Raw genomic sequence first — 57671 nt, 5'->3', positions numbered from 1 at the left:
CGACGTGTCCGGTTCCATGGACTACCCGGACATGCAGTGGAAAAGCGATGAAGTCAGCCGACTGGTGCTGGTGCAACAGCTGCTCGGTGACTTTCTCGAGGGCCGCAAGGGCGACCGGGTCGGTTTGATCCTGTTTGGCACTCAGGCTTTTGTCCAGGCACCGCTCACCTATGACCGGCGCACTGTAAGGGTCTGGCTTGACGAGGCAAAAATCGGTATTGCAGGCAAGAATACTGCGCTTGGCGATGCTATCGGTCTGGGCCTGAAACGCCTGCGCCTGCGTCCGGCCACCAGCCGCGTGCTGGTGCTGGTCACTGACGGTGCCAATAACGCCGGCCAGATCGATCCGATCACTGCCGCGCGGCTGGCTGCCGAAGAAGGCGTAAAAATCTACCCTATCGGTATTGGCTCGGACCCCGACAAGGACGCGCTGCAAAGCGTCCTCGGCCTCAATCCGAGCCTTGATCTGGACGAACCGACGCTCAAGGAAATCGCCAGCCTCAGTGGCGGCCAGTATTTCCGTGCTCGTGACGGCGACCAACTGGAAAAGATTCGCGCCACCCTGGACAGCCTGGAACCGGTTGCCCAGCAGCCCACCCAGGCACGTCCGGCGCAGACGCTTTATCAATGGCCGCTGGCGACAGCCCTGCTGTTGAGCGTACTGCTGGTGCTGCGTGAACTGTGGCCAAACAATGCGCTGCAACGCCTGCTGACTGTCGTGCGTTCAGTCAACTGGCGTGAGCGCGTCAAAAGCCTCTGGAGGTCGCGATGATCGCCTCTCTGTGGCCGCACTGGTTTCGCCCCGAATGGCTGCTGATCCTGCCGTTGCTGGCGCTGTTGATCTGGCGGCTCTGGCATCGGCAGAAACGCGCCGGGCGCTGGCAAATGCTTCTGCCGACCCACTTTCATGCCGTACTGCTCAACGGTGGGCGCGGCAGCAACAGTAAACTGCCGTGGGTCGCACTCGGGCTGGCATGGCTGCTGGCGCTTTTCGCGTTGCTGGGACCCAGCTGGCAGCGCGTCGAACAGATCAGCCAGAAACCGGTTGATCCGCTGGTGGTGATACTTGAACTCACCCCGCAGATGCTCGCCACCGACACTGCGCCCACCCGTCTGGAACAGGCGAAACGCAAACTGCTGGACCTGTTGCAAAAACGCAGCGATGCGCAGACCGCCATCGTCGTCTATGCGGGCAGCGCACACACGCTGGTGCCGCTGTCCGATGACCTGGTCACCAGCCATAACCTGCTGGAAGCCATCAGGCCGTCGATCATGCCCATGACCGGCCAGCGTGCCGATCTGGCGGTGCAGAAAGCCCTGCACCTGCTGAAACAGGGCGCACTCGGCCAAGGGCGAATTCTGCTGATTACCTCGTCACTGAGCGAACAGGAACGTCAGGGCATCCGTGCGGCGTTGCGCGGGCAATCGCCGCCGTTGCTGATCCTTGGCATCGGCACGGCTGACGGCGCGCCGGTCATGCAGGAAAACGGCAGCCTGCTCAAGGACGATCAGGGCGCCATTCTGGTGTCGCGCCTGGACAGCAACAGCCTCAACGAATTCGCCGATCAGGTCGGCGGCAGCTATCGTCAGGCACGAGGCGATGAAGAAGATTTGCGCAGCCTTGGCCTGCTGGCCAGCCCCCAGCACATGAGCAGCGACGGGCAGGTTGTGCAACTCGATACCTGGGCCGATCAGGGACACTGGTTCCTGCTCCCGCTATTGTTGATCGCAGCCCTGGCTGGTCGGCGCGGCTGGCTGTTCTGTCTGCCGCTGCTGTTCATGTTTCCGCAGAACAGCCAGGCGTTCGAGTTTCAGGACCTGTGGCTGCGTCCCGATCAACAGGGCCAGCGGCTACTGGAGCAACATCGGCCAGCCGAGGCCGCACAACGCTTCGAAGACCCGCGCTGGAAAGGCGTGGCCTTTTACCAGGCCGAAGACTACGTCAGCGCCGCCCAGCAGTTTGCCGAAGGCAACAGCGCCGCCGACCATTACAATCGCGGCAATGCCCTGGCGCGCAGCGGCGAACTGGCGGCAGCACTGGATGCCTACGAACAGGCCCTGGACCGCCAGCCCGAGTTTCCCGCCGCACAAGCCAACCGGGCGCTGGTACAAAGCCTGCTGGACAAGGCCGATGTCCAGAAGCCTGCCGAGGATGAGCAGAACAAGGCCGATCAGGGCGAAGAAGGCCAGCAAGCGTCACAGGACCCCAACAGCAGTGCATCGCCAGCCGATCAGAACCCGTCCCGCTCGGATCAGCCCGGTGCCAGCGAGAGCCTGCCGCCAGACGTCAGCGGTCAGGCCACCTCAGGCGAATCAATGGACGATGAGCAAACCACCCGCCCACCGCTGCAGGCCGCAGACCCCCCTATCACTGGCGAGCGGCGTCAGGAACTGGAACAGTGGCTGAGGCAGATTCCGGATGATCCGGGCGAACTGCTGCGGCGCAAATTTCGCTACGAACAGCAACATCAGGAAAAGACCCGATGAGTCGCGTGTACACCTTATTGATCGGCCTGCTGCTGAGCCTGATCAGCTTGTCACTGCAGGCTGCGCAACTGACCGCCAGCGTCGACCGCACGCGCCTCAACGCCGGGGAAACTGTCGAGCTGACGCTGGAAACCGACGATGTCACCCAGTTTGGCAAGCCAGACATGAGCGCTCTGGAGAGCAGCTTCGAGGTGCGCGATACGCGTCAGCTCAACAGCCTGAAAACCCTGGACGGCAGCAGCCAGGCCACTACTCGCTGGATCGTTACCCTGCTGCCTCGCGAGACCGGCAGCGTGTTGATCCCGTCGTTGCAACTGGGTGAGCTGAAAAGTCAGCCACTGACGCTGCAGGTGCTGCAAAGCGAGCCCCAGGACCCAGGCAGCCATCTGGCGTCGATCTTCATCGAAGCAAGCCTCGATCAGGACAGCGTGTATGTTCAGGCCCAGGCCGTGCTGACCCTGCGCGTCTACCACTCGGTGTCGCTGTTCGATGACAGCAGCCTGAGCCCTTTGCAAGTACCGGACGCACGGGTCGAAAAACTGGGTGACTCGCGCACCTATGAAAAACTGATCAATGGTGTGCGTCATGGCGTGATCGAAACACGCTACGCGATCTATCCGCAGCAAAGCGGCGTGCTGAAGATACCGGCGCAAGTGTTCAGCGCCACGCTGGTGCAGACACCTGCCGAAGGCTCGCAAGGCCAGGAGGCCAACCCGTTCGGCCCGCAACCAGGCCGATCCGTGCGGGTCAAGTCCGCTGAAGTGCCGTTGACCGTCAAACCCAAGCCCGCTGACTACCCGGCTGATACTCCTTGGTTACCGGCGCGCAGTATCAGCCTTGAAGAAAACTGGAGCCCCGAGCCAGGCACCACTCAGGTCGGCGACTCACTGACCCGCACCCTCATACTCAAGGCCGAAGGCCTGGCCGGTGCGCAACTGCCACCCTTGCCGCCCACCGAAGTGCCCGGCCTGCGGCGTTACCCGGATCAGCCGCAGCTGCGCAACCTGCCCAGTGAACGTGGCCTGATCGGCACCCGCGAAGAACGCGAGGCGCTGGTGCCCGGCCGGGCCGGGGCAATCGACCTGCCTGCGGTTGAAGTGACCTGGTGGAATACCCGTGAAGATCATCTGGAACACACCAGTCTGGCCGCCCGCACACTGAAGATCAGCAACAACCCCGGCCTGGCAGTGGACACGCCAGTGAACAACGAGATGGGCGGCGTGACGGTGATCGGCCCGCCGGTCTGGCCGTGGCAACTGAGCACGCTGTTGCTGGCTTGCACCACCTTTTACGGTTTCGCCCTGTGGTGGCGGGCCCGCGGGCAGCCGGCAATCGCCCGTGCCGTGCAGACCGGGCCCAGCCCGCGTACCGTACTGGATGACCTCAAACGCGCCTGTCTGGCCAACGACCCTCAAGGCACCCGTCAGGCACTCGACGCGTGGGCACGCCAGCAGCCGGAAACCCTGGCCGAAATGGCCGCGCGTTTCGTGCCGCTGTCCGATGCACTGGACGGTCTGAACGGCGCGCTTTATAGCGAAACCGGCAAGCTGTGGCTGGGTGAAGACCTCTGGCGCGCCGTGCGCAAGCTGCCTGCCGCCGAACATATCAAGGACCCGGCAGGCGATGCCGGGTTGCCACCGCTGTATCCCAAGTGAGGATGCAGCTCAGGCAACACCTCTACACGACAAGGTAAACCAATGCGTCTGTTTCACACCTCTGACTGGCATCTGGGTCAGAACCTGCATGGTCAGGAGCGGGATTTCGAACACGCCTGCTTTCTGACCTGGCTGCTGGCCCGTCTGGCCGAACGAAAACCTGATGTACTGTTGATCGCGGGCGACATCTTCGACACCGTCAACCCGCCGGTCAAAGCGCAGGAACGCCTGTACGACTTCATCGTCAACGCCCATGAACGGCAGCCGCTGCTGACCATCGTGATGATCGCAGGCAACCATGACTCCGGCTCGCGTATCGAACTCCCCGCACCCTTGATGCGCCGCTTGCGTACTCACGCACTGGGCAGGGTGATGTGGCTGGACGACGGTGTGCTGGATGCCGAACGCCTGCTGCTGCCGTTGCCGGACGCCGAAGGCAACGTCAAAGCCTGGTGCCTTGCGCTGCCTTTCCTGCGCCCTGCCGAAGTCACCGGCCCGACGCTGGGTGACGACTACCTGCGCGGTATCGGTCGGGTTCATGAGTTGCTGATCGAAGCAGCCAACCTCAAGCGCCAGCCCGGTCAGGCACTGATCGCCATCAGCCACGCGCACATGGCAGGCGGTTCGGTCTCGGAAGACTCCGAGCGCAGCCTGATCATCGGCAACGCCGAAGCGTTACCGGCCAGCCTGTTCGGACCAAGCATCACCTATGTCGCGCTGGGCCACCTGCACAAACCGCAGCGGGTCAACGGCGAAGAGCGCATTCGCTACAGCGGCTCGCCGATTCCACTGTCCTTTTCGGAAATCAGCTATCAGCACCAGATTCTCGAGATCAATTGCGACGGTGAGACGCTGACCAGTGTCGAGCCGTTGCTCATCCCTCGCGCCGTCAACCTGCAACGCCTGGGGCCTGCACCCTTGGCCGATTTGCTGGTACAGCTCAAGGCGCTGCCGGACATCGACCTGCTTGCCGACCCGGACCGCCAGCCGTGGCTGGAAGTGCGCGTGCGTCTTGATGAACCGCAACCGGACCTGCGCAACCAGATAGAAACCGCGCTGCAGGGCAAAGCCGTGCGGTTGGTGCGCATCGGTGCTGAATACGCCGGTAAAGGCAGTGCCGACGGCAATGAGGGTGAAGCCGCCCTGATCGAGCTGGACCAGCTAACGCCTCAGGAATTGTTCAGCCGTGCCTGGCAGGACAACTTCGGCAGCGAGGTCGACGAACAGACCCTGACCGATTTCGCCACGCTGCTGCGTGAAGTCCAGCAGGAGAGCGAACAGCCATGAAAATCCTTGCCATTCGCCTGAAAAACCTTGCCTCGCTGGCCGGGCCGTTTGAAATCGATTTCACTGCCGAGCCGCTGGCCAGCGCCGGTCTGTTCGCCATTACCGGCCCGACCGGCGCAGGTAAAAGCACCCTGCTCGACGCCTTGTGCCTGGCGCTGTTCGGAGCGATTCCGCGGCTGAGCAATATCGGCCAGTCCAAGGTCCCGGACATCGACGGCGACATCACCACCAGCGACCCGCGCACCCTGCTGCGGCGTGGCACGGGCAGCGGTTACGCAGAAGTAGACTTTATCGGCATCGATCAGCGGCGTTATCGCGCGCGCTGGGAAACCAACCGCGCACGCGACAACGCGACCAAAAAGCTGCAGGCCAGCCGCCAGACCCTGACCGACCTGGACAGCGAACAGGTGCTCAGCAACCAGAGCAAGCGTGAATTCGAGCAACTGATCGAGCAGCGTCTGGGGCTCAACTTCGAGCAGTTCACCCGTGCCGTGATGCTTGCCCAGAGCGAGTTCAGCGCCTTCCTCAAGGCCGACGACAAGGAACGCAGCGAACTGCTGGAGAAGCTGACCAATACCGCCATCTACAGCCAGCTCGGGCGGCGCGCTTACAGCAAGAGCAAAGAGGCCGAGGAAGCGCTTAAAACCCTCACTGCTCAAGCCAGCAACATCGTCCCGCTGGCTCCGGAGCTGCTGGCCGAACTGGAGCAACGCCTCAACGATGCGCAGCAGCAGCTCAAGGCGCACCAGGCACAGCAACGGCAACTGGAAATCAAACAGCAGTGGCTGATCGAGCTGCACCGCCTGCGCGACGAACATCTTGCTGCTCAGGAAGCGATCACCCGTACTCAACAGGCCTGGGACGACCAGAGCGGAGCACGTCAGACCCTCGGCCAACTGGAACGCCTGGGCCCGCAACGCCACCGTTTCACGCGTCGGGTCACGCTGAACGCCCAGCTCAACCCGTTGGCGGAGCAAATTCTCCAGCATCAGCAACAACAGGCTTCGCTGCAAGATCAGCAGCAACAACTGGAGACCCACCGCACCCAGGCGCACGCCAGTCTGCTGGCGGCCCAGCAAACCCACAGCACCGCCAAACCGCTGTTGCAGCAGGCTTTTGACACACAGAACACGCTGAACCACCTGGCCCAGGAACTGGCCAAAGTGTCTGACCTGCATCAGCAAACCGGACAGCTTTGTACTGAGGGTCAGGCCAGCCTGCACATTCTGCTCGACCAGCAGCAACAGGTTTCGCAGCGCCTTGAACGTATTGCCGAGCAACTGGAGCACAGCAGCGAACTGGCCCCGCTGGCTCAGGCCTGGAGCGCCTGGCGCGACCGCCTGAAGTCCCTCACGCTGATCGCCAACCGCCTCAAGCACGGGCAGAGTGAACTGCCTGCACTGCAGCAACGTGCCAGCACGGCTGACCAACAGTTGACCGAGCAACGCAGCGCGCTGGAATTGCTGTACCGCGAAGCCGATTGCGAAGTGGATGCGGTGACTGAACAGGTACAGATTCTCGGCAGCCTGCTGCAGGACAATCGCAAGCAGCAACGCGCATTCGAAGACCTGGCCCGTCTGTGGGCCAGCCAGCAGGACGTAGACCGGCAACTGGCCGATCTGGCGCAGCAACAGCAAAGCGCTCAGCAGCAACGCGAACAGCTCAACAGCGAAGGCATTCGCGTTCGTGATGAACTGACCGTCGCCGAACAGACCCTGACCGTTACCCGGCAACTGCTGGAACGTCAACGCCTGGCCCGCAGCGCCAGCGTTGAAGAATTGCGCGTCCAGTTGCAGGACGACCAGCCCTGCCCGGTCTGTGGCAGCATTGAGCACCCTTGGCATCAGCCGGAAGCTTTGCTGGAAAGCCTCACGCAACATGATGACAACGAGCAGGCCAGCGCGCAGAAGGCGGTGGACCAGCTGACCGAACAGCGCAACCAATTGCGCGAGCAGGTTGGCGGCGTGATCGCCCGCCAGAAAGAGCTGCTTCGCCAACACGAGCAGCTCACCCTGCGTTATCAAGCCCTGGCACCGGATCTGGAATCTCATCCCCTCGCGGCTCAATTGCTCGACCACGACGCAGGCAAGCGTGACAGCTGGTTGAGCCAGCAATTGAATAACCTGAGCGAAGTCATCACCCGTGACGAGCAACGCCAGGAAGCGTTGCTGACCCTGCAGAAAGACGCCGCCCGCTTGCAGCAGCAACTTCAGGCAGCCACAGAAGCCAGTCAGACCGCGGCGAGCCATGTTGCCGAGCAGCTCAAGCAGCTGGACGTCGACAGGCAGCGGCTGGAAGAAGAACTGAGCGCATTTACGCCGCTGGTCTCGCCACACGTGCTTGAAGGGCTGCGCAGTGATGCATCGGCGACAGTGATGCAGCTTGAGCAGCAGGTGACTCAGCGTCTGGATCAACTGGAGCAGCAACACGAAGAGCAGCAGGAGCAGAGCGAGCGCCAGCAGAAGATCGAAAAGCAGCAGATCGAGCAGCAGACTCGCCTGCACCGCCAGACCGAACTGGCGCAGGAAGTCGCCCGGCTCGGCGAGCAACAGCAGGCCAGCCAACAGGCACTGACCGGCTTGCTGGGCGAGCATGCGACTGCCGAGCACTGGCAACAGGCGCTGGAAAGCACCATTGAGCAAGCCAGGCAAACCGAAAGCTCGGCCGCCGAGGCTCTGCAGCAGATTCAAAGCCAGTTGATCCAGCTGGCTGCCGAACTCAAGTCCGCCCGGCAACAACAGCAATCCTTACAGCAGGAACTGGCTGAACTTGATGTGCAGATCAGCGAGTGGCGCGGCCAGCATCCCGAGCTGGACGATACCGCGCTCGACACACTGCTGACTTACGATGACGCGCATGTTGAGCAACTGCGTCTGCAACTGAACGCTACCGACAAGGCGTTGGAGCAGGCAAAAGTATTGCTGCAGGAACGCGATCAGCGCCTGCAACAGCATCAGGCGCAACACAGCGACCTTAACGACAGCACGCAACTGGCGGCAGCGCTGCAACAGGCCCAGGAGCAGTCAGCGCTCGGCGAGCAGCAGTGCGCCGACCTGCGCGCCGAACTCAGCGAAGATCAACGCCGCCGCAACGCCAACAGCGAGTTGCAGGCGCGCATCATCGACGCCAACAACGAATACCTGCGCTGGGCACGCCTGGCATCGCTGATCGGCTCGGCCGAAGGCGACAAATTCCGCAAGATCGCCCAGGCCTACAACCTTGACCTGCTGGTCCATCACGCCAATGCGCAGCTCCGACAACTGGTGCGTCGCTACCGCCTGAAACGCGGCGGCAGCATGCTCGGCCTGCTGGTTATGGACACCGAAATGGGCGATGAACTGCGCTCGGTGCATTCGCTATCAGGCGGGGAAACCTTTCTGGTCTCGCTGGCGTTGGCGCTGGGCCTGGCCTCGATGGCCTCCAGCACGCTGCGTATCGAGTCGCTGTTCATCGACGAAGGTTTCGGCAGCCTCGACCCGGAATCGCTACAACTGGCAATGGACGCACTGGACGGCTTGCAGGCGCAGGGCCGCAAGGTCGGCGTGATCTCCCACGTACAGGAAATGCACGAGCGGATTCCGGTACAGATCAAAGTGCGTCGTCAGGGGAATGGGTTGAGCACAATCGAGGTGGGTAACTGAGAGACCTGTGACGCGGAGCGTCACGAACGGCACTCCCACGCTGGAACGTGCGGAACGATAATCTCAACTATCGTGCCGTAGCTCTGGACGTTTTCAACTATCGTGCGGCGCTCCGCGTCGCATGCCGTTCTGGACGCTCTGCGTCCGGTCTTGAATACGCCATCGCCGTCAATGCTTTCGCGAACAGGCTCGCCTGACATTCCGTGCATGGTCTGCCGCGCAGTGGGCAGTAAGTCGCAGGGACCTGTGTTGGCGAACATGCTCGCGAAAGCGTGACGGCTGATGAATCATTGAGCGGATTTGTGATCCAGCGCTGCGTAGAAGTTAGCGCTCTGTTGCAGATATTTCGAGGTGTAGGTCTGAGTGTAGGTCTGAGCAGCGTGGGCTTTTTTGTCAGCTACATCGACACTGGCACTGGCTGGAAGCGCGACGCTTGCGGAAACAGCCGATGCAGCAATGATGGAGAAAAGATTGAAATTCATGTCGGTCACCCCTCGTTATCCAGTTAGTACGTTTGCTTGAAGTGTTGGCCGTCTTGGCCGTGACTCAAACTTACGCCCGAGGGTGGTTCAGCAGAAATCTTTTGTAGCACTAACCCATATCATCAAGAATGATAACGGCTCCAGCCCTTGTAGCATGCGGGCTGGAGCCGTAGCAGCTTACTTGTCAGTCAGAAAACGCAGATAAGAAGGTGCATCGGCATCAAATTTCTGCACAGTCTCACCGATCTTCCCGCTCTGCGGATCGCGGCGCACGGTCACGATCTGATTACTCTTCTGATTGGCGAACAGCATGAACTTGCCAGTCGGGTCAAAGGCGAACTCGCGAGGTTCCTTGCCTTCCAGAGAACGACGCTGAATTTCTTCCAGCTTGCCGCTGGCCTGATCGATACGGAATACCACGACCTGATTCGCGTCACCACGATTGGTCACGTACAGAAACTTGCCATCCGGTGAGGTGTGCAAGGCGCCGCCACCATTTTTCTCCTGCACACCTTTGTTCTTCATATCAACCAGTTGGGTCTGCTTGAAGACGCCGTCATGGTAGTCAAACACCGCGACCTGCGCCGTCATTTCCAGCACCAGCCAGGCATGCTTGCCATCAGCACTGAACAGGGTGTGACGTGGTCCGGAGCCACCCGGCAATTGCACGGTCGGCTCCTTGGCTGGCTGCAGTGGCTTGGCCTGGCTCGCGTCGTAGCGATACACAAACAGCTTGTCAGCGCCCAAGTCAGCGCTCACTACGTACTTGTCATCCGGGGTCGGCACGGCCAGGTGCACATGTGACGACATCTGCCGCTCACTGTTGACCTTGCTTCCGGGCCCCAGCGGCAAGACCTGAACGGCCTCGCTCAACGTACCGTCCTTGCCCACCGGCACCACGGTCAGCGCACCGCCCGGTTCAGGGTTTACTGCGTAGTTGGCAACGAACAGGTAGCGGCCGTCATAACTAAGGCTGGAGTGCGTCGGTTCTTCACCGCGGCTTTGAACCTGATTGATCGGCGTGATCTGACGGGTTTTCGGGTCGATTGCAAAGCTGCTGACCTTACCGACCACATCTTTTTGCCCTGGGCCGTTTTCATTGACCGCGAACAGATAACGCTGGTCTCTGGAGACGGTCAGCCACGACGGGTTTTCGGTTTTGACCACTTGCAGCGGCTTGGCGTCGATCATCCCGGTTTTGCTGTCGAAGGCAAAACGATAGATCCCTTCACTCTTGCCTTGCGTGTAGGAACCTATCAGCAATTCAGTATCGGGCATGGCTTGGGCCTGCAGGGTAAATGCGCTCATGGCACTGGCAATCGCCAGCCACGGCAGAAATTTATGGGGCATGGAGGGCATCCCTTTTTGTCGAAATTATTGATGCCTGTTACGGCACTGTCGGGTCTATGACAGCGCCAGCCCGCATTTACTCAATCCTGCGCGGAATCATCTTCGTCGGAAGGGGTGAAGGCATCCAGACAGATGATCCGGTGATCGGCGTTGCCGTCATTGATCACCCAGCTTTGCAGGGATTCATCGAAGGTCGCAGCATCGACTTGCGCCTTGGTGAAGCGCCATACCTTGCGCTCGCGGCCGTCCATGCATTCGACGTTCAATTCCTCGCCCAGAGAGAAGTCCCAGGCGTGCAGACCGTCGATTTCCAGCATGGTGGTGGCTTCGAGTGCGGCGAGCAGTGTGGTGGGTGTGGTAGTCATGAAATTCATCCGGCCAGCAAAAGCGCGAATGATAGGGCAAAAGGCAGGCGCAGATACAGCCGGAGCGCAAGTAGAGCCGTACCAGCGCCGAGCGCTGGCACGGTGAGCAGTCAAACAGGGACTGCGCTTACAGCTTGCCGATGCCGCCCGGCTGAAACACCGGCTCGCTCGGTGCCAAACCGTTAACCAGCGGCTTGCCGAACTCGGCCTGACTGATCTCGAAACGATCGCCCGGCTGGGTGCGCACGCCATCGGCAAACGACAGGGTCGCGGTGCCGAAGAAATGCACATGCACGTCACCGGGCCTGAGGAACTGTGCATACTTGAAGTGATGGTATTCAAGGTTTTCCAGGCTGTGGCACATGTTCGCTTCGCCACTGAGGAACTCTTTTTCCCACAGCACCTTGCCGTCGCGCCAGACCCGGCTGGTGCCCGACAGGCTTTGCGGCAAGTCGCCCACGCGCAACTCCGGACCGAACGAACAGGCGCGCAGTTTCGAATGCGCCAGATACAGGTAGTTGCGACGCTCCATGACGTGGTCGGAATATTCGTTGCCGATGGCGAAGCCCAACCGGTACGGCTTGCGGTCATGACCGATCACATACAGGCCACTCAGTTCGGGCTCTTCCCCGCCATCTTCGGCGAAAGGCGGCAGGGAAAACGAATGGCCGGGGCGCACGACAATGCTGCCGTCACCCTTGTAGAACCACTCTGGCTGAACACCGGCCTGCCCCGCCACCGGCTTGCCGCCTTCAACGCCCCATTTGAAGATACGCATAGTGTCGGTCATCGAAGCTTCGTCGCCTGACTGCTGGTGCATCTTGTCGCGTGCCGACGCACTGCCCAGATGGGTCAGCCCGGTGCCGCTGACCAGCAGGTGCGCAGGGTCAGGATGGTCGAGCGGCGGCAGAATCCGCAGTTCCTCAAGCAACTGCGAATAGTCGTGCGTCTCGCCAACCCCACGCTGCTCGACCTGGTGCGCCAGAGCCGAACCCGCCTCGATCGCCGCCAGCGCCAGCTCGCGAACACTCTCGACACCCTGGACCTCACGCACCTGATCACCGTCGACCAGACCGACCCGGCGCTGACCGTCGCTCAATTCAAACTGTACTAACCGCATGAAATTCTCCTTCCAGATAATGGGCCGCTGAAAACCTACCTCGCCTTGGCACTCGCCGCGAAGTCGGACACTGGCAGCACATGCTTGCGCTCCAGCACGTGATAGACGATGCCGGTCAGCAGCAGCCCGAAGACCATGACACCCGACAAAAAATAGAGGCCCGATGCCAGGCTGCCGGTGATTTCCTTCAACGCACCGATCACGAACGGCCCGATGTAGCCGCCCAGGTTGCCGACCGAATTGATCAGCGCGATACCGGCTGCGGCACTGGCACCAGCGAAGAATCGCCCCGGTAGGGTCCAGAACACCGCCGTGCAGGAAAACAGCGCGAACGCCACGACGCACAATGCAGCCAGCTGCGCCACCGGCAGGGTCAGCCAGGCGCTGCAGAACAGGCCGATGGCACCCAGCACATACAGCACGGCCAGATGCCCGTAACGGTCGTTGAGGCGGTCGGAACTGCGCGGCACGATCAGCAGGCCAATGATGCCGAAAATGTACGGCACCGATGACACGAAGCCGGTGGTCAGGTCACTGCCACCGAACTGTTTGATCAGGGTCGGCAGCCACAGGCCCAGGCCGTAGATGCTCAAGGTCACCGGCAGGTAGAACAGCGCCAGCAACAGCACGCGTTTGTCTTTCAAGGCATGCAGTGGATTGCCGTGGCGGGTCTGTCCGTACTCTTCCAAGTCCTTTTTCAACTCACCGGTCAGCCAGTCCTTCTCGGCCTGGTCCATCCATTTGACCTGCTGCGGACCATCCGGCAACCAGCGCAGCACCGGCCAGGTCAGCAGAATCGCTGGCGTACCAATGACGATGAACAGCCATTGCCAGCCATGCAGACCGAGTATGCCGTCCATGCCCAGCAAACCGCCGGAAACGGGCCCGGTGATCATCATGGCGATGGGTTGCGAGAGGATGAAAAGGCCAAGGATCTTGCCGCGATGGCGCACCGGAAACCATTGGGTGATGTAGTACAGCACACCGGGAAAGAAGCCCGCCTCGGCAGCACCCAGCAGAAAACGCATCACATAGAAGCTGTGCGGCCCCTGGACGAAGGCCATGCCGATGGTGATCGCGCCCCAGGTGATCATGATCCGCGCGAACCAGCGACGTGCGCCGAAACGCTCGAGCATCAGGTTACTGGGGATCTCCAGCAGGAAGTAACCGATGAAGAACAGTCCGGCACCCAGCCCGTAGGCGGCGTCGCCGATACCGATGTCCGCGCCCATGTGCAGCTTGGCAAAGCCCACGGCAGAGCGGTCTACATAAGCGATCAGGTACAGCAGGATAAGAAACGGAATCAGTTTGAACGTAATGCGGCGTATAAGCCGCAGTTCCTGGCTCATGTAGGCGGTCTCCCATTGTTTTTGTTATGGAACCTGCGGGGATCGCCTCTGTGCCTGGGGGCTGAATAATGCAGCACATGCGCCAGGATGATCCCTCGTCTACGACCGACTATATAGTAATACTATTTAAACTGACAACTCTTCCAATACGCGTTTTTTAGGCTTACCTTAGCCAGCAGTATCGCCATTAAGTCTTACAATAAGAGAGCCGATCATGTCTGACTCCGATAAAAAACCGACCCTCCGTTCTGCCCAGTGGTTTGGCACCGCTGACAAGAATGGCTTCATGTACCGCAGCTGGATGAAGAATCAGGGTATTGCCGACCATCAGTTCCAGGGCAAGCCGATCATCGGCATTTGCAATACCTGGTCGGAGTTGACCCCCTGCAACGCGCATTTCCGGCAGATCGCCGAGCACGTCAAACGTGGTGTGATCGAAGCAGGCGGCTGGCCGGTGGAGTTTCCGGTGTTTTCCAACGGCGAATCCAACCTGCGTCCTACCGCGATGTTCACCCGCAACCTGGCGAGCATGGACGTTGAAGAAGCGATTCGCGGCAACCCCATTGATGGCGTCGTGCTGCTGACTGGCTGTGACAAAACCACACCTGCCCTGTTGATGGGTGCCGCCAGTTGCGACATCCCCGCCATCGTCGTGACCGGCGGACCGATGCTCAACGGCAAGCATGAAGGCAAGGACATCGGCGCCGGAACCATCGTCTGGCAGATGCACGAGTCCTACAAGGCCGGCACCATCAGCCTGGATGAGTTTCTCTCCGCCGAAGCCGGCATGTCTCGCTCGGCAGGCACCTGCAACACAATGGGCACGGCCTCGACCATGGCCTGCATGGCCGAAGCGCTGGGCACTTCGCTGCCGCACAACGCGGCTATTCCGGCAGTGGATTCGCGGCGTTACGTGCTGGCGCACATGTCCGGCATGCGTGCGGTGGACATGGTTCGTGAAGACCTGCGCCTGTCGAAGATTCTCACCAAGGCCGCATTCGAAAACGCAATCCGGGTCAATGCAGCCATCGGCGGTTCGACCAACGCCGTTATCCACCTCAAGGCCATTGCCGGGCGCATCGGCGTCGACCTGGACCTGGATGACTGGTCGCGCATGGGCCGTGGCATGCCGACCATCGTCGACCTGCAACCCTCAGGGCGCTTTCTGATGGAAGAGTTCTACTACGCCGGTGGCCTGCCTGCCGTGCTGCGGCGCATGAACGAAGCCAATTTGCTGCCCAACCCGGACGCCCTGACCGTCAACGGTAAAAGCATTGGCGAAAACACCTGCAATTCACCGATCTATGGCGAGGACCAGGTAATCCGTGCTCTGGACAATCCGATTCGCGCTGATGGTGGTATCTGCGTATTGCGCGGCAACCTCGCCCCCCTCGGCGCAGTGCTCAAACCGTCTGCCGCTACACCGGCACTGATGCAGCATCGTGGCCGGGCGGTGGTGTTCGAGAACTTCGAAATGTACAAGGCGCGGATCAACGATCCGGATCTGGACATTGACGCCACCTCGGTCATGGTGCTCAAGAACTGCGGCCCCAAAGGTTATCCGGGCATGGCCGAGGTCGGCAACATGGGCCTTCCGGCCAAACTGCTCGCGCTGGGTGTGACCGACATGGTGCGCATTTCCGATGCACGTATGAGCGGTACGGCCTATGGCACAGTGGTTTTGCATGTGGCACCGGAAGCCGCAGCCGGCGGGCCGCTGGCCGTGGTCAAGGAAGGCGACTGGATCGAACTGGACTGCGCCAGCGGGCGCTTGCATCTGGACATCCCACAAGCCGAACTGGATGCACGTCTTGCCGAGTGGCAGGCCCCGCCGCAACTGCTGCTCGGTGGCTATCGTCAACTGTACGTGGACCGGGTGATGCAGGCGGATCAAGGCTGCGACTTCGACTTTCTGGTCGGTTGCAGAGGTTCAGAAGTGCCTCGCCACTCGCACTAAAAGAAGCGGCGGTCCCTTGTTCTGGGGACCGCCGTCACTGTTGCGCGATGGTATGATGCCCAGCAATCACCGCCAGGACCCAATTGCGCTCTCATGGATTATCGAAAGCCTTCCGACCGAAAAAGCATGCACGCGCGCATTGTCCAGGAACTGGGCATGCAAATCGTATCCGGCCGTTTCAAGCCTGACGAAAAGCTGCCTGCCGAAGCACTGCTCTGCGAAGAGTATGCCGTCAGCCGCCCGGTACTGCGTGAAGCCACACGGGTTCTGGTCGCCAAGGGGCTGGTCTACTCGCGGCCGCGTGTCGGCACGGTGGTCAAGGCCCGACGCGAATGGCACCTGCTGGACCCGGATGTGCTGCACTGGGTGATGCAAAGTTCGCCGCAGAATGAATTCTTCAACCTGCTGACCAGTGTGCGCGCTGTCATCGAACCGGCGGTTGCCGCACTGGCCGCGCAACATGCCACCGACGCAGAGATCGAGTCGATCCACGAAGCCTACCTGCGCATGGAAGCTGCACCGACGCCGGAAGACCTGCTGCAACCCGACCTCGACTTCCACAGCCGCATCGCCGACGCCACCCACAACGACCTGCTGGCGCACTTGTGCAACATGCTGTCACTGGCGTTGCGCGAAGCACTCAAATACTCCAACAAACGCCCCAACCTGCACGAACTGGCCATGCCTCGTCACAAGGCAATCCTCACCGCCATCCAGAACCGCGACGCACTGGGCGCACGCCATGCTTCGCTGGTGCAACTGGACGATGCGCGCAATGCGCTGAGTGTGGTCCTGGGCGGCGGTTGATTGGCTCGACTGAGTCGATAACTCTCTGAGTCTGTATGTTCGCCGTGTTTATCAATCAAATATGGCGAACCCTCTTTATTGCTGATACCCGCCTCTGAATATTCTATTTCCGTGGGAAATATCCATACTATTTGTAAGAGCCTTATCAGCCCAGCGTAAGCTCAGTCCTTAATTATCGCAAATGACGCTCCGTCATTTCCGAAAACATAAAGTAATGATATCTCTACCTGCACATTAATTAAAACGCTGCGCCTGTTCATAAACGTCGATTAAACCTATCAGACGTCAGAGACTCGTGCTGCTGATAAAAAGTGTGCAAGGAGCATTGCATGAAACTTCTGGCCATCGTTCAGGGCGATACCACAGACCACGGAGGGTCTGTTATCAACGGCGATCAAACAAAGCGCATCAATGGTTTCCCCGTGGCGCACAGAGGCTGTGACGTCATCTGCCCACTGCATGGCGCCAGCAAAATCATCGGTGAAGAAAACAACTTTCATATCGAAGGAAACATCATCGCACTGGAGGGCGACCTCACCAGTTGCGGGGCTCGATTGATATCCAGGCAACAAAGTTTCTTTCGGGTTGAGAGGCGGTCGAGTGTTGTGCAGTCTGCGCCCGATCCTTCGGTTGGTAATGATCAGGAGGCGGCCAGCGAAAGTGTGGTGGATCGGGTTGTGCATTCAGTTAATTCGCTGGTGGACCAGCGAGAGTCAATCATGTGCGACGAACGTTTTCGTCTGTTCAATCAAAAGCGTTCCAGCCTGGGTCATCTGGGCTATGTGGTGATGCAAGACCAACGCTGCACCTGCGTTGGCGCGCTTGACCTGCAAGGCTACAGCCGCAGCCATAAAAGCCCGGCTGTCATCGCACTGCAACTCGCAACCACCGCCCCTTGGCCGGTCATGGAGTAACCCCAATGTCTCTGAACGATTTCCAGCGTACCAACGCCTTGGGCCCCGACACTTACTTCGCCTTGCCCCAAGGAGCTTCACACACCTACGCCCCGACAGACACCCCGGCCAAAGAAGTCATCATCCAAAGCCTGGCCCTCTCCCGCATACCCGGAGCCATGCGCAACATGGGTTGGAACACGGCAGCGGCGCTGATGCAGCGATGGTTTGACAGTCCCGCGTGGGAGATGCCGGAGGAGTGGAAGGAGCCAAAAACCCAACCTGACCCTTTGAGCTTACCTGCAATACAGTGTGACGAAAGCATTGTAAAAATGGAGTGGGCAATGCAGTTTGAGCGTTGTCGGGAAGCAGTAGATGAGGCCGAGTCCATCGTATCCTCGGCAAAAGCGGTTGAAAGATTGAGAAAACTTTTGAAACGTGCCGAATGGGATGAGAATAGCTCATTTGAACTGGGCAACAACTTACTGTCTTCTCGGCAGATAGATGTTTTATCCCAAGTAAATTTTCGTATATTCGGCAGTACGTGGGACTCACTGGACGATATGTACGGTGCGCTGGGGTCTGCAACACTAAAAGTTGGTGTTACAGGGCGAGCTTTCAGTAAGAAAAATTTCATCACCCAGCAGACCGAGCTGTATTTTCAGATAAAAAACCTAGGCTTCTACATACGGGACCATTACGACTTTAGCGGATTACAATATCTCGGCACGTGGACAGAAGATCGCGTGCTGACCAAGGCAGAAACCGCTATAGCCTTGACGCCACAAGGAAATCTGGTCATCCGTTTAAAAGACGGACCATTTGCTGCAGTTACAAACTCCCACTTTCGCAACTATCGTGGCGATACAGGTCAAGGGGGCGATTTTTTTATTTACTCAAACATTTTGTGGAAAAAATCTGATCAGATCATAAAGTTGGGAGTCCGTAAATGAAACCACTTCCACAACGGCTCAAATTTTTTACAGCCTACATTATTATCGCCGGTAGTCTCTGGACCGCATCGGAATGGTGGGAAAAAGGGTTAGCGGAACGCTCTGGCGAGCCTGACATAAGCCCTGGAGGCTGTTACAGAGTGGAGCTGTTCAAACCACTCTGGGTTCTTCCGATGATGTTTCATTCGATGCCACACCCGGATAGTGAGGTGCCAAGAAGGTGGCTACCCTGGTGGGAGTACCCTGCGTTTTTTCGGCTCTATGATCATCGCACTGGCGAGTTGATTTCAGAGACAGAGGTTTACGATCTGGCGTCAGCGAGTGGACCGCTGGACTGGGGGGGCGGATCGGGTGAGGTATCGGCTGGAATGATCTCAATTGGCCCCAATCTCCCTGATTGTCTGGGTGACCGCCCTACTCCAGTAAGCCCTCAATAACGAGAGCATCACGATGCTGGACGTTTTTAAATGATCGTTCCAACGCTCAGGACGCTTTGCGTCCTGTGCCGAGTAAGCGGCGCGGCGCAAATTTGTGACGCGGAGCGTCACGAACTGCATGCCAACGCGGAGCATTGGCACGATAGTCATCTTGAGGCGTAACTCATCGTTCCAACGCTCCGCGTGGGAATGCCGTTCTGGACGCTCTGCGTCCTGTCCCAAGTAAGCGGCGCGGCGCAAATTTGTGACGCAGAGCGTCACGAACTGCGTGCCAACGCGGAGTATTGGCACGATAGTCATCTTGAGGCGTAAGTCATCGTTCCAACGCTCCGCGTGGGAATGCCGTTCTGGACGCTCTGCGTCCTGTCCCAAGTAAGCGGAGCGGCGCAAACCTGTGACGCGGAGCGTCACGAACTGCATGCCAACGCGGAGCATTGGCACGATAGTCATCTTGAGGCGTAAGTCCTCGTTCCAACGCTCCGCGTGGGGATGCCGTTCTGGACGCTCTGCGTCCTGTCCCAAGTAAGCGGCGCGACACAAATTAGTAACGCAGAGCGTCACGAACTGCGTGCCAACGCGGAGCATTGGCACGATAGTTAATAGTTAATAGTTAATAGTTAATAGTTAAAAGGACCCAGAGTTACAGGCCGCCACAGCCTTAATGCGAAAACAACGAATTGCCCACCTTCCCCGCCATCTTCTCCGGCTTGATCAGAAACCGTGCCAGCGCGGGCAGCAGCCACAGTGCGCCGAACATGTTCCACAGCAGCATGAAGGTCAGCATCAGGCCCATGTCGGCCTGAAACTTGATCGCCGAGAAGATCCAGGTGCACACGCCGATAGCCAGGCACAGACCGGTGAACAGCACGGCCTTGCCGGTGGACTTCAGGGTTTCGTAATAGGCTTGCTGCAGCGGCAGACCGGCGCGCAGGAAGCTTTCCAGGCGGCTGTAGATGTAGATGCCGTAATCGACACCAATCCCCACTCCCAGCGCCACAACCGGCAGGGTCGCGACCTTGACGCCGATGCCCATGAACGCCATCAGCGCGTTGCCCAGCACCGAGGTCAGCACCAGCGGCAGGACGATGCACAGGGTCGCGGCCCATGAGCGGAAAGTGATCATGCACATGGCTGCCACGCAGAGGTAGACCAGCACCAGAATGACCAGCTCGGACTGCTTGATGACCTCGTTGGTCGCGGCCTCGATCCCGGCATTGCCTGCGGCCAGCAGGAACTGCAGGTCCGGCGTGTCGTTCTCCTTGGCGAAGTCCTGCACGGCATGTACGGCACGGTCCAGGGTTTCGGCTTTATGGTCGTTGAGGAATACCAGTAGCGGGGCCAGGGAACAGTCGGTGTTGTACAGGCCATCAGCGCGGGCGATGGAGTTGTTCAGCACGTCCTTGTTGCGCGACAGGCTCTCCCACTTCAGGTTGCCCTCGTTCATGCCCTTGATGACCTGTTTGGAAACGGTCACCAGCGAAATGGCTGACTGCACGCCTTGGGTGTTTTCCATCTTCCAGGCCAGCTCGTTGATCGCTGACATAGTCGAATACGCCGAGCAGCCTTCGGGGGCTGTCTTGACCATGACTACCAGCACATCGGAACTGGTCGAGTAGTGATTGATGATGAACGCGTTGTCCTTGTTATAGCGCGAGCCGGGGCGCAGCTCAGGTGCGCCCTGGTCCAGATCACCGATCTTCAGGTTCTGGCTGTACCAGAGCCCGCCACCGAAGGCCAGCAACGCCAACACAATCGACACCGGCGCGACTTTGGCACTGGCAAAGTTCGACAGCAGTCGCCAGAAAGGATGCTCGCAGACCGCATCCTGCTTGCTACGGCTCACCGCCCGTTTGCTGATACCCACGTAGGAAATGGCCACAGGTAACAGAATCAGGTTGGTGAACACGATCACCGCAACGCCGATGGAAGCGCCGATGGCCAGTTCGCGGATCACGCCGATGTCGATGATCAGCAAAGTAATGAACCCGACGGCATCAGCCAGAATGGCGATCATGCCCGGCAGAAACAGCTGGCGAAACGTGCGACGCGCAGCAGTCAGCGCGTTTTCGGCCTCGCTGGATTGCAGGGCGATACCGTTGATTTTCTGCACGCCGTGAGAGATGCCGATAGCAAAAATCAGAAACGGCACCAGCATCGAATACGGGTCAATACCGAAGCCGACGACGTGCATCAGCCCCAGTTGCCAGATCACCGCAATGAGCGTGGTACTCAGAACCGCCACGGTACTGCGGATACAACGGGTGAACCAGATCAGCAATACCAGAGTGATCAGGAACGCGATGCCAAAGAACATCACCACCATGAACAGACCGTCGATCAAGTCGCCGACTTTCTTGGCGAAACCGACGATGTGAATCTTGATATGGGGGTTTTGTGCCTGGTATTTGTCGCGGATCTTCTCTTCAAGCTGATGAGAGAATTGCTGGTAGTCCAGCGCCAGCAACGTGCCCTGGTCTGCCGGGTCCGGGTAAGACTCCTGCAGCGGAACATCAATGATGCTCGACCTGAAATCGTTGGCGACCAGTCGCCCGACCTGCCCGGACTTGAGCACGTTGTTGCGCAACTGATCCAGACTGGCGTCAGAGCCGTTGTAACTCTGCGGTATGACTTCGCCCCCCGCAAACCCCTCTTCCGTCACTTCGGTCCAGCGCACGCTGGGGCTCCAGAGCGATTTGAGACCGGAGCGGTCCACGCCGGGAATGTAAAACACTTCGTCACTGATCTGGCGCAGGGTCTCCATGTACTCTTTGGAGAAAATATCGCCATCCACCGCTTCGACGGAGATACGCACGGTGTTGCCCAGGTTCGCCAGATCGTTGCGGTGCTTCATCATGTTCTGAATGAACGGATGAGACAGCGGGATCATTTTTTCGAAACTGGTGGAAGGCCGAACCTGCGTGGCCTGCCAGAACAGAAAAATACTCGCCAGCAGACAAAGGATAATCACCGCAGGGCGATGATTGAAAATCAGGCGTTCAAGGAAGGTTGCCTTTTCATCCGAGTGTTGCGTGTGTTGAACAGTGCTCATGCCGGAATGTCCCCGCCCTGAAAGGTCTTATTGTTGGGTCGTATCGGCGCCCGTCGGCGAGGTGACGCGCACGCCGCCTTGTCCTACCAGAATCAGATTGCCTTGAAGGTTGCCGGTGACCCCGGCCAGCGAGATGCGATCGGGCCTATTGAAGACCTCGAACGTTTCGCCATCATCACTGCTGCGCATGACGCTACCGCCGTTACCGACCAGCACCAGCGAACCGTCGCCCAGCAATGTGGCGCTGGCCAGACCGAACTCGACCGGGCCGCGTGCGTCCTTCAGTTCAATGGGCTGCCAGCTGTCACCAAAATCGCTGGAACGAAACAGATTGCCGCGCAAACCATAAGCCAGCAGCGTAGAAGGCTGGGCCGTGCCAATCACGCCAAATAGCGAACCTTGATAGGGGCCTTCGAGTTTCTCCCAGGTCTGCCCATGGTCACTTGAACGAAACATGCTGCCCGCCTCGCCGACAATGAACAGGCCTGCGTCTTTCACCTGAGCAATGCTGTTCAGGTGATACTGATCTTCGTTGTCCAGCCGCTCGCTGACATCCTCCCAATGCTGACCGCCATCAACGGTGCTCAACAGCGCACCGTAAGCGCCCACGGCAAAACCGGTGTCGAGGTCCTTGAACCAGACGTCCAGCAGCGGTGCCTCGCGCTTCAAGTCCTCGAACTGCTTGCTCCAGCTCTTGCCACCATCGTTACTGGCCAGTATCTGGGCGTCATGACCCACGGCCCAGCCATGCTGTTCATCCACGAAAAACACAGCCGTCAACAGCTGGCGGGTCGGCACGCGAGCTTGGCTCCAGGTCTTGCCTTGATCATCGGAGAATAGAATATGCCCATGATCACCTACCACGACCAGACGCGCGCCAGCATGGGCGACATCCAGCAACAAACCGCGTGAGGCTCTGGCCGATTCGACAGCGTAAACAGCCTTGCCCGCAGCAGCGGCTGAAGTCGATGCAGAGTCGGCCATTGCAGATACCGCAAAGGAACATGAAGTAAAAATCGCCAGGGAAAGACCCGCGCATAACCGGATGCGTCGATGGACAGGATCACGCATGGACTTCTCCGCTCTTATTATTATCAGGTAGCTGTTATCGACTGCGTGTATCAACCGGCTCGTATTGACCCGGACGTCCACAGCCGTCCGGCTTTACCTGTGTGGAAGACCGTTCATCCTAGGCAGTTTTGCAAATGCCTGACAATCAACATGTCGTTATCTTTTGTTAAGCGCACGAATGTGATTGATGGATCATCACGATGGTTGATTGCCCAGTTTCGCCAGACGCTCGTCAGTGAATACCCCGACGACGCAATGCGGCGGGTTTGAAGGCATTTACACTGGGCACAGGCTGGGAAAAATCGCTGGTGCCGGGTTCCTGATTGTCCAGGTTCTGTACGTGATAACGCCGCGCCTGCAAGTCATGGAAAACGTCCAGTGCAGACCAGGTGGTCGGTAGCTCGTAATAGTTTTTCAGGTAGGCCATGGAGACCCGCCACAATTGCCCTCTGCCGTCATATTGATCGACAACTGCGGCCTGCCAGCTGTCTTCATCCAGGTACAGCGTGCGCCGAGAGTAGACATGCCGCGCGGTAGGTTTGAGCCTGCCCTCCACCACCCATACACGATGCAACTCATGGCGTGTATAAGCCGGGTTGAGGTGGCCGACCTGCAATAACTGTCGATAGCTAATATCAGGACTGGATATCCGGTAGTTGTTGTAAGGGATATAGATTTCGCGTTTGCCCAGCAACGTCCACTCGTAACGGTCCGGTGAACCGTTGAACATGTCGGTGTCATCTGCGGTGCGCAACCCCTCGGAGGCCGGGATCGGCATATCGTAAGCCAGACTCGGCGCCCGTCTTACCCGACGTTTCGCAGCACTGTAAGCCCATGCTTGCCGAGGCTCCTGCACCTGATCAAGTGTTTCATGGACCAGCACGGCGGAACCGGCCATGCGTGTCGGGCACTGGATAAACGACAGGTAATAAAACAGCACATTGTCCAGACTGGCAAAACTGCCCGCAGGGTCATAAAAGCGGAACAGCACTTTCTGACGCGAGGTGTTCAATTTGAAACTGCCGTCACGCTGTATGGCGACCTCCGAAGTCCCCCGTACCACGTAATGACCGCGATAGCGGGCAATGTGATTCCACACGGCCTGAATGCCCTTTTCCGGAACAGGAAATGGAATGCCGCCATAGGCATCGACAAAACCGTTACCGCCACCGATCAACCGGGCGTTTTGCGCATTATGGCGTGTGTTGTCGTATACCCATTGCGGTGCCGACCCGGAACGTCGGGTGGTGTATATCGGCATCTGATAACTGTCGGGCCAGGTGTCGAACATCGCCACCTGCCCAGGTGTCAGGTAGCTGCGATAGTGCTGCATATTGGCGTGGGTAATAGTGAACAGGGGCTTGTCTGCAGCATACGGGTCGACATGCCGTGTGCCTGAGCCCTTGTATCCGGGCGGAGGCCGGGTGATTCCGCCACGCCAGGGCGGGATGGTCCCTGCTGCGTTACCCGACACCTCGCCTCCCAGCGGTGTCAGGCGGCTTCCGAGCAGCGTAGCGCCAGCTGCCAGACTGGTGTTGAGCGCGAGCAGCATCGCCAGCGCGAACCCCGGCAGTTGTTTCATGAGCATGTTGGCTCTCCTTGCGTGGCCTGTCCGTAACCAGTGTCTGACGTTCAGGCCGATAGTGTTTACGATGTAAACGGAGTGTTGTGAGAGGCGTATAGATTGACTGTTCGACCATCAAACTTTTAAACGGATAAAACAGCCACTGTTATTATTGATCTCACGAACACTGTGTCGGTCAGGCAAGTGCCTGTAGGAGACTTCTTGCACGTGCGATACCGCACACTATGTGCCAATGAAACGGGCACTCAGAGTCGCTCACGGTAATGCAACGCAAATGCCAATAAGCGTAAACATACAGATCACTCTACAGAGCCGGTACAGATCAGTTAATTAATGGACCTTCTGTATGGGCAGCATTAAAAACACGAGCACAGTCTGTTTGATTGTCAGACATAACATCAGACTAGTCACCGGTTGATGCCGGTCATTGCGGGCTCTATAAACGTTCGGTAACAGCGAGAGTGTTACGTGTATTGGACAAGTAACACTTATTGAGGGTAAGCAGCGTTCAGTCGATAACGACGTGGGGCAGGAACCGGCTGGTGTCTTTGGTGATCAGACTGTCGTCTTCACGAATGCCGATTCCGGAGGCAAGGTCGCCGATGACCCACGAGCCAATCAGCGTGTAGCTGTCACCAAATCGCGGCAGCGGCGAGTACGCCTGCAAAATATAAGGCGCATCAGTGTAAGGCCCATCAACTGAAATCACCTGATCGCCAGGCGTGCGCATTTCGATGTTGGCACCTTCGCGGGAAAAGTAAGGTTTGCGCACCCAGCCTTTGGGAACCGGTCTGCTCGGGTCCTGATCGACACGCGAAGGCAGCAGGTTCGGATGGCCTTCATTGAACTGCCACAACAACGGCAGAATTCCCTTGTTGCTGAGAATCGACTTCCAGGCAGGTTCAACGAACTGAGTGCCACTGGCTGGAACGTGCTGGCCAAACTCCTCGTGAAAGATATGTTCCCAGGCGTGAAGCTTGAACAGCCGCTCGATCCAGCGTCCGTCCAGGTCGACAAAGCGGCCCTCGGCACTGAGCCCTATGTCCTCGATATCGATATGCCGAGCATCAATGCCCACGTGCGTAGCCATGCGCCGCAGAAAATCGGTAGTACCACGGTCCTCGACAGAGCCGGACATCGCCGAAAAGTAGAACGGGCTCGCCCCCGGAAACTCGGCAAACGCCCGAACAAGATCCTCGGCAATCGAATTGAACTGGCTGGCATGCGCAGGCAGAACGCCGCGCGCCATCTGCTCATCCAGCCAGAGCAACTGAAACGCACCGGCTTCCATCAGACTGGTGGGCGTATCGGCATTGATTTCGTACATCTTTGCCGGGCCCGTGCCGTCGTAGGCAAAGTCGAAGCGCCCGTAAAGGTGCGGATGCCCCTGCTTCCATGACGTGCGGATCACATCAAAGAACGCTTCCGGAATCGCCAGCCGGTGCAACAACTCTTCGCTGTCCACCACCCGCGCGACTGCGTCCAGACACATCTGGTGAAGCTCCTGGGTAGGCACTTCAAGGTCGCGGGTAATCTGCTGCTCGGTGAACAGATAATACCCGCGCTCATCCCAATAGCGCTCGCCATCGATGGTGTGAAAGTTGAACCCTTCACGTTCCGCCGTTGCGCGCCAGTCCGGGCGTTCCTCGATACTGATCTTTTTCATGGCCCGGACCGTCAGCCTCCGAAACTGCTGCTGCCACCGCTGCTCTTGCCGCCCCAGCCACTGCGTGCCGAGGCCTGGCTGCCGAAGCCGCCGCGCGAGATAGTCGACGACACAGAGGACGAGCCGGAGCCCGAACTGCCCAGGTTGCGCCCCAGCGTGCTCTTGCCATAGCTGCGATCGGAACTGGATTGCGCCTGGGTCGAACGGCCGAAGGTCTTGCCGCGATCAATCTGACTTGGCAAGGACGAGCTATAGTAACCGCCGCGGTCATCGCGCGTCTGGTAGATAGGTTGCGAGTAATAGCGATTGTTGCCGAAGCCATTGCTGAGCAGATTGCCGATCAGCAGACCAGCCATCAGCCCGGTGGTGCCGCTCATGCCTGCGGGAGCGGACTGGGCGACTTCCTGATTGGCCCGGTCCAGCGCCTCTTTGGGAACACGCCCGGAAAAACCCAGCTCAAAGCCGCCGAGTTTCGGCATGTACTTGCCATCCGAAGTGACCTGGCAATAATCCGGTACAAAGTCCGCGTCGCAAGACGCCTTGTCATCATAGGTCGGCGCTATGCGGCGATGGTCGGACAGCGCCTGCATGTAGGCATCCGAACAGACATTTACCGGTACCTTGGCATCAACGCATTCCTGCACCGAACTGAAGTTGGCCTGCGCGTTGAAAGTATCCTTGTCTTCCGACGGGCCACACCCGGCGAGGGCCAGCGGAAGCGTGCTGGCAAGTACCAGCTTTACTGAACTGCGTCTCATCGTGAGTCTCCTTGTTCAAGGCTGCCGTCAGACCGAAGGGGTCATGCAGGCTGCGTTGAGAAGACCGACGCTGATTGCGACGCTGGCCGAGTAAATGGCGGCAGCCATTTCGCCCTTGGCAATACGTGTCGACAGGCCCTTGAGCACCAGGCTGGTAACACCGAACGCCAGCAGTTGCACAACAGCTGCGATCACTACCCAGACGATCACATCCAGAATGCTGATGCTGTAGCTGATGATGTTGCTGGCTGGCAGTGCGAAACCGATCAGCGAACCACCCAACGCCAATGCGGCAGCACTGTTGTTCTCGCGAATCAGCGCAAACTCCTTGTGCGGCGTGATCCTGCTGTAGATGAACTGGAACAGGGCGAACAGAATGGCCGCCACCAGAATGTACATGATGAAGCCAATCACGGCAGGGGCATTGAGCGACATACGCAGCGCGTCGATCATGAAGATTTCCTTGTCAAAGAACGTTGATATCAGTGGATTGCAGCGTTATGCCAACGGCCGTGGTGAGGGTAATGCTGCCCTCTTCGTCTTCCTCGACGGAAAACAGCAGAAACTCACGGCGGTTGATCAGCCCCGTTTCGCGGGCATACAGCATGCTCAGGTGTTTGACGCGATACGCAGCATCAGGGCTGACAATATCCTCATCCAGCGGCGTCAGCTCGGTCTGGCCGGGCGACGTGCCCCATTGCCGTTCGAATACCTCGCCATCGTGTTCGTAGGCAGGCAGGCCGATCTTCGACGACGGACCGGTCAGGCGCAGCAACTCATCCTTGCTGGTGATCGGCTCGGCGCTGTAGTAACCGAACAGAATGATGTCCTGCACGTCTTCCGGATTGGGGCCGTTGCTGACCACCTGCAGGAAGTAGTCCTCGTTATCCAGGTAGAAGCGATGCAACGCCATCGACTGGCCCAGATCTACGCGCCCCACGGCCCAGACCTTTTCATCGTCTGGGACAACCACCTGCGAATGCCCGTCGAGCAACAGCTTCAACGAGCTGTCCAGACACAACATGCGACCAGACGCCAACCCTAACGGGCTGACGGGTTGCACGCTATCACGACCTGATGCCTTGGGTGCTTCCAGCCCCATGGCACGTTTGAACCAACTCATAGTGCAATTCCCTTGAAGTCGACTGGAGCCGGTATGGACATGTCTTTAACCGGAATAAACACACCCTGTTCACGAGACTGGCTCACTGCTGCGCCAGCAACGCTCTGGAATGCATCAGCCACGCTACACAAATACCCGCCAGTGCGCCGGCAATATGTGATTCAAACGATACGCCAGCTACCGGGACAAAGCCGAAAACCAGTCCGCTGTAACCGGCCAGTACCAACAGCGCGACCAGCACGCTGGCGATACTGCGCTGATACCATGCTCGCGCGAGCAGGTAAGCCCACAAACCAAAAATCAGCCCGCTCGCACCGACATGGATATTGCTGCGACCGAAGCTCCAGACCAGCAGTCCGCCCAGCAGACAGACCAGCCCGGCGACCCACGCATAACGCCTGACACCCTCAGTGGCGACCAGCCAGCTCAGCACAATGAACGGCAGCAGGTTGCTGAGCAAGTGCTGAATCGAACCGTGCAGAAAAGGCGCAAACACAATGCCGCGCAACCCGGTCGCGCTGCGCGGAATGATACCGAAATGAATCAGGCCGTTGCCGGTGATCGAGTTCAGCACTTGCACCGCAATCATAACTGCCGACAGGGCGAGGATGACCTTGAGTCGTTTGGAAAACTCCATTCAACATCCTCGCCTGCCCTGTTGCGTCACTTACTGAGCCGGCGTCTGGTTTTTGGCTTTCAGACGCGCCAGTACATCTTGCGCACCGCCACTTTTGGCACCAATACCGGCATCCTGCAGACGACGCTCCAGGTCACTGCCGCTGGACTGGCTGGCCAGTTCTTCCGCCGCTTCGAGCTTGGCGTCCTGTTCATCCTGACGTTGCTTGAGACGCGCCAGCGAGCCTACTGCGGTTTCGACTGCGCCGCTGGCACCACCGGTTGCAGTGGCCGTTGCAACGCGAGCTTTTTGCACGGTTTCACGGGCCTTGGCCATCTCGACCTGTTGCTTGAGGCTCTTGATTCGCGATTCGGCCTTGACCACCTGCTCTTGCAGCAGGCTGACCTGCTTGTTGAACTGATCGGCCAGTTCCTGCTCCTGATCACGCAGGGCCTCGATCTCGGCGATCTTGTTCGCGCACTCTACAGCCAGCGCTTCTTCACCCTTGTTCAGAGCCTGCATGGCGCGGCCTTCCCAGTTGGCGATGCTGGTGGCGTGCTCTTCAAGACGCTGTGCCGAGAGTTTGTGCTTGGCCTTGATGGTGATCAGCCCGTCGCGGGCCTTGACCAGCGCGTTCTCGGCGTCACGAATTTCCTGATCCAGAATGCGGATGGCATTGGCATCGGCAATCGACTCGCCCACTTCGGAAGCGCCACCACGAACGGCGGTCACCAGTTTTTTCCAGATACTCGTAGTCATGAATATTCTCCGCCTGACAGCGCTGTTCAGTAGATGAAATGATCTTCAAAAGCGTCGGCCGCACGGATCACGTTGTCCGCGAGGGTAAGGATTTCCTGCACGATTACGGTGAGCGACGATGCTGCGCTTAAAGCGCCAAACAGGCAGTAGACTTCCTGACCGTCACCGAGCTTTTCGATACCGACCGATGACAGCGGAAACAGATCGCGGCTGCGCAGAACGACGTCGTTGAACGCCTGCACGTTCTTGATCTTGTTCACTTCGATCAAGGTCGCGTCGGCCAGAATCTGCTCGCCTTCCACCGCGATATAAATCGGCAGATCGCCATACTCGGCCATGGTCAGCCTGATGCCCGAGGCATCACCCTCGGTTACATCGAGCTCGATCTTTCCATTCGTCACCAGCTCCAGTTCGCAAAGCGCCTTCTGCAAAGAGCTGATGGTCCAGTGGGTATTCTCGGTCATGAAATCCTCCAGTTTTATTCTGTCGCCCAGAAAGGGCTGTCTTAAGGCTTTTTCAATGCCACGCAGGGCATCGACGTTCTCGGGCCGGATCCAGAATTCCCGCTTGACCAGCCCCGCCTCTTTGAGTCGCAGACGCATTTCACGCATGTAATCAGTGGAGCTCTTGGAAACCTTGGCCGGGACCGCTGCGTTGTCGCCCTGGGTTTTACGAGGCATTGGCGCTTCCCCCTTGCTGCTGGCCGTGAATCAGGTAAGCAACGTATCAGATGTTTTTGAAGATAGATACGCATCACATGTGAGATTTTTATGGACACCAAAAATTCTCGTTCCCACGCGGAGCATTGGCACGATAGTCAAATCACCGCACGGCGACGCACACTCAAAAAAAAGCGCTGTCCGCATCAGCGGACAGCGCCTTTCTCACAAGTGCCTGTCAGGCACTGGGCAACCCTTATTCAGCCAGGCTTTTGCTCACCACTTCATACACGTCCGCCGACAGTTTGCCGGAGGCGAGGATGCGCTCCAGCTCGGCTTTCATCAGCGCCTGACGGGCGCTGTCGTATTTGCGCCAGCGGGTCAGTGGTGCCAACTGACGAGAAGCGATCTGCGGGTTCAGGGCATTCAGCTCAATGACCAGATCCGCGAGGAAGCGATAGCCGGAGCCGTCCGCTGCGTGGAAATTAATCAGGTTCTGCCCGGCGAATGCACCGATCAGGGCACGCACCTTGTTCGGGTTCTTGATGCTGAATGCAGGATGCTTCATCAGTTCCTGCACGCGTTGCAGGCCGCCCGGCTGAGTACTGGCCGCCTGGACGCTGAACCATTGATCCATGACCAGCGCGTTGCTTTTGAAGTTCTCGGCGAACACGGCGAGTGCTTTGTCGCGTTCGGCCGTAAACGGCGAATTGACCAGCACGGCCAGCGCAGTCAGGCGCTCGGTCATGTTGTCGCTGGTATCGAACTGGTCGATGGTCGCCGCCAGCACTTCAGGTTTGGCGCTAAGCATCAAGTACGACAGCGCAATGTTCTGCAGCGCGCGACGGGCGAAATGCGTGGACTCGGCGACGTATGGCGTAGCTCTGGACACCTCGCGGTTGGCCTTGTAGCGCGTCAGCAGACTGTCAAACAGGCCGTCGGCCAGTTGCTGACGGGCAAATTCGCGTGCGGCGTGAATGGCATCGACATCCGCCACTTCGCTGATCTCGGCCAGATAAGCTTCGCCCGGCAACGAAAGCATTTCTGCGACCATCGCCTGATCCAGACGCTCATCCGCCAGCACGGTGCCCAGCGCAGTGATCAGACGTTGATCCATGACCAGTGGCTGACCTTGCTGGTGCTGACCGATCAGTTCCTGCAATACCTGGACCGAAAGTTGCTGACCGGCATCCCAACGGTTGAAACCGTCGCTGTCGTGTTGCATCAGGAACATCAGTTGATCGCGGTCATACGGAAAGCTCAGCTTGACCGGCGCAGAGAAACCGCGCAGCAGTGACGGCAGTGGCTTTTCGGCAACGTCAACGAAGGTGAAAGTCTGCTCGGACTCGGTGACCGAGAGCACTCGCGTGGTGCCGGCAGCTGCGGTTTCGTCCGCCAGACGCAGGGCAATTTCGCCGCCCTTGCTGCCCAGCAGCCCCAGTTCGACCGGAATCACAAACGGCTGTTTCTGATCGCCAGGCTGGCCTGGCGTGCTTGGGCAGCTCTGGCGGAAAGTCAGGCTGTAGGTTTTCGCAGCAGCGTCATACGACTCGCTGACCGCCAGACGCGGCGTACCCGCTTGGCTGTACCAGCGCTTGAATTGGGTCAGGTCGACGCCGTTGGCGTCTTCCATGGCCTTGATGAAATCGTCGCAGGTCACGGCCTGGCCGTCATGGCGCTCAAAATACAGATCACTGCCCTTGCGGAAGCCTTCGGCGCCCAACAGGGTGTGGAGCATGCCAACCACTTCCGAACCCTTTTCGTAAACGGTCAGGGTGTAGAAATTGGAGATTTCGATGAAGCTGTCCGGGCGCACTGCGTGGGCCATCGGGCCTGCGTCTTCGGCAAACTGGTGAGTACGCAGGTAAGCAACATCCTGAATACGCTTGACCGTGGCCGAGTTCATGTCCGCCGAGAAACCGGCGTCGCGGTACACCGTGAAGCCTTCCTTGAGCGACAGCTGGAACCAGTCACGGCAGGTCACACGGTTGCCCGACCAGTTGTGGAAGTATTCGTGGGCAACGATCGCTTCGACCCGCTGATGCGCGGCATCGGTCGCAGTCTCGGCACGCGCCAGCACGGCACTGGAGTTGAAGATGTTTAGGCCCTTGTTCTCCATCGCGCCCATGTTGAAGTCGTTGACCGCGACAATCATGAAGATGTCCAGGTCATACTCACGACCGTAGGTTTCTTCATCCCAGCGCATGGATTTCTTCAGGCTGGTCATGGCGTGCTGGCACTTGTCGACGTTTTCTGGCTCGACATAGATGCGCAGGGTCACTTCCCGCTGGCTCATGCTGGTAAAGGTGTCTTCGATGCACCACAGATCACCGGCTACCAGCGCGAACAGGTAAGCCGGCTTCATGAACGGGTCTTCCCACGTCGCCCAGTGCCGTCCGCCGTCATCTTCGCCGCTGGCAATCGGATTGCCGTTGGAGAGCAGAATAGGAAAATTCTGCTTGTCGGCGCTGAGCGTGGTGGTGAACTTGCTCATCACGTCGGGGCGGTCGAGGTAATAGGTGATCTTGCGGAAGCCTTCGGCCTCGCACTGGGTGCAGAACATGCCGCTGGACTTGTACAGGCCTTCCAGTGCGGTGTTGGATTCCGGATGGATGCGCACAGTACTGTCGACCGTGAAGCTTTCGGCTTGCGGATGCAGCGTCAGGTGATCTTCTGTCAGTTGATAATCCGCAGCGCTCAGCTCTACGTCACTCAGCTTGACCGAGACCAGTTCCAGATGCTGACCGTCCAGCACCAGCGGCGGCAGGCCTGCGCCGCGCTCGGGGTTGCGGCGCATGACCAGTTGGGCGTGGACCAGCGAGTGGTCGTCGAACAGTTCGAAGGTCAGGTTCGTCTCATCGATGAGGTACTCGGGAGCCTGGTAGTCCTTCAGGTAAATCATTTTCGGTTGTTCGGTGCGCATGCTGGAATCCTTCTACTGATGCACGGCCAGCTGATAGGCCGTGTACTTGCGAATATTGATCACGCCGGTATCGAAAATCAGGTATTGGCCCTTGATCCCCAGCAGCGTGCCCTCGGCAATCGGGTTCTTGTCCAGGTTGAAGCTGACAATCTTGGTCGGATACGCCTCGACCGGGTAACGAAACTCGACAGGCTCGGCGTCATGTAGCAATTGGATGGCTTGCAGACCGAATCGTTCTTGCAATCCCAGCAAGCCCGCGCCGCAACTGTCGAACAATTCCTGGCGAATGGCCTTGAGATCGACCGGCTGGGCATCACCTTTGAGCAGCGCACGCCAGTTGGTACGGTCGGCCACCTGACTGCGCAGCAAGTCTTCGACAAAGCCTGACTGCTGACGGGTGGCTACGCGCAGAATCGGCAACGCCTGGCTCGCGCCCTGGTCCAGCCAGCGGGTCGGCAACTGCGTAGAGCGGGTAATGCCGACCTTCACGCCTGACGAGTTGGCCAGGTAAACGATGTGATCGGTCATGCAGAACTGCTCGCCCCATGCCGGATCGCGACAGGTGCCCTGATCGTGATGGCATTTTTCCGGGCTCATGATGCACATGTCGCATTGCGCCAGCTTGAGCATGCACGGGTAGCAGTAGCCCTGGCTGTAGCTGGACTTGGTCTTGCGCCCGCAATGACTGCAATGAATGGCGCCGAGAAACTCCAGACGCAACGTCTTGCCAATCAGCGGATTGACCGCGATCTCGGTCTCGCCCAGGCGAAAAGCGTATTGCACACATGACGCATCATCCTGACGCGCCGACATTTTGTTGACTGCTCCGCGACCAATTTCGATCAATGAATAGCATCCGATTTGAACAGAATATTGGGCACTGGCGCTGATTTGGAGGCGCATTCCTGCGGCCCCATGTAGCCCGTGCGCTGGTCTTCCGGCAGGTTCTGCACTTCCCAGGCGATCAGCGCCTGCAACGACAGCTCACGCTGTTCCTGAGTAAGCTTGCGGCCGTCGGACCATTTGCCGATTTCCACAGCCAGCTTCAGGCTCTCGTAGATATCCGGGGTGATGTTTTCGATCATTTCTATAAAAGACGACATGGCGCACTCCAGAAAATAGCGGGTAATTTTACGACTTGCGGCGCGCAATCGCACCGCCAACCAGGCCGGTAGCACAACCGATGATCAGACCGCCGACGTGCGCGCCGTTGGCGATCTCGCCGAAACCGAGCATGCTCACCAGGCCGGACAGGCATAGCGCCAGCCAGATGAGCATCATGATCAATACCCCACGTGGTAGACGGTAGACCGGGTTGGGCGCCAGTAACTGAAAGATCCAGCAGTGACCGAGCAAGCCATAGAGCACGCCGGACAACCCGCCAAACAGGCTCGGGCCGCTGAACAGGTATTGCACGTAATTTGAAACAGCTGAAAACAGCAGCGTGAGCAGCAATAAAGACAGGCTGCCCTGACGAATTTCGATACGTCGGCCCAGTTCCCAGAACCACATGCCGTTCATGGCCAGGTGCAGGATGCCGAAGTGAATCAGCATCGGTGAGACAATCCGCCACCATTGCCCGGCGGCCAGACTGTCGGACAACGGCAGAAACGTCGCGTACTCGCCACTGATCCGGAAATCCTGAAAGGTCAGCCAGCGGATGGCTTCAAGGTTGTCGCCCAGCAACGTCATGCCCGCCACCAGCAGGGTGACCAGCAACACCAGCGCCGTCACCGGGCTGTTGCGTAACTGCTCGATCAGGCCCGGCGGCTTGTACGTTACGCTTGAGGCGTCTTGCGCCAGTTGAAAATCCTCGTCCCCTTCAGGAAAGCGCGTGTATAACTCGCGCACTTCATCGGCCAGTTGCGGCGCATCCGGCACCCAAAGCACCTGCTCGCCAGCCTCTTCGCTGACCCTGTGGGGAATCCGCAAGCGCTGCAACAGGCTGACAAAGCCGCTCAGGTTGGTGGTCAACGGCAACCGCAGGACTGCAACAGCACTCATTCTGAAACCTCGGGACGCTGCACGTCGACCCAGACAAACTTGTCCGGGTCGATCTGTGTTTCCTGGTCCAGCCGATAGGCGACCAGCTTGCCATAGAGCACGGCGCTGTAATCCAGACAGGCCAGGTTCGGACGGATGGGCGCAGGGACGCCGCTGCGCCAGTAATGACCGACAAACAGCAGCGGCTCATTGATACCGTAACGCAGCAATGCGTTTTTTTCCGACGTGGACAGCGGGGTCTTGGCTACGCCTTCAGGCAACGCGTCGGGCTGAAATACCACGTCGCCATAGGTCTGCGGGTCATCTTCCCAGAACTTGGTACGAAAGAACTCGCGGGTCAGCCCGTCACCGCCGGTCAGGGTCAGACCATGCGGCAAACGCATGTCGGTGCCGCGCAGCAGACGGTTGAACACATTGCTGGCGAAACTGCCGGGCACTGCCGAGGCCTGGACAAAATGCTTGTCAATACAACCGGTGCCATGCAGGCCGCGCAACGGATCGATCAGAGTCGCATCCCAGCAGGCATGCACCACCCTGAAACGACCGGCGTCCATGTACAGCGGCAGCTCATAGAACCAGTTGACGAACTCGCTCCATTCATCCGGGTAGCGCTCGAACTGCGCCAGGGTTTCGCCGATCAGCCGGGCATGACGCGGGGTGTGCTCACGTACGAACTCATGACCGCTTTCCGGCAAGGCTGGCGTCATCCAGCCCAGCGCGTTGAACTCATGGTTGCCCATGATGCACAGGGCATGACCGGCCTGAACCATATCGCGGACGATATGCAGCGACTCGCGAATGCGCGGGCCACGGTCGATGATGTCGCCAAGGAAAATTGCAATACGCTCAGGGTGACGCCAGACGCCAGCCTGCAGACGGTAGCCGAGAAGCTCCAGCAAGTGCTCCAGGGTATGGGCGCACCCGTGCACGTCACCGATCAGATCGTAGCCACGCGCCGGATCGAGCATTAATCGCCCCCGCCGCCGAGCTTGCTGCCCCAGCCGAGCTTGGTGCGGCAGACTTCGTAATAATTGTGATCCAGCGGGTGAATCAGACGCAGCTTCTGCGGTTTCTTGCTGACCGTGATGGTGTCACCCGGTGCGCAGGTAAAGTGATTCTGGCCATCGCAGGACACTTGCGGATAAATGGTCATGTCCTTGGACACCACGATTTTCAGCTCGCTGTTGCCGTCGACCACGATGGGCCGCCCGGACAAGGTGTGCGGGTACATCGGCACGATGACGATGGCGTCGAGCTTGGGATGCATGATCGGCCCGCCCGCCGACAGCGCATAGGCTGTCGATCCGGTCGGCGTGGCGACGATCAGGCCATCGGCCTTCTGACTGCACACAAACTGACCGTCTATATAGATCTCGAACTCGATCATGCGCGTGGACTTGCCGGGGTGCAGCACAACGTCGTTGAGCGCATCGCCCTGACCGATGGCCTCACCGTGGCGGCGCACTTCGGCCTGTAGCAGGAAGCGGTTTTCAACCAGGTAATGCCCGTCGAGCACTTCGGCACATTTGACCTCCAGCTCGTCAGGACGAATGTCGGTCAGAAAACCCAGGCTGCCGCGGTTGATACCCAGCACCGGAACGTTGTGCCTGGCCAGCGCCCTTGCTGCCCCCAACAGGCTGCCATCGCCACCGACCACGATGACCATGTCACAGACTTCACCGAGCATCTTGCGCGACGAGGTTTGCAGGCCATGGCCGGGCAGGACTTCGGCAATCGTCTCTTCAAGAATGACGTGCAGGTGGCGGTCCAGCAGGAATCTCTTGAGTCGGCGAACGGTCTCGAGCACCTGAACACTGCCCAGGCGACCGATGATGCCGATATTGCGAAATTGCTCCATGAGGCTCCTGCTGCGGTTTCGAGACGACTTAAAACAGCGATTATGGGCGAAACGGCCCGGTAGCAGCAAACCGGCACGTAAAGATCAAGCGAAACGCCTCATCACGAAGCGCTTCAATCAGCAGATTGGCTCTGAACGAATGAGCGAATTCCCGCAAAAAAACCGGATTTGCCTTACATACCCCACAGAAGATATTCATTAGCTTCGTCCGTTTTCAATACACCTAAGGACGACACATGATTCCCTCAGGCCGCCAGGGCGACATGCACCTCTGCCCGTTGCCGGGCCACGGTTGCACCCCGATTGTCACAGCCTCCTCCGACACCCTGATCAACGGCATGTCCGCCGCCACGGTAGGCGATCTGTGCGGCTGCGGCGCGGTGATCGTCACCGGCTTTCCCTCGATCCTCATCAACGGTCGCCCGATGGCCCACCTGGGCAGCCCGACCAGCCACGGCGGAACGATCATTTCCGGCAGCCCCGATGTGGGTGGCGGCTCCGACTTCGGCGATGCCGCTGGCCCAGCCATCGATTTCTCCAGGCTCGGCATCCTTCGCAAGGACGGCACACTGGACGAACCGAAGCTGAATCAGCTTGTGAACGACCCTGGGTTACAGGAGAAAGCCAAAGCGGCTGAAGCACTGTTCTCATCTGCTACATCACTGACGAAATGAACCAGGACCTGCTGCCTGACACCGCATCTTTTCGTCTTCACAACCTGCACATCGGCAACCTGCTGCACCTCAACTCACGCTATCCTCGGCACATGACTCTATTCCCCAGCCTGATCGACCTCCCCCGCCAACTACGGCACTCCGAAGTGCGCGACCTTGCCTGGGTGATCCTCGCGCCGCCCATGCTGGAAGTCGCGCCGTGGCCACAGCGTCATCCGCTGGCGGGCAGTGACTGGGTACAGCACCCGCAGCGATTGGCAGACTTTCTCTGGCAACTCGACCGTGACAGTCGCCCGCTGGAAGACTGGCTGGCGCTGGCAACCACACGCCGGCTGGGCCGCTATTACGAACGGCTCTGGCAGTTCGCGGTGCAGCACGCGCCGGGGGTGGAGATCATTGCCGCCAACCTGCCGATCCGGCTCGGCAGCCAGACGCTGGGCGAACTGGACATGCTGCTGCGTGATCGTGAAGGCGTGCATCACGTCGAACTGGCAATCAAGCTCTACCTAGGGCCGCAGGACGGAGACGGCCGCGACCCGGCCAGCTGGCTGGGGCCTGGCTGCCAGGATCGGCTGGACCGCAAGCTTGCCCACCTGAGCCAGCATCAGTTGCCGATGTCTGCACGTCCGGAAAGCCGAGCGGCCCTGGCAGCGCTGGGTGTCGAGGCCTTCAGCGCGCAGTTGTGGCTGGGCGGTTATCTGCTGTATCCGTGGCCAGGCTCATGCGAATCGCCCGCAGGTGTTCACCCGCAGCATCTCAAGGGCCGCTGGTTGCATCAACGTGACTGGAAACCGTTTGTGGCGCAAAGCAGCCCCGGACGCTGGCAACCCCTGCCGCGTCATGCCTGGCTGGCACCGGCGCTGTACGACGAAGCGTGGAGCGATCAGCAGCTACGCGACTGGCTGGCCGAACTGGACCCGCTGGCCCCGGCGCAATTACTGGTGCGCCTGAAAGAGAATACCGAGGGCAACTGGGAAGAAGCCGAGCGCTTGTTTCTGGTGTCGGACATGTGGCCGAATCTGGCCGACACCAGCCACCCGCTCAACTCAATCGCAGTGCCAGCGCAGCCAGTGTAATTAGCAACACCGGCACGGTCAGTACGATGCCGACCTTGAAGTAGTAGCCCCAACTGATGGTGATTCCCTTGCGCTCCAGCACATGCAGCCAGAGCAGCGTCGCCAGACTGCCGATCGGGGTAATTTTTGGCCCCAGGTCGCTGCCGATCACGTTGGCGTAGATCATCGCTTCCTGAATGGCCCCGCTGGCATGGCTTGCATCAATGGACAGCAGCCCGATGAGCACGGTGGGCATGTTGTTCATGATCGAAGACAGAAACGCCGTCATGACGCCGGTGCCCATCGCTGCGCCCCAGATGCCATAGCCGGCAAACCAGTCCAGCAGACTGGCCAGATAACCGGTGAGTCCGGCGTTGCGCAGACCATAAACCACCAGGTACATGCCCAGCGAAAACACCACGATGTGCCACGGTGCTTCTTTCATCACCTTGCGCGTCTTGATCGTGTGCCCTTTGGCGGCAATGGCGAGCAGCAGCAACGCGCAGACCGACGAAATCGCACTGATCGGGATACCCAGCGGCTCAAGAGCGAAACAGCCCACCAGCAAAATCAGCAGCACGGCCCAACCGGCCAGAAACGTAGCGCGGTCATGGATAGCCGTTTCGGGCTTGTCCAGATGTTCGGGCTCGAACTCGCTGGGAATATCCCGACGGAAATACCACATCAGCACGGCCAGAGTGGCGGCGACGCTGGCCAGGTTCACTGGCACCATGACGGCTGCGTAACGGTTGAAACCGATCTTGAAGTAATCCGCCGAAACGATGTTCACCAGATTCGATACCACCAGCGGCAGGCTGGCCGTATCGGCAATGAAGCCGGCCGCCATGACGAACGCCAGGGTCGACGCAGCGGAGAAGCGCAACGCCAGCATCATGGCAATGACGATAGGCGTGAGAATCAGCACGGCACCGTCGTTGGCGAACAAGGCTGACACCAGCGCACCGAACAGCACGAACAGGGCGAACAGACGACGTCCCTTACCCTTGCCCCAGCGCGCCACATGCAGCGCGGCCCAGGCAAAGAAACCCGCCTCATCCAGTAACAGCGTGATAATGATCAGCGAAATGAACGTCGCCGTGGCATTCCAGATGATGCCCCACACCACGGCGATGTCGCTGAGGTGCACAACACCTGTCAGCAACGCCAGAACCGCCCCGAGTACCGCACTCCAGCCTACGCTCAGGCCTTTGGGTTGCCAGATGACCAGCGTAATGGTGAACAGGAAGATCAGCGTTGCTATCAGCATTATTTGGTCCGGGGTAGAAGAATAGCGAGGATGCCGAGCAGCGGCAGGTATGAGCACAGCGTGTAGACGAACAGAATGCCGTGACTGTCAGCCAGATAGCCGAGCAAGGCTGCGCCAATGCCGCCGAAGCCGAACATCAGGCCAAAGAAAAGCCCGGCAATCATGCCCACGTTGCCAGGTACAAGCTCCTGGGCGTAGACGACGATGGCGGAAAAAGCCGACGCCAGTACAAAGCCAATGATCACGCTGAGCACGCTGGTCCAGAACAGGTCTGCATAAGGCAGGGCCAGGGTGAACGGTGCAGCGCCAAGGATCGAAAACCAGATCACCGCCTTGCGGCCAATGCGGTCGCCGATCGGACCGCCGAAAAAGGTCCCGGCCGCCACTGCGCCCAGAAACAGGAACAAGTGCAGCTGCGAACTGGCGACTGAAAGGTCAAACTTCTCGATCAGGTAGAAGGTGAAATAGCTGGTCAGACTGGTCATGTAGAAGAACTTGGAAAACACCAGAAATGCCAGCACTGCCAGTGAGGCAATCACGCGTTTCCTGGACAGGCCATGAGTGGCCGCCTGGCCTGCCTTGAGCTTGAACAGGTTGAGGTGCGCGCGATACCAGCGGCTTATCGCATACAGCAAACCCAGCGAGAACAATGCGAACAGGCCGATCCACGCCACGTTGCCCTGGCCGAACGGGATGATGATCGCCGCCGCCAGCAATGGCCCAAACGCGGAGCCGGTGTTGCCGCCCACCTGAAAGGTCGACTGCGCGAGCCCATAACGACCACCGGAAGCCAGTCGCGCGATACGCGAAGCTTCCGGGTGGAATGTCGAAGAACCGATGCCGATCAATGCGGCAGCCAGCAGAATCAATGGAAAACTGCCCACCATCGACATCATCACAATGCCGACCAGCGTACAGATCGACCCTACAGGCAGTACCAGCGGGTTAGGATGGCGGTCAGTGTAATAGCCGACCCACGGCTGCAGCAGCGATGCGGTGATCTGAAACGTCAGGGTAATGAGGCCGATCTGGGTGAAGCTCAAGTCGTAGCTGGCCTTGAGCATCGGGTAGATCGACGGAAGAATGGCCTGAATCAGGTCATTGATCAGGTGAGCAAGGGCAACGGCACCAATAATGCGCATCACCAGCGGGCTGGCTTGAGGGGGGGTCGAGGCCTTCGCCGTCACGGGCTGAGCGCTGGTCGCCATGGGTATTCATCCGTAAAAAGGTTTTCAGGTTCCCCGGACGGATGATTACAAGATGTGTCACGCGTACCAAGGCGCGCCAATGTGCCATTTTTCAGGGCAACTGTGCCATGTTTTGTTGCGTTTTTGCTGACGGGTCGAGAACTGCTCCGCGCTGCACAGCGGTTCTGTGATGTCAGGTGGATTGAGGTTCGGCTCCGATTCTCGTTCCCACGCTCAGCGTGGTAATGCCTTATGCCAACGCGGAGCATTGGCACGATAGTCGTAAACATCAGCAAGCTAGTCACGTCCATCGTGCCCACGCTCCACATCGGCACGACAGTCGGCTAAATTTGTGTATAACAAGAAGAACCAACACGAGGGTGCGCGCCGTGGATACCATCAAGCGTTTCTCAAGCTTTGCCGAGTTCTATCCTTTCTACCTCGCCGAGCACAGCAGCAGTACCAGTCGGCGCCTGCACTTTGTGGGCACCTCTTTGGTGATCTTCCTGCTGGCGTTCGGTGTGGGCAGCGGTCGCTGGGGGTTGCTGTGGTTGTTACCGGTCGCGGGTTACGGCTTCGCCTGGGCCGGGCATTTCTTCTTCGAGAAAAACCGGCCGGCCACGTTCAAGCATCCGTTCTACAGCCTGCTCGGCGATTTCGTCATGTACCGCGATATGCTGTTGGGCAAGGTGTCGTTCTAGCCGGTTGAATCAGGCAACCGTTTCGCTGACCGGCTCCTGAACCACCGGCTGGCTTGCTTTCAAGTGCGCGTCCGCCAGACGAAACAGTTCGATAGTGCCATCCAGGTGTTCGATCAGGGCGGTACAGGATTCAACCCAGTCGCCGCAATTGAGGTATTCCACGCCGCCCACCTGGCGGATTTCCGCATGATGGATGTGCCCGCAGACCACGCCATCCAGGCCGCGCTTCACGCATTCGTGGGCGATGGCTTCCTCGAAATCGCTGATGAAATTCACCGCACTCTTGACCTTGTGCTTCAGGTACGCCGACAGCGACCAGTAGCCATAGCCGTACTTGGCGCGCCAATGGTTCAGCCAGCGGTTGAGGGTCAGGGTGAATTCGTAGGCCGAATCGCCGAGAAAGGCCAGCCAGCGGTGATAACGGGTAATCACGTCGAACTGGTCGCCGTGGATGACCAGAAGACGACGACCATCGGCCGTCACGTGCTCGGCTTCGTCCACCAGCTGGATGTTGCCCAGCACCAACTTGGAGTAACGACGCAGGAACTCGTCGTGGTTGCCTGTGACATAAATGACTTCGGTGCCGCGCTTGCTCATGGTCAGCAGCCGACGGATCACGTTGGTATGCGCCTGCGGCCAATACATGCCGCCGCGCAGCTTCCAGCCGTCGATGATATCGCCAACCAGATACACCTTGTCAGCCTGATAGCGCTTGAGAAACGCGGACAAGTGCTCAGCCTGGCAATCGCGCGTGCCCAGGTGAACGTCGGAAATCCACAAGGTGCGCACGCGTTGTTTGCGGCTGGGTGTGGCGAGCTGAGCACTGGTCATGGCATGACCTCCGGCAGGGTTTCCAAGAGAGTGGAGCATGCCGGTTAACCGAATGTGACACGCGCGTGGCGATGTCGTGACAATCGCCCTGTATTACTGAGGACTGGCGGGAGTATGACGGTCGTTGTGGCCCAGGTCGCGGGCCGGGTCGATCTGGTCGCGGAGCCGCTGCTTGAGCACCTTGGCCTCGGGAAAGCCGCCGTCGGCCTTGCGCTCCCAGAGCTGCACGCCATCGCAGGTAATGCGAAACACGCCACCGGTGCCCGGCTGCAACGAGACCTTGCCCAGGTCGTCACTGAACGTGCTCAACAGCTCCTGGGCGAGCCAGGCGGCGCGCAATAACCACTGACATTGAATGCAATAGGTGATGATGACTTCGGGCTTTTCGGCAGACATGGAAGTCCCCTCCAGAAATTCAGACGCCCATGATACGCACCCTGCGCAGGATCAACGAGCATTGGCGAAACGACGCAGTGCGCTGAGCGTCACGTCACGGGCTGGCCCCTGAGTTGCAGTATCGGCAACCTGCGTCTTCACGCCCAGCAAACCCAGCAAACGGCTACGAATTGCCTGAAACCCGGCCTGCCCGCTGTCGCGTTGGCGTGGCAGGTCGACACGGATGTCATCGGCAATTTTACCGTCGGCCAGCACGATGACCCGGTCAGCGAGCAGGATCGCCTCATCGACATCGTGCGTTACCAGCAGCACCGCCGGGGTGTGCTTGCGCCACAGGTCGATGATCAACTGGTGCATGCGAATGCGGGTCAAGGCATCAAGGGCGGCAAAAGGCTCGTCGAGCAACAGCAGTTTCGGCTCACGGACCAGGCCGCGCGCCAACGCCACACGTTGCGCCTCGCCACCGGACAACGTAGCCGGAAAGGCATTCAGCCGATGGGCCAGGCCGACTTCGGTCAATGCTGCTTCGGCCCGCGCCTTGGCATCGTTGATGCGCAGGCCGAGAACCACGTTTTTCCAGGCGCTTTTCCACGGCATCAGCCGCGGCTCCTGAAACACCGCAGCACGCGCCATCGGCACACGCAGCTCGCCGCTGTCGATATCGTCCAGCCCGGCCAGGGTGCGCAGCAAGGTGGTCTTGCCGGAGCCACTGGCACCCAGCAAAGCGACAAACTCGCCCGCGGCAATGTCCAGGTCCAGCCCGTCAATCACCCGTTGTGGGCCAAACTGGCGAACCACGTTACGCAACTGAACCGGGGGCGTGACTGATGAAGTGTTACGCAACTCAAGGGTCGCCATGCTCAATTCCTCACGAAGGTCGGTCGCCAGGCCAGCGCATAGCGCTCCAGCGTGCGAATGATGCCGTCGATCACCAGGCCCAGGACGCTGTAGATCAACAGGCAGATAACGATTACATCAGTGCGCATGAAGTCGCGGGCATCGCTGGCCAGAAAGCCGATTCCTGCGGTGGTGTTGATTTGTTCGACAAACACCAGCGCCAGCCAGGAGATACCCAGCGAATAGCGCAGCCCGACAAAAAAAGAAGGCAGCGAACCGGGCAGGATCACGTGCCAGATCAGCTCGCGACGGCTCAGCCCCAAGGTGTTGGCGGCCTCGATCAATTTCGGGTCGATGTTGCGGATGCCGGAAAACAGGTTCAGGTACACCGGAAAGGTGGTGCCCATCACGATCAGCGCCACTTTGGTGAATTCGCCGATGCCGAACCAGAGGATGAACAGCGGCACCAGTGCCAGCGACGGAATGGTGCGCAGCATTTGCATCGGCGAGTCGAGGGCAATTTCGCCGCGTCGGGATAGCCCGGTTATCAGTGCAGCGACCACACCAATGCTGACGCCGATGCTCAAGCCCAGCAATGCGCGCTGCAGCGATACCCACAGGTGCACGGCCAGTTCACCTGAAACGATCATCGACCAGAGCGTGCCGCCGATCTGCGACGGTGCAGCGATCACTCGGCTGGGCAACAGACCGGTTTGTGAGGCCAGCTCCCAGAGCAGCAACAGTGCCAGCGGGCTGAGCAGACGCAAAACAGAGCCCGGCACTTGCCGACGCTGGCGATGCTGTTCAGAAGCGCGACGCTGTTCAGGCTTGTTGACCCGCAGAAAACCGGGGTCGGCGGGGTTGAGCGTTGTGTCAGACATGGGCGCATCCTTTCTGGGCAAATCGGGCATAACGCACCCGATGCAGTATGGACACCATGCTATGAGCATAAGAAAGCCGAGTGAAATTCTATTTGGCTCTAAGCTAATAGTTAAAATATTTGATTACAAACAAAACTTATAATGCATATTTTTTATAATTAACTTAGACCAAAATCGAATTTCACAGCCCCGTCTGCTTGCCTTTATGGTGCTTCTCGACAAGGTCGAACGGACCTCAACCATTGGCAGGAGTTTTCATGAGCATCGAATTCATTGGCTATATCGCCACGCAACCCGGTTCTGAAATCCACCCGCGCAGCGGCGCGACCATCCAGCCCGACTACGTGAAGACAGTGGCCAAGGCTCATGAAGACGCAGGTTTTGATCGTGCGCTGATTGCGTACCACTCCAACAGCCCGGACAGCACACTGGTGGCCGCGCATGCCGCCAGCGTGACCAGCACATTGAAGTTTCTTGTCGCACATCGTCCCGGTTTCATCTCCCCCACCGTGGCAGCCCGGCAATTTGCGACGCTGGACGTGTTCAATGGCGGGCGCACTGCGGTGCATATCATTACCGGCGGCGACGACAAGGAACTGCGTGCCGACGGCAGCCACATCGGCAAGGACGAGCGCTACGCACGCAGCGATGAATACCTCAGTGTGGTACGTCAGGAATGGACCAGCGACAAGCCGTTCGATCATCAGGGCACCTACTACCAGTTCGAGGGCGCGCACTCGCTGGTCAAGTCCCCGCAGCAGCCACACATCCCGCTGTACTTTGGCGGTTCCTCGGCAGCAGCGATTGCGGTGGCCGGCAAACACGCCGACGTCTATGCCCTGTGGGGCGAGACGTACGAGCAGGTGCGCGATGTGGTGAAACAGGTGCGCGCCGAAGCCGCCAAACATGGCCGGACCATTCGTTTCAGCCTGTCGCTGCGCCCGATTCTGGCCGACACCGAAGAACAAGCCTGGGCACGCGCCGACAGCATTCTGGAAAAAGCCAAGGCATTGGCAGACCGCAGCGGCTTTGTCCGTCGCGAACCACCCAACGAAGGGTCGCGTCGCCTGCTGGCCGCAGCGGCGCAAGGCTCACGTCTGGACAAACGCTTGTGGACGGGCATCGCTGGCCTGCTCGGCGCGCAGGGCAATTCCACGTCGCTGGTCGGCACCCCGGAACAGGTCGCCGAAGCGCTGCTGGACTATTACGACCTGGGGATTACCACCTTTCTGATTCGCGGCTTCGACCCGCTGGAAGATGCTATCGATTATGGCAAAAAGCTGATCCCGCTGACCCGCGCACTGGTGGCTCAGCGTGAACAGCAGGCTCGCGAACAAGTCGCCTGATTCAACGCCATGCGGGCGGGCCAGGCTTCTGACTGAAGACTTCCCGCCCGCAATGGCGTTTTCAGGCGGCTGCTGAAACCGGCTTGAGGGAGCGAGCCACCAGCGCGCCAAAAGCCTCGACCGGTGCTTGCAGATTGCCCAGAAAACGTGGGTAGAACAGCCACAGGTCCATCACCGGTTTGAAGTCCTTGAGCGGCAGCACCACCAGTTGCTCGCGGTGAGCGCTGCGCTCCAGCAACGGCCTTGGCACCAGACCCAACCCCATGCCATCGGCTACCAGCCCCAGTTGCAGCTCGGTGCCGAAGGTTTCCAGATTGACCTTCATGCTCAGCCCTTGGTCGGTCAGCGTACGCTGCAAACCTGCGCGAAAACCACAGCCATCGGGGTTGAGTACCCAGCCCTGCTCGTAGCAATCCGCCAGCTTGCCGGGCTTTTTCGGCACCAGCCCCTTGGCGCAGACCACCACCAGTTCCATCTTGCCGATGGACTGACCGACGATGTTGTCCGGGAATATCTTGCCGGCAGGAAACAGCGCTGCCGCAGCATCCAGCTCACCGTTTTCGATTTTGCCGATCAGGTGGCTGCCCCAGCCGGTGCTGACCTGAGCGCGCAAATCCGGGAATTCTCCGCGTAGCTGCTTGAGCGCATCGAGCAGCACCACGTCACCGATGGTTTGCGGCACACCCAGACGCAACAGGCCACTGGGCGGCGTGTCGCTGGCCACCAGCTCGCGCAACGCATCCATCTCGCGCAGGATGGCCAGGCACTTCTGGTACACCTGGATGCCCATCGGCGTTGGCTTGAGCGGCTTGGTATTACGATCGAACAGCTCGACCCCAAGTGCCTGCTCGAAATTCTGCACCCGGCGAGTAATCGCCGGCTGGGTCAGATCCAGCGATTCAGCGGCATGGCTGATCGACTGACAGCGGATGACTGCAACGAACGCATCGATATCATCAATTTTCATTCGGACCGCACATAAAGAAGAGAAGAAACACAGGCAAAAAGAATAGTCCCGGCAGACGTCCATTCATAGCCCGTCCAACAGACCGACGCTAGATTTCACGCATTGCAGCACGGAAGTAAAAGACGTTTTCGTTATAACCTAATCATTAAAAAATAGCATATTAAATATCCATATTATGCTTATATCAAACCATTCCCTGACCTTGATCTGGAAATGGACATGACTCAGAACCGACACCCGGAACGACTCGGGGCCTTTATCGATGCGCTGGGCGAGCTGATTGGCAGCGAGCCGCACGAAGGCGATCTGTTGCGTCGCGGCGGCAAGCTGCTGGCGCAACTGGTCAGCCACGATGACTGGCTGGCAGAAGAATTTGCCGTACCCGACCCCGACCGCTATCAGCAATTTCTGCTGTATGCCGACCCGCAGCAGCGCTTTTCAGTGGTCAGTTTTGTCTGGGGACCGGGGCAACGCACGCCGATTCATGACCATCGCGTCTGGGGTCTGATCGGCATGCTGCGCGGTGCCGAGCATTCACAGGGCTATACCCGCAACGCGCAAGGACGCCTGGAAACCAGCGGCCCGGCGATTCGCCTGCAACCCGGCCAGGTCGAAGCGCTGTCACCGAAAAGCAACGATGTGCATCAGGTCAGCAATGCTTTCAACGATCAAGTGTCGATCAGCATCCACGTTTACGGTGCCGATATCGGCACGGTGAAGCGTGCGGTCTACGACCTGGACGGCACAGAAAAACTGTTCATCTCCGGCTATTCGAATGCCGCAGCCGTCACCCACGCCACTCAGGATCAGCCAACAGGGAGCCCCGCCCGATGACCACATCTGCCACCCGATCATTCGCCGACGTTCGTCAGGCCTTGATGGACCGCCAGGAACTAGCCTTGGTAGACGTCCGCGAAGAGGCACCCTTTGCCCAGGCCCATCCTCTGTTTGCGGTGAACATCCCGTTGTCGAAGCTGGAGCTGGAGGTGTTCCCGCGCATCCCGCGACGCGACACAGCCATAACCCTGTACGACGATGGCGAGGGCCTGGCGCAGGTTGCGCTGCAACGTTTACAGGCGCTGGGCTACAGCGATGTGAAACTGCTCGACGGCGGCCTGCAAGGCTGGCGTGAGGCTGGCGGCGAGTTGTTCATCGATGTGAATGTGCCGAGCAAGGCGTTTGGCGAACTGGTGGAACACCATCGTGCTACCCCGTCTCTGGCGGCTGAAGAGGTCAAGGCCCTGCTCGACACCAACGCCGATGTAGTGGTGCTCGATGCCCGGCGCTACGACGAATACCAGACCATGAGCATCCCCGGTGGCATCAGCGTACCGGGCGCGGAACTGGTGCTGCGGGCACGGGAGCTGGCACCGGACCCGAACACCCGAATCATCGTCAATTGCGCCGGTCGCACGCGCAGCATCATCGGCACTCAGTCGCTGGTCAATGCGGGCCTGCCCAATCAGATCAATGCGCTGCGCAATGGCACGATTGGCTGGTTACTGGCCGGTCAGACGCTGGATCATGGTCAAAGCCGGCGTTTTGCAGCAGTCAGTGAGGAAACCCGCGAAACCGCCAGTGCCGATGCGCGCAAGGTGGCTGATCGCGCCAAGGTCAAACGCGCCAGCCGCGCTGACCTGCAACGCTGGCAAGCCGAGACTTCGCGCAACACGTACCTGTTCGATGTGCGCACACCGGAAGAGTTTGCCAAAGGCCACCTGCCCGGTGCGCGCTCCACACCGGGCGGGCAACTGGTGCAGGAAACCGATCACTTCGCCAGCGTACGCGGTGCACGAATAGCCTTGGTGGACGACGACGGCGTGCGCGCCAACATGTCGGCCTCCTGGCTGGCGCAACTGGGCTGGGACGTGTCGGTGCTCGATGATCTGCATGCAGCAGACTTCAGCGAAACGGGTGACTGGGATGCGCCGTTCCCTGCGCCACCGCAAGTGGAGGCGATCAGCGTCGAGACGCTTGTTCAATGGCAGACACAGGTCGAGGTGGCGGTGCTGGATTTCACCGCCAGCGCCAATTACGTCAAACAGCACATTCCCGGTGCCTGGTGGACCTTGCGCGCCGACCTCAAACAGGCGCTGGAAAAAATACCTGCCGCCGACCGCTACGTATTGACCTGTGGCAGCAGCCGGCTGGCGCGCTTTGCCGTGGCCGACGTCGAAGCGCTGACCGACAAGCCGGTGTTTTTGCTCGATGGCGGCACCGCCAGCTGGATCAAGGCTGGCCTGCCGTTGGAGCATGGCGAAAGCCGACTGGCCTCGCCACGCATCGATCGCTATCGCCGCCCGTACGAAGGCACCGATGCGCCGCGCGAAGCCATGCAGGCCTACCTGGACTGGGAGTTTGGCCTGGTGGAGCAATTGGGCCGGGACGGGACGCACGGGTTTTACGTGATTTGAGCGTGAGGAACGATAAGTGTCTGGCCGACCGATCAACTCAATGGAGAAACACCTCAATGCTGCCTTTTTTCAAATCACCTTTACCGCTCAAAAGCCTGCTGCTGGGCGCGTTGCTCAGTGTGCTGGCAGGCCAGCAGGTGGTGGCTGCCGAGCAGGCTCCGCTGTTGGTCGCCAATCAGAAGTCGCTGCTGAAAATACTGTTGCAGGTCTCCGGCGAACTCAAGGACGTGCCTTACGAGATCCAGTTTTCCGAGTTCCCCTCGGCGGCCCCTCTGGGAGAGGCATTGAACGCTGGCGCTGTGGATATCGGTGCGCTGGGTGATGCGCCCTATGTGTTCGCGCTGGGCGCGGGTGCGCCCTTGAAAGTGGTCAGTATTACCCATGCGCAGGGCCGCTTCACCACGGCGGTTCTGGTTTCGAAGGACTCGCCGATCAAGACCGTTGCCGACCTCAAGGGCAAGCGCATCGTCACCGGGCGCGGCTCCATCGGCCACTACCTGGCGATCCGCGCCCTGCATGAAGCCGGGCTGAAAAGCAGTGACGTCACCTTCATCAACCTGCTGCCCAGCGAATCGCGTCTGTTGCTGGACAGCGGCGACGCCGATGCCTGGGCGACCTGGGACCCTTACACGACGATTTCCATCGCGCAAAGCGACGCTCGTGTGCTGGTCAGTGGCAGCGAGTTGCTGAGCAATCACCTCTACCTCGCCGCCACCAGCAAGGCCATTGAAGGCAAACGTGCCCAACTGGATGATTTTGTAGCCCGGGTGGAGCGCGCCTTCAACTGGTCCAATGCTCATCCCGAAGAGTACGCGGCCGCTCAGGCGAAAGTCACCGGCCTGCCGCTGGCGGTGCATCTGGCTGTGGCCAAGGCGACGAAAATGCAACGTACGCCGATTGATGATCAGATCGTTCAGGGACTGCAGAACACTGCGGACACCTATTTGGCTGAAGGCATCCTGACTAAAAAAATCGACGTTTCAACCGGCTTCGACAAGAGCTTCAACGCCTCGCGCGCGCAGATCGCTCAGGCCGCCACGCAATGACCGCTGCATAACCGCTGCGAAAAGGACCCCGCATGACACTCTCGACCCTGCGCCCTACCCCGCGCCCGCATTATCCGGCAGCCGAGTCGGCTGAAGACTTCAGCGAACGACTGGCTACGCTGACCGCCACACTGGCTGAAACTGCCGAGCAGTACGACATCAGCGCCCAATTCCCTCACGCCAACTTTCAGTTGCTGCACACCCACGGCCTGCTCGGCCTGACCGTACCGGCTGAACTGGGCGGCGGCGGTGCCGATCTGCCGCGCGCGCAGCAAGTGGTCAGCGCGGTGGCAAAGGGCGAACCGTCGACGGCGCTGATTCTGGTCATGCAATACCTGCAGCATTCAAGGCTGCAAGAGAACCGTAACTGGCCGAGCCATCTACGTGTACAAGTTGCCGAAGAGGCGGTACGCGAAGGCGCGCTGATCAATGCCTTGCGCGTCGAGCCGGACCTGGGCACCCCTGCGCGTGGCGGCCTGCCGGGCACCGTCGCCCGCCGCAGCGCCGACGGCTGGCGCATCAGCGGCAGCAAGATCTACTCCACCGGCAGTCATGGCCTGACCTGGTTCGCCGTGTGGGCGCGCAGCGACGACGATGACCCGCTGGTGGGCAGCTGGCTGGTCCACAAGGACACGCCGGGCATCAGGATCATCGAGGACTGGGACCACTTGGGCATGCGCGCCACCAGCAGCCACGAAGTCCGCTTCGACGACGTGCTGGTGCCGCTCGATCATGCCGTCAGCGTCAGCCCGTGGAGCGCCCCGCAATCCGAACTTGATGGGTCGGGCATGCTGTGGATGTCGGTGCTGCTGTCGTCGGTCTACGACGGCATCGCCCACTCTGCCCGCAACTGGCTGGTGCACTGGCTGGAACAGCGCAAGCCGTCCAACCTCGGGGCCGCGCTGTCGACCCTGCCGCGCTTTCAGGAAACCGTCGGGCAGATCGACACCTTGCTGTTCGCCAACCAGAGCCTGCTGCAGTCCGCGGCCCAGGGCCACACGCCCGCACAGCATGCTGCGCAGATCAAATACCTGGTGACCGGCAACGCGATCCGCGCGGTGGAACTGGCCATCGAGGCCTCGGGGAATCCGGGACTTTCACGCAGCAACCCGCTGCAGCGCCATTACCGCAACGTGCTGTGCGGCCGGGTGCATACGCCGCAGAACGACGCGGTATTGGCGGGTGTGGGCAAGGCAGTTTTTGCGGCACGTAATAAAGAGCAGTAAAACGCACTCAGAGTAGTGACGGCGGCTCGAACGCCGTCACTGGCGGCAGCGCCTGATTCCATTTGACGATGTCCACCGACGCGGTCTGCGCCGCACACCCTTGCGACAGGCTGGAAGCACCGATGTCCTGGGTGATCACATTAGGGTTGCCGTGCTTTTCCAGACTGCCCGGCTCGCCATGCACCAAAGGATCGAACCAGGCACCGGTGGCAATCTGCACAACGCCGGGTCGAATACTGTCCGATACGATTACTCCAGCCAGAAACGCCCCCCGCTCATTGAAGACCTTGGCCACATCACCATCGACCAACCCGCGCATTTGCGCATCCAGCGGGTTCAGGGTCAGCGGCTCGCGTGCCTGAATTTTCGAGGAACGGCTGTAGCTGCCGTGGTCGTACTGACTGTGCAGGCGGGTTTTGGGTTGATTGGACAGCAGGTGCAGCGCGTGGGTAGGCGCAGGTTTGTCCAGCCACACAGGGTGGCCGGGACAGTCCGCATAAGCGAAGCCTGCGATGCGCTCGGAGAAAATTTCGATGCGCCCGGACGGCGTCGGCAGTGGATGCGCGTCAGGGTCATCGCGAAAGGACTTGAGCAGTACGCTATCGGTCTGGGGATAGTCTATTTCCAGTAATCCGTCACGCCAGAACTGCTCGAAATCCGGCAGGGTAATCCCGAAGGTTTCAGCGCGCTGCCGAGACTCATCGTAAATAAAATGCAGCCAGGCCTGGGCATCACGACCTTCGGTAAATGCCTGTGCCACACCCAGCCGCTCGGCCAGCCCGGCCAGAATCGAATAGTCATCACGAGACTCGCCCACCGGCTCGATGGCCTGCTGCATGGCAATCATGAAACGATCGGACGCCGAGCTGCCGATGTCGTTGCGTTCCAGCGCCGTGGTGGCTGGCAGCACGATGTCGGCATAGCGTGCCTGAGCGGTCCAGAACTGCTCGTGAACGATGATGGTTTGCGGCCGCTGCCACGCCTCCAGCAGCCGATTGAGGTCTTGATGATGGTGAAAGATATTGCCACCCGACCAGTACACCAGGCGAATATCCGGGTAAGTCTGCTGCTGCCCGTTGTAATCGAAGGGTGTACCGGGGTTGAGCAACATATCTGTCACCCGCGCGACCGGGATGAAGTCCTTGACCGGGTTGCTGCCCTGGGAAAAACGCGGCCCGGAAAACGCCTTGCGGCCGCTGCCGGTGTTGTTCATGCAGCCATAACCCAGGCCGAAGCCGCCACCGGGCAAACCGATCTGCCCCAACAACGCCGCAAGGGTGACGGTCATCCAGAACGGTTGCTCGCCATGTATAGAACGTTGCAATGAATAAGCGACGTTGATCATGGTGCGTTTACTGGCCATGCGCCGCGCCAGGTCGACAATCTGCTGCGCAGGGATATCGGTCAATACTGCGGCCCACTGCGGGTCCTTAGGCTGGCCGTCGACGTGCCCCAGCAGGTAATCGCGAAAACGCTCATAGCCCACGGTGTAGCGCTGAACGAAATCTTCGTTGTGCAGCCCTTCGCTGATCAATACCCAGGCAAGCGCCATCATCAACGCCGTATCGCTGCCGGGGCGTACCGCCAGCCACTGGTTATGCGTCGGACCAGCCAGGTCATCACGCAGCGGGCTGACGTTGACGAACTCCACTCCGGCGTCGGACATGCGTTGCAACGCGTCGGCCAACAGATGGTCACTGGCACCACCGGGGCTGGTCTGCGCATTCTTGGCGGGCAAACCACCAAAGGCGACGAACAGCTCGCAGTGCTCGGCTAGGTTCTTCCAGGACGTATGCTCAGCCAGCAGCCAGTCCATATTGCCGACAATGTGCGGCATCAGCACCCGCCCGGCCCCCAGGCTGTAGCTGTCGGTACTGAAGACATAACCGCCGATGCAGTTGAGGAAGCGATGCAGCTGGCTTTGTGCGTGATGAAAACGCCCTGCGCTGCCCCAGCCGTAGCTGCCGCCAAAAATTGCCTGATTGCCGTGCTCGCGTCTGACGCGCTGCAACTCGCTGGCGACCAGATCCAGCGCCACCTCCCAGGAGACCTCGACGAACGGCTCCTGCCCACGTAAATCGGGTCGCCCGCCGGCCTGCTGAAGAAAACTGCGACGTATCGCCGGGCGCATGACGCGTGTAGGCGAGGTAACGGCATCGGCAACCGAATCGCCAATCGGTGAAGGGTCCTTGTCCCACTCCGCAGGCAGCAGGGCTTTCAACTTGCCTCCCTCGACCTGCGGGCGATAAACACCCCAATGCAATGACGTAAAACTCATGGTGAAGGCTCCAGGACAAGGCAGTCGTTCAGCGGGCAACCTGCTTCTGGCTGTACAGCGCCGCATTGAACGACTCGTCAAACACGCTGGCAGCAGGATAGCGTTTGGTCAGCCCGGCGTTGTTGAAAAAATCGATAGTCTGCTGCGCACCTGCCACCACTTGCGGTGTGATCGGCACCACCACGACCTGGGCGCGGGAAAACCAGCGGCGCGCCACTTGTGCATCGGCTCTGGTCAGCGCAGCCCAAGCGTTGGCATAGATTTCATTGTGCTGCGGGTCGCTGACCGACCAGGCGCGAGCAGCTTGCAGGCGCTGCAGGAAATCGCTGATCTGCGCACGCTTGTCCTTGATGGCCTGATCGTTGGCGACAATGAAGCTTTGCGCGGGGATCAAGCCGTCGGCTGTCGCAATGATTCGTGCGCCCTGTCGCTCCTGTTGAGTGACATAAGGTTCCCAGGTCGCAATCGCATCCACCGAGCCGCCATCCAGCGCGTGGGAAGAATCCAGTGCACTGAGGTAGCGATATTCAACGGCATCGCGGGCGACACCCGCCCTGTCCAGCGCGGTGAGCATCAGTTGCTGGCTGAACGAGCCCTTCCAGATGGCGACTTTTTTGCCGGCCAGATCCGCGACGGTTTTGATCGGCGAATCCTTGCGCACCACAATCGCAACGCCGTCGAGGTTCTGCCGCGATACGCCGATGACCTTGATCGGCGCACCCAGCGCGCCCATGAACAGCGCAGGCGAATCGCCCAGCAAACCGATGTCCAGGCTACCGACGTTGAGCGCTTCGGCGACCGGAGAGCCTGCGGTGAACTGCTTCCATTCAAGCTCGTAGGGCAGATCCTTGAGTACACCGGCCGCTTCCATCACGGTCCGGGCGCTGTAACTCTGATCACCGACAATCAGGTCGGCAGCCTGGGTGTTCAGCGTGGCCACAAGGCCCAGCGCCAGGCCCGTCAGCAGGCGTTGGCTCCAGCAGATGATAGTTGTCGGCACAGGCAGGGTCTCCAGAAGCATCGGGCAGATCGAATTGATCGGCAACGACCCTAACACCCGAACAAAAATTAGCTAAATTCATTTTTGTTCTAGCCTAAGATGCAAAAAAATTATCTAAACCTGTCCGACGAAGCGCTCACCCAGGCAGTTCATTGAGCTCGATAGCTGATTCCAGACGCTCGCGCAGGAATTCGATGAATGCCTGCACTGGACGTGAGGCCTGACGGTGCTGGGGATAAACCGCTGACAGCGTCAAGGGCTCGGGCCGCAAGTCATCTAGCACCCGCACCAGGCCGCCGTCACGCAGCGCCGCGCCAACAATGAACGTCGGCAGGTAGGTGATGCCCAGCCCGGCCACCGCCGTGTCTCTCAGCAGCTCGCCATTATTGGCGCGCATCCGCCCGCTGATGTTCAATATCAAAGGCTTGCCCTGCACCTGAAAACGCCATTGCGCCTGACGGCTGTGGCCATAGGGCAGGCAATCATGAGCGTGCAGATCTTCGGGTTTTTGCGGCGTACCGCGCTCGGCCAGGTAGGCAGGGCTGGCGCAGTAGACCCGATCAATCGAGGCAATGCGCCGGGCGATCAGGCTGGAGTCTTCCAGCACCCCGATACGCAGCACCAGGTCATAGCCTTCGCTGATCAAGTCCACCGCACGATCGCTCAGGTCCACCTCCACCGCCACGTCGCGGTAACGCTGCAAAAACAGCGGCAGCAGACAGCCCAGATGGGCAACGGCAAACGACAGCGGCGCACTCAGACGCAGGGTGCCGCGTGGCTCGTTGTTCTGCCCGGTAATCCCCTGCTCGACCTGTTCGACCTCGGCCAGCAGGCGCAGAGCCGATTCGTAATAACTCTGCCCCAGCGGCGTGACATCCAGACGTCGTGTGGAGCGGTTGAGCAGGCGCACGCCCAGCCGTTCCTCCAGTTGCATCAGGCGCCGACTGACAAATTGCTTGGACAGGCCCAGCTTGTCGGAGGCAGCCGTGAAGCTGCCGGACTCCATGACCTGGCAGAAAATCCGCATGTCTTCAAAAGGGTTCATGTGTCGTAGCCTGAGTGAACGCTGAATGCTGTTCGACAGAGCGTAACGTGCCACTCGCTACTGTCAACCACAGCGAGACAGTCATTCATGTTCCAGCTACTTATTGCGACAGTCGATAAGCCGTAACCTTTGTCTCACTTGATCGATTGCTGAATGTGCAGCGTCGATAAACGGATGGAGAAAGAATCATGCTGACTCTTCGTAAAGCTTCCGACCGCGGCGCTGCCAACCATGGCTGGTTGAAATCCTTTCATACCTTTTCCTTTGCCGGTTATCGCAACCCTCAGGAGCAGGGCTTTTCCGATCTGCTGGTGATCAATGACGACCGCGTGATTGCGGGCAAAGGTTTCGGCCAGCACCCACACCGCGACATGGAGATCTTTTCCTACGTGCTGGAAGGTGCGCTGGAGCACAAGGATACGCTGGGCACCGGGTCGGTGATTCGTCCTGGCGACGTGCAATTGATGAGTGCCGGCAGCGGCGTGGCGCACAGCGAGTTCAACCATTCGCACACCGAGGGCGTGCATTTTCTGCAGATCTGGATCGTGCCGAATGTTGCAGGCGCAACCCCTAACTACCAGCAGGAGCATTTCAGCGCTGAACAGAAACGCGGTCATTTGCAGTTGATCATTTCCCCGCAAGGCGAGAACGGTGCGCTCAAGGTTCGTCAGGACGCTCGTGTGTATGCCGGTCTGTTCAATGGCAATGAAACTGCCACCCTGGAACTGGCTGCCAACCGATATGCCTACGTGCATGTCGCCCGTGGCAGTGTGGTGCTCAATGGGCAGCCGCTTGATGAAGGTGACGGGGTGCGTTTGCGCAACGAACAGGTCATTAGCCTGAGCGAAGGCGTTGACGCAGAAGTGTTGGTGTTTGACATGCGGCCCAATGAACTGCCGCAGATGCCCTGATGCATCGAGCCCATTACCTGGACCGACATGGCGTTTCTTTCACTTGATAGGCGCCTGCGCCTGAGCCACGCTCCGCCCGACAAGGCATAGTATTCACTCCCCCCTGCCCTTGCCGGGCAGCGGGCAGGGGGGATCAACTCTATTGAGCATCAGGCGAGGAAAAAACCGTGGCCAGTGATCAACTTGATTGTGTCCTTTTGAAACCCGCCAAGCCCTCTCAAGGCAAGCAGGGTATGGATTATCAGGTCGGCATCTCCGCACAAAGTGCAGGTGCCCGACATATCCATATGCAGCTGCTGACAATTGCCCCCGGCGGCAGGGGCAAGGCTCACAAACATCAGGAGCATGAAACCGCCATCTATGCCCTGAGTGAAGCCACCGGCTGCTGGTATGGCGAGTCGCTGGAAAAGCATGCCATCGTGGAACAAGGCGACTTCTTTTATATCCCGGCGGGAATGCCGCATGTGCCCTATAACCGCAGCAACGAGCGCGAAGCAACGGTTCTGGTCGCGCGTACTGATCCCAATGAGCAGGAGAGCGTGACCCTGATGCCGGAGCTCGACGAGTTATTGGCATCCAGACAGGGCTGAGCGTGACACGCGGGGAAAGATGATCTTTTATAAAGATGCTTAAAACGCACAAACAAAAACGCCGCTCTGATGAGCGGCGTTTTTGTGAATTTGGAGCGGGAAACGAGACTCGAACTCGCGACCCCGACCTTGGCAAGGTCGTGCTCTACCAACTGAGCTATTCCC

The 57671-nt window shown here is 59.3% G+C and carries 50 protein-coding genes and 1 pseudogene (1 of these 51 running past the window's edge); 20 read left to right on the top strand and 31 right to left on the bottom strand.

Annotated features, from left to right (window positions below):
- The 5 genes in view from RYB09_RS15650 to RYB09_RS15630 are tightly spaced (at most 42 nt apart) and all read left to right on the top strand, a layout consistent with a single transcriptional unit that may run on beyond the window.
- On the top strand, positions 1-772 hold the 3' portion of the coding sequence (locus RYB09_RS15650; protein ID WP_002554479.1) for a vWA domain-containing protein. Its footprint begins 287 nt before the window's first position; only the last 772 of its 1059 coding nucleotides appear in the window; the start codon falls outside the window, past its left edge; it ends in the stop codon at positions 770-772.
- Positions 769-2487 (top strand): VWA domain-containing protein, encoded by a 1719-nt coding sequence (locus tag RYB09_RS15645; RefSeq protein ID WP_316889246.1) that lies wholly within the window; start codon positions 769-771, stop codon positions 2485-2487. The genes RYB09_RS15650 and RYB09_RS15645 overlap by 4 nt, the downstream gene beginning before the upstream one ends.
- A complete protein-coding gene (locus RYB09_RS15640; RefSeq protein ID WP_316889244.1) occupies positions 2484-4142 on the top strand; it encodes a BatD family protein in 1659 nt (552 codons plus the stop codon). Before RYB09_RS15645 ends, RYB09_RS15640 begins: the two co-directional genes overlap by 4 nt.
- Before the next feature lie 42 nt (positions 4143-4184).
- Positions 4185-5429, top strand: coding sequence for an exonuclease SbcCD subunit D C-terminal domain-containing protein (locus RYB09_RS15635; RefSeq protein WP_005781813.1), 1245 nt, complete (start codon positions 4185-4187; stop codon positions 5427-5429).
- Positions 5426-9070 (top strand): AAA family ATPase, encoded by a 3645-nt coding sequence (locus RYB09_RS15630; protein WP_316889242.1) that lies wholly within the window; start codon positions 5426-5428, stop codon positions 9068-9070. The genes RYB09_RS15635 and RYB09_RS15630 overlap by 4 nt, the downstream gene beginning before the upstream one ends.
- A 287-nt stretch (positions 9071-9357) precedes the next feature.
- On the opposite strand, the gene RYB09_RS15625 is transcribed toward RYB09_RS15630, so the two are convergent.
- The 5 genes from RYB09_RS15625 to RYB09_RS15605 all read right to left on the bottom strand — a co-directional run bounded on the left by RYB09_RS15625 (position 9358) and on the right by RYB09_RS15605 (position 13736).
- On the bottom strand, positions 9358-9552 hold the full coding sequence (locus RYB09_RS15625) for a hypothetical protein (RefSeq protein WP_219169752.1): 195 nt from the start codon (positions 9550-9552) through the stop codon (positions 9358-9360).
- 177 nt (positions 9553-9729) lie between these two features.
- Positions 9730-10902, bottom strand: coding sequence for a lactonase family protein (locus tag RYB09_RS15620; RefSeq protein WP_316889240.1), 1173 nt, complete (start codon positions 10900-10902; stop codon positions 9730-9732).
- Positions 10903-10982: 80 nt separating this feature from the next.
- Complete coding sequence (locus tag RYB09_RS15615; protein WP_003368505.1) at positions 10983-11267, bottom strand: DUF5629 family protein; 285 nt, start codon at positions 11265-11267, stop codon at positions 10983-10985.
- A 127-nt stretch (positions 11268-11394) separates the two neighbouring features.
- A complete protein-coding gene (gene araD1 / locus RYB09_RS15610) occupies positions 11395-12387 on the bottom strand; it encodes an AraD1 family protein (RefSeq protein WP_058399924.1) in 993 nt (330 codons plus the stop codon).
- A gap of 35 nt (positions 12388-12422) precedes the next feature.
- The gene (locus tag RYB09_RS15605) at positions 12423-13736 is read right to left on the bottom strand and encodes an MFS transporter (protein WP_057402602.1); all 1314 of its coding nucleotides are present in this window, start codon (positions 13734-13736) and stop codon (positions 12423-12425) included.
- Between the two features lie 214 nt (positions 13737-13950).
- On the opposite strand from RYB09_RS15605, the gene RYB09_RS15600 reads away from it, so the two are divergent.
- From RYB09_RS15600 to RYB09_RS15580, 5 genes are all read left to right on the top strand, one after another.
- Positions 13951-15693 (top strand): IlvD/Edd family dehydratase, encoded by a 1743-nt coding sequence (locus RYB09_RS15600; RefSeq protein ID WP_058399922.1) that lies wholly within the window; start codon positions 13951-13953, stop codon positions 15691-15693.
- 93 nt (positions 15694-15786) lie between these two features.
- Complete coding sequence (locus RYB09_RS15595) at positions 15787-16500, top strand: FadR/GntR family transcriptional regulator (RefSeq protein WP_002554489.1); 714 nt, start codon at positions 15787-15789, stop codon at positions 16498-16500.
- 329 nt (positions 16501-16829) lie between these two features.
- On the top strand, positions 16830-17414 hold the full coding sequence (locus RYB09_RS15590) for a PAAR domain-containing protein (protein WP_316889236.1): 585 nt from the start codon (positions 16830-16832) through the stop codon (positions 17412-17414).
- 5 nt (positions 17415-17419) lie between these two features.
- Positions 17420-18346 carry a DUF6402 family protein gene (locus RYB09_RS15585; protein WP_316889234.1) on the top strand — a complete coding sequence of 309 codons (927 nt, stop codon included), beginning with the start codon at positions 17420-17422 and terminating at the stop codon, positions 18344-18346.
- Complete coding sequence (locus tag RYB09_RS15580; RefSeq protein ID WP_316889231.1) at positions 18343-18783, top strand: hypothetical protein; 441 nt, start codon at positions 18343-18345, stop codon at positions 18781-18783. Before RYB09_RS15585 ends, RYB09_RS15580 begins: the two co-directional genes overlap by 4 nt.
- Before the next feature lie 658 nt (positions 18784-19441).
- Here the strand turns inward: RYB09_RS15580 and RYB09_RS15575 are convergent.
- The 16 genes from RYB09_RS15575 to RYB09_RS15500 all read right to left on the bottom strand — a co-directional run bounded on the left by RYB09_RS15575 (position 19442) and on the right by RYB09_RS15500 (position 36854).
- Positions 19442-21832, bottom strand: a complete 2391-nt coding sequence (locus RYB09_RS15575; protein ID WP_316889230.1) for an RND family transporter — start codon at positions 21830-21832, stop codon at positions 19442-19444.
- Between the two features lie 27 nt (positions 21833-21859).
- On the bottom strand, positions 21860-22903 hold the full coding sequence (locus RYB09_RS15570; RefSeq protein ID WP_316889229.1) for a YCF48-related protein: 1044 nt from the start codon (positions 22901-22903) through the stop codon (positions 21860-21862).
- A 232-nt stretch (positions 22904-23135) separates the two neighbouring features.
- Positions 23136-24491, bottom strand: coding sequence for a DUF1329 domain-containing protein (locus RYB09_RS15565; protein WP_122281846.1), 1356 nt, complete (start codon positions 24489-24491; stop codon positions 23136-23138).
- A gap of 505 nt (positions 24492-24996) precedes the next feature.
- A complete protein-coding gene (locus tag RYB09_RS15560; protein ID WP_316889227.1) occupies positions 24997-26154 on the bottom strand; it encodes a glutathionylspermidine synthase family protein in 1158 nt (385 codons plus the stop codon).
- Between the two features lie 11 nt (positions 26155-26165).
- Complete coding sequence (locus RYB09_RS15555) at positions 26166-26912, bottom strand: DUF1190 domain-containing protein (protein ID WP_005731336.1); 747 nt, start codon at positions 26910-26912, stop codon at positions 26166-26168.
- Positions 26913-26939: 27 nt separating this feature from the next.
- A complete protein-coding gene (locus tag RYB09_RS15550; protein WP_004657435.1) occupies positions 26940-27365 on the bottom strand; it encodes a DUF350 domain-containing protein in 426 nt (141 codons plus the stop codon).
- Positions 27366-27378: 13 nt separating this feature from the next.
- The gene (locus tag RYB09_RS15545; protein ID WP_316889224.1) at positions 27379-28035 is read right to left on the bottom strand and encodes a DUF2491 family protein; all 657 of its coding nucleotides are present in this window, start codon (positions 28033-28035) and stop codon (positions 27379-27381) included.
- An 82-nt stretch (positions 28036-28117) separates the two neighbouring features.
- Positions 28118-28672 carry a rhomboid family intramembrane serine protease gene (locus RYB09_RS15540; RefSeq protein ID WP_058399913.1) on the bottom strand — a complete coding sequence of 185 codons (555 nt, stop codon included), beginning with the start codon at positions 28670-28672 and terminating at the stop codon, positions 28118-28120.
- A gap of 30 nt (positions 28673-28702) precedes the next feature.
- A complete protein-coding gene (locus RYB09_RS15535) occupies positions 28703-29410 on the bottom strand; it encodes a PspA/IM30 family protein (RefSeq protein WP_058399912.1) in 708 nt (235 codons plus the stop codon).
- 26 nt (positions 29411-29436) lie between these two features.
- A complete protein-coding gene (locus tag RYB09_RS15530; RefSeq protein ID WP_058399911.1) occupies positions 29437-30090 on the bottom strand; it encodes a YjfI family protein in 654 nt (217 codons plus the stop codon).
- Positions 30091-30325: 235 nt separating this feature from the next.
- Positions 30326-32992 (bottom strand): aminopeptidase N, encoded by a 2667-nt coding sequence (gene pepN / locus RYB09_RS15525; protein ID WP_316889219.1) that lies wholly within the window; start codon positions 32990-32992, stop codon positions 30326-30328.
- Between the two features lie 12 nt (positions 32993-33004).
- The gene (locus RYB09_RS15520) at positions 33005-33838 is read right to left on the bottom strand and encodes a DUF2797 domain-containing protein (protein ID WP_004665926.1); all 834 of its coding nucleotides are present in this window, start codon (positions 33836-33838) and stop codon (positions 33005-33007) included.
- On the bottom strand, positions 33835-34095 hold the full coding sequence (locus RYB09_RS15515) for a YeaC family protein (protein WP_002554502.1): 261 nt from the start codon (positions 34093-34095) through the stop codon (positions 33835-33837). Before RYB09_RS15515 ends, RYB09_RS15520 begins: the two co-directional genes overlap by 4 nt.
- Before the next feature lie 28 nt (positions 34096-34123).
- Entirely contained in the window at positions 34124-34996 is an 873-nt protein-coding gene (locus RYB09_RS15510) for a rhomboid family intramembrane serine protease (RefSeq protein ID WP_122281849.1), read from the bottom strand.
- Positions 34993-35964: a metallophosphoesterase gene (locus RYB09_RS15505; RefSeq protein WP_054098078.1), complete on the bottom strand. Its 972-nt coding sequence runs from the start codon at positions 35962-35964 to the stop codon at positions 34993-34995. Before RYB09_RS15505 ends, RYB09_RS15510 begins: the two co-directional genes overlap by 4 nt.
- Positions 35964-36854 carry an NAD(+) kinase gene (locus tag RYB09_RS15500; protein WP_003409651.1) on the bottom strand — a complete coding sequence of 297 codons (891 nt, stop codon included), beginning with the start codon at positions 36852-36854 and terminating at the stop codon, positions 35964-35966. Before RYB09_RS15500 ends, RYB09_RS15505 begins: the two co-directional genes overlap by 1 nt.
- A gap of 236 nt (positions 36855-37090) precedes the next feature.
- Between RYB09_RS15500 and RYB09_RS15495 the strand changes: the two are divergent.
- Both RYB09_RS15495 and RYB09_RS15490 read left to right on the top strand, forming a co-directional pair.
- Positions 37091-37516, top strand: a pseudogene (locus RYB09_RS15495) (PAAR domain-containing protein); the annotation flags it as partial.
- 104 nt (positions 37517-37620) lie between these two features.
- Entirely contained in the window at positions 37621-38604 is a 984-nt protein-coding gene (locus tag RYB09_RS15490) for a DUF1853 family protein (RefSeq protein ID WP_058399907.1), read from the top strand.
- Here the strand turns inward: RYB09_RS15490 and RYB09_RS15485 are convergent.
- Entirely contained in the window at positions 38570-39850 is a 1281-nt protein-coding gene (locus tag RYB09_RS15485; protein WP_004665931.1) for an arsenic transporter, read from the bottom strand. The two genes, RYB09_RS15490 and RYB09_RS15485, sit on opposite strands and share 35 nt — an antisense overlap.
- Positions 39850-41058 carry an MFS transporter gene (locus RYB09_RS15480; protein WP_002554510.1) on the bottom strand — a complete coding sequence of 403 codons (1209 nt, stop codon included), beginning with the start codon at positions 41056-41058 and terminating at the stop codon, positions 39850-39852. Before RYB09_RS15480 ends, RYB09_RS15485 begins: the two co-directional genes overlap by 1 nt.
- Positions 41059-41426: 368 nt before the next feature.
- Here RYB09_RS15480 and RYB09_RS15475 point away from each other — a divergent pair, with 368 nt between their 5' ends.
- Positions 41427-41738, top strand: coding sequence for a DUF962 domain-containing protein (locus tag RYB09_RS15475; protein WP_002554511.1), 312 nt, complete (start codon positions 41427-41429; stop codon positions 41736-41738).
- 9 nt (positions 41739-41747) lie between these two features.
- Here RYB09_RS15475 and RYB09_RS15470 read toward each other — a convergent pair whose 3' ends face one another.
- The 4 genes from RYB09_RS15470 to RYB09_RS15455 all read right to left on the bottom strand — a co-directional run bounded on the left by RYB09_RS15470 (position 41748) and on the right by RYB09_RS15455 (position 44683).
- On the bottom strand, positions 41748-42569 hold the full coding sequence (locus RYB09_RS15470; RefSeq protein WP_002554512.1) for a UDP-2,3-diacylglucosamine diphosphatase: 822 nt from the start codon (positions 42567-42569) through the stop codon (positions 41748-41750).
- Positions 42570-42662: 93 nt separating this feature from the next.
- Positions 42663-42965: a SelT/SelW/SelH family protein gene (locus tag RYB09_RS15465; RefSeq protein WP_002554513.1), complete on the bottom strand. Its 303-nt coding sequence runs from the start codon at positions 42963-42965 to the stop codon at positions 42663-42665.
- Between the two features lie 51 nt (positions 42966-43016).
- Positions 43017-43823, bottom strand: coding sequence for an ABC transporter ATP-binding protein (locus tag RYB09_RS15460; protein ID WP_316889214.1), 807 nt, complete (start codon positions 43821-43823; stop codon positions 43017-43019).
- A gap of 2 nt (positions 43824-43825) precedes the next feature.
- Positions 43826-44683, bottom strand: a complete 858-nt coding sequence (locus RYB09_RS15455; protein WP_058399904.1) for an ABC transporter permease — start codon at positions 44681-44683, stop codon at positions 43826-43828.
- Positions 44684-44940: 257 nt separating this feature from the next.
- Here RYB09_RS15455 and RYB09_RS15450 point away from each other — a divergent pair, with 257 nt between their 5' ends.
- Positions 44941-46029, top strand: a complete 1089-nt coding sequence (locus RYB09_RS15450) for an LLM class flavin-dependent oxidoreductase (protein WP_058409677.1) — start codon at positions 44941-44943, stop codon at positions 46027-46029.
- Positions 46030-46090: 61 nt separating this feature from the next.
- Here the strand turns inward: RYB09_RS15450 and RYB09_RS15445 are convergent, their stop codons facing one another.
- Positions 46091-46996 carry a LysR family transcriptional regulator gene (locus tag RYB09_RS15445; RefSeq protein ID WP_004657392.1) on the bottom strand — a complete coding sequence of 302 codons (906 nt, stop codon included), beginning with the start codon at positions 46994-46996 and terminating at the stop codon, positions 46091-46093.
- A 219-nt stretch (positions 46997-47215) separates the two neighbouring features.
- On the opposite strand from RYB09_RS15445, the gene RYB09_RS15440 reads away from it, so the two are divergent.
- Genes RYB09_RS15440 through RYB09_RS15425 form a run of 4 tightly spaced genes read left to right on the top strand, consistent with a single transcriptional unit; the run spans position 47216 to position 51682 of the window.
- Positions 47216-47830: a cysteine dioxygenase gene (locus tag RYB09_RS15440; protein WP_193600919.1), complete on the top strand. Its 615-nt coding sequence runs from the start codon at positions 47216-47218 to the stop codon at positions 47828-47830.
- The gene (locus RYB09_RS15435) at positions 47827-49410 is read left to right on the top strand and encodes a rhodanese-related sulfurtransferase (protein ID WP_316889210.1); all 1584 of its coding nucleotides are present in this window, start codon (positions 47827-47829) and stop codon (positions 49408-49410) included. The genes RYB09_RS15440 and RYB09_RS15435 overlap by 4 nt, the downstream gene beginning before the upstream one ends.
- A gap of 56 nt (positions 49411-49466) precedes the next feature.
- Positions 49467-50456 (top strand): ABC transporter substrate-binding protein, encoded by a 990-nt coding sequence (locus tag RYB09_RS15430; protein WP_316889208.1) that lies wholly within the window; start codon positions 49467-49469, stop codon positions 50454-50456.
- Between the two features lie 32 nt (positions 50457-50488).
- Positions 50489-51682 (top strand): acyl-CoA dehydrogenase family protein, encoded by a 1194-nt coding sequence (locus RYB09_RS15425; RefSeq protein ID WP_316889207.1) that lies wholly within the window; start codon positions 50489-50491, stop codon positions 51680-51682.
- A gap of 7 nt (positions 51683-51689) precedes the next feature.
- Here the strand turns inward: RYB09_RS15425 and RYB09_RS15420 are convergent, their stop codons facing one another.
- The 3 genes from RYB09_RS15420 to RYB09_RS15410 form a co-directional block, all read right to left on the bottom strand.
- Entirely contained in the window at positions 51690-53960 is a 2271-nt protein-coding gene (locus tag RYB09_RS15420; RefSeq protein ID WP_316889206.1) for a molybdopterin guanine dinucleotide-containing S/N-oxide reductase, read from the bottom strand.
- 28 nt (positions 53961-53988) lie between these two features.
- On the bottom strand, positions 53989-54981 hold the full coding sequence (locus RYB09_RS15415; RefSeq protein ID WP_316889324.1) for an ABC transporter substrate-binding protein: 993 nt from the start codon (positions 54979-54981) through the stop codon (positions 53989-53991).
- Between the two features lie 115 nt (positions 54982-55096).
- The gene (locus RYB09_RS15410) at positions 55097-56005 is read right to left on the bottom strand and encodes a LysR family transcriptional regulator (RefSeq protein ID WP_316889204.1); all 909 of its coding nucleotides are present in this window, start codon (positions 56003-56005) and stop codon (positions 55097-55099) included.
- A gap of 188 nt (positions 56006-56193) precedes the next feature.
- Between RYB09_RS15410 and RYB09_RS15405 the strand changes: the two genes are divergently transcribed.
- Together RYB09_RS15405 and RYB09_RS15400 are read left to right on the top strand one after the other, a co-directional pair.
- The gene (locus RYB09_RS15405; protein ID WP_058409682.1) at positions 56194-56916 is read left to right on the top strand and encodes a pirin family protein; all 723 of its coding nucleotides are present in this window, start codon (positions 56194-56196) and stop codon (positions 56914-56916) included.
- Positions 56917-57149: 233 nt separating this feature from the next.
- Positions 57150-57506, top strand: coding sequence for a cupin domain-containing protein (locus RYB09_RS15400; RefSeq protein ID WP_223282932.1), 357 nt, complete (start codon positions 57150-57152; stop codon positions 57504-57506).
- The last annotated feature ends 165 nt before the right edge of the window (positions 57507-57671 follow it).

Source organism: Pseudomonas syringae group sp. J254-4, from assembly GCF_032586855.1.
GTDB classification, from domain to species: Bacteria; Pseudomonadota; Gammaproteobacteria; order Pseudomonadales; family Pseudomonadaceae; genus Aquipseudomonas; species Aquipseudomonas amygdali.
This window is presented reverse-complemented; position numbering and strand designations above follow the sequence as displayed.

What these genes read in the sequence shown, in the direction of transcription:
- RYB09_RS15645 (WP_316889246.1), top strand. Translation starts at nt 769, where the DNA reads ATGATCGCCTCTCTGTGGCCGCACTGGTTTCGCCCCGAATGGCTGCTG.
- RYB09_RS15640 (WP_316889244.1), top strand. Translation starts at nt 2,484, where the DNA reads ATGAGTCGCGTGTACACCTTATTGATCGGCCTGCTGCTGAGCCTGATC.
- RYB09_RS15635 (WP_005781813.1), top strand. Translation starts at nt 4,185, where the DNA reads ATGCGTCTGTTTCACACCTCTGACTGGCATCTGGGTCAGAACCTGCAT.
- RYB09_RS15630 (WP_316889242.1), top strand. Translation starts at nt 5,426, where the DNA reads ATGAAAATCCTTGCCATTCGCCTGAAAAACCTTGCCTCGCTGGCCGGG.
- RYB09_RS15625 (WP_219169752.1), bottom strand. Translation starts at nt 9,552, where the DNA reads ATGAATTTCAATCTTTTCTCCATCATTGCTGCATCGGCTGTTTCCGCA.
- RYB09_RS15620 (WP_316889240.1), bottom strand. Translation starts at nt 10,902, where the DNA reads ATGCCCCATAAATTTCTGCCGTGGCTGGCGATTGCCAGTGCCATGAGC.
- RYB09_RS15615 (WP_003368505.1), bottom strand. Translation starts at nt 11,267, where the DNA reads ATGACTACCACACCCACCACACTGCTCGCCGCACTCGAAGCCACCACC.
- araD1 (WP_058399924.1), bottom strand. Translation starts at nt 12,387, where the DNA reads ATGCGGTTAGTACAGTTTGAATTGAGCGACGGTCAGCGCCGGGTCGGT.
- RYB09_RS15605 (WP_057402602.1), bottom strand. Translation starts at nt 13,736, where the DNA reads ATGAGCCAGGAACTGCGGCTTATACGCCGCATTACGTTCAAACTGATT.
- RYB09_RS15600 (WP_058399922.1), top strand. Translation starts at nt 13,951, where the DNA reads ATGTCTGACTCCGATAAAAAACCGACCCTCCGTTCTGCCCAGTGGTTT.
- RYB09_RS15595 (WP_002554489.1), top strand. Translation starts at nt 15,787, where the DNA reads ATGGATTATCGAAAGCCTTCCGACCGAAAAAGCATGCACGCGCGCATT.
- RYB09_RS15590 (WP_316889236.1), top strand. Translation starts at nt 16,830, where the DNA reads ATGAAACTTCTGGCCATCGTTCAGGGCGATACCACAGACCACGGAGGG.
- RYB09_RS15585 (WP_316889234.1), top strand. Translation starts at nt 17,420, where the DNA reads ATGTCTCTGAACGATTTCCAGCGTACCAACGCCTTGGGCCCCGACACT.
- RYB09_RS15580 (WP_316889231.1), top strand. Translation starts at nt 18,343, where the DNA reads ATGAAACCACTTCCACAACGGCTCAAATTTTTTACAGCCTACATTATT.
- RYB09_RS15575 (WP_316889230.1), bottom strand. Translation starts at nt 21,832, where the DNA reads ATGAGCACTGTTCAACACACGCAACACTCGGATGAAAAGGCAACCTTC.
- RYB09_RS15570 (WP_316889229.1), bottom strand. Translation starts at nt 22,903, where the DNA reads ATGCGTGATCCTGTCCATCGACGCATCCGGTTATGCGCGGGTCTTTCC.
- RYB09_RS15565 (WP_122281846.1), bottom strand. Translation starts at nt 24,491, where the DNA reads ATGCTCATGAAACAACTGCCGGGGTTCGCGCTGGCGATGCTGCTCGCG.
- RYB09_RS15560 (WP_316889227.1), bottom strand. Translation starts at nt 26,154, where the DNA reads ATGAAAAAGATCAGTATCGAGGAACGCCCGGACTGGCGCGCAACGGCG.
- RYB09_RS15555 (WP_005731336.1), bottom strand. Translation starts at nt 26,912, where the DNA reads ATGAGACGCAGTTCAGTAAAGCTGGTACTTGCCAGCACGCTTCCGCTG.
- RYB09_RS15550 (WP_004657435.1), bottom strand. Translation starts at nt 27,365, where the DNA reads ATGATCGACGCGCTGCGTATGTCGCTCAATGCCCCTGCCGTGATTGGC.
- RYB09_RS15545 (WP_316889224.1), bottom strand. Translation starts at nt 28,035, where the DNA reads ATGAGTTGGTTCAAACGTGCCATGGGGCTGGAAGCACCCAAGGCATCA.
- RYB09_RS15540 (WP_058399913.1), bottom strand. Translation starts at nt 28,672, where the DNA reads ATGGAGTTTTCCAAACGACTCAAGGTCATCCTCGCCCTGTCGGCAGTT.
- RYB09_RS15535 (WP_058399912.1), bottom strand. Translation starts at nt 29,410, where the DNA reads ATGACTACGAGTATCTGGAAAAAACTGGTGACCGCCGTTCGTGGTGGC.
- RYB09_RS15530 (WP_058399911.1), bottom strand. Translation starts at nt 30,090, where the DNA reads ATGCCTCGTAAAACCCAGGGCGACAACGCAGCGGTCCCGGCCAAGGTT.
- pepN (WP_316889219.1), bottom strand. Translation starts at nt 32,992, where the DNA reads ATGCGCACCGAACAACCGAAAATGATTTACCTGAAGGACTACCAGGCT.
- RYB09_RS15515 (WP_002554502.1), bottom strand. Translation starts at nt 34,095, where the DNA reads ATGTCGTCTTTTATAGAAATGATCGAAAACATCACCCCGGATATCTAC.
- RYB09_RS15510 (WP_122281849.1), bottom strand. Translation starts at nt 34,996, where the DNA reads ATGAGTGCTGTTGCAGTCCTGCGGTTGCCGTTGACCACCAACCTGAGC.
- RYB09_RS15505 (WP_054098078.1), bottom strand. Translation starts at nt 35,964, where the DNA reads ATGCTCGATCCGGCGCGTGGCTACGATCTGATCGGTGACGTGCACGGG.
- RYB09_RS15500 (WP_003409651.1), bottom strand. Translation starts at nt 36,854, where the DNA reads ATGGAGCAATTTCGCAATATCGGCATCATCGGTCGCCTGGGCAGTGTT.
- RYB09_RS15490 (WP_058399907.1), top strand. Translation starts at nt 37,621, where the DNA reads ATGACTCTATTCCCCAGCCTGATCGACCTCCCCCGCCAACTACGGCAC.
- RYB09_RS15485 (WP_004665931.1), bottom strand. Translation starts at nt 39,850, where the DNA reads ATGCTGATAGCAACGCTGATCTTCCTGTTCACCATTACGCTGGTCATC.
- RYB09_RS15480 (WP_002554510.1), bottom strand. Translation starts at nt 41,058, where the DNA reads ATGGCGACCAGCGCTCAGCCCGTGACGGCGAAGGCCTCGACCCCCCCT.
- RYB09_RS15470 (WP_002554512.1), bottom strand. Translation starts at nt 42,569, where the DNA reads ATGACCAGTGCTCAGCTCGCCACACCCAGCCGCAAACAACGCGTGCGC.
- RYB09_RS15465 (WP_002554513.1), bottom strand. Translation starts at nt 42,965, where the DNA reads ATGTCTGCCGAAAAGCCCGAAGTCATCATCACCTATTGCATTCAATGT.
- RYB09_RS15460 (WP_316889214.1), bottom strand. Translation starts at nt 43,823, where the DNA reads ATGGCGACCCTTGAGTTGCGTAACACTTCATCAGTCACGCCCCCGGTT.
- RYB09_RS15455 (WP_058399904.1), bottom strand. Translation starts at nt 44,683, where the DNA reads ATGTCTGACACAACGCTCAACCCCGCCGACCCCGGTTTTCTGCGGGTC.
- RYB09_RS15450 (WP_058409677.1), top strand. Translation starts at nt 44,941, where the DNA reads ATGAGCATCGAATTCATTGGCTATATCGCCACGCAACCCGGTTCTGAA.
- RYB09_RS15445 (WP_004657392.1), bottom strand. Translation starts at nt 46,996, where the DNA reads ATGAAAATTGATGATATCGATGCGTTCGTTGCAGTCATCCGCTGTCAG.
- RYB09_RS15440 (WP_193600919.1), top strand. Translation starts at nt 47,216, where the DNA reads ATGACTCAGAACCGACACCCGGAACGACTCGGGGCCTTTATCGATGCG.
- RYB09_RS15435 (WP_316889210.1), top strand. Translation starts at nt 47,827, where the DNA reads ATGACCACATCTGCCACCCGATCATTCGCCGACGTTCGTCAGGCCTTG.
- RYB09_RS15430 (WP_316889208.1), top strand. Translation starts at nt 49,467, where the DNA reads ATGCTGCCTTTTTTCAAATCACCTTTACCGCTCAAAAGCCTGCTGCTG.
- RYB09_RS15425 (WP_316889207.1), top strand. Translation starts at nt 50,489, where the DNA reads ATGACACTCTCGACCCTGCGCCCTACCCCGCGCCCGCATTATCCGGCA.
- RYB09_RS15420 (WP_316889206.1), bottom strand. Translation starts at nt 53,960, where the DNA reads ATGAGTTTTACGTCATTGCATTGGGGTGTTTATCGCCCGCAGGTCGAG.
- RYB09_RS15415 (WP_316889324.1), bottom strand. Translation starts at nt 54,981, where the DNA reads ATGCTTCTGGAGACCCTGCCTGTGCCGACAACTATCATCTGCTGGAGC.
- RYB09_RS15410 (WP_316889204.1), bottom strand. Translation starts at nt 56,005, where the DNA reads ATGAACCCTTTTGAAGACATGCGGATTTTCTGCCAGGTCATGGAGTCC.
- RYB09_RS15405 (WP_058409682.1), top strand. Translation starts at nt 56,194, where the DNA reads ATGCTGACTCTTCGTAAAGCTTCCGACCGCGGCGCTGCCAACCATGGC.
- RYB09_RS15400 (WP_223282932.1), top strand. Translation starts at nt 57,150, where the DNA reads ATGGATTATCAGGTCGGCATCTCCGCACAAAGTGCAGGTGCCCGACAT.